Source organism: Nocardia sp. NBC_00511, assembly GCF_045161165.1.
Classification (GTDB): Bacteria; Actinomycetota; Actinomycetes; order Mycobacteriales; family Mycobacteriaceae; genus Nocardia.
In genome coordinates this window covers 342,907-399,947 of record NZ_CP107849.1, presented here as the reverse complement: position 1 = coordinate 399,947, position 57,041 = coordinate 342,907, and the positions used below count along the sequence as shown (strand labels likewise).

The 57,041-nt window shown below is 66.5% G+C and carries 51 protein-coding genes and 2 tRNA genes (1 of these 53 running past the window's edge); 22 read left to right on the top strand and 31 right to left on the bottom strand.

Annotation, left to right across the window (positions count from 1 at the left end; genetic code table 11):
• Positions 1-167: 167 nt before the first annotated feature.
• Positions 168-668, top strand: coding sequence for a pyridoxamine 5'-phosphate oxidase family protein (locus tag OG300_RS01905; RefSeq protein ID WP_405491469.1), 501 nt, complete (start codon positions 168-170; stop codon positions 666-668).
• 67 nt (positions 669-735) lie between these two features.
• Here OG300_RS01905 and OG300_RS01900 read toward each other — a convergent pair.
• The 4 genes from OG300_RS01900 to OG300_RS01885 all read right to left on the bottom strand — a co-directional run bounded on the left by OG300_RS01900 (position 736) and on the right by OG300_RS01885 (position 3,358).
• Positions 736-808 (bottom strand) — tRNA-Glu (locus tag OG300_RS01900).
• A gap of 66 nt (positions 809-874) precedes the next feature.
• A tRNA-Gln gene (locus OG300_RS01895) sits at positions 875-946 on the bottom strand.
• Positions 947-1,104: 158 nt separating this feature from the next.
• On the bottom strand, positions 1,105-2,571 hold the full coding sequence (gltX, locus tag OG300_RS01890; protein ID WP_405491467.1) for a glutamate--tRNA ligase: 1,467 nt from the start codon (positions 2,569-2,571) through the stop codon (positions 1,105-1,107).
• Positions 2,572-2,584: 13 nt separating this feature from the next.
• On the bottom strand, positions 2,585-3,358 hold the full coding sequence (locus tag OG300_RS01885; protein ID WP_405491465.1) for a fumarylacetoacetate hydrolase family protein: 774 nt from the start codon (positions 3,356-3,358) through the stop codon (positions 2,585-2,587).
• 325 nt (positions 3,359-3,683) lie between these two features.
• Here OG300_RS01885 and OG300_RS01880 point away from each other — a divergent pair, with 325 nt between their 5' ends.
• Positions 3,684-4,862, top strand: coding sequence for an MFS transporter (locus OG300_RS01880; protein ID WP_405491464.1), 1,179 nt, complete (start codon positions 3,684-3,686; stop codon positions 4,860-4,862).
• Between the two features lie 367 nt (positions 4,863-5,229).
• Here OG300_RS01880 and OG300_RS01875 read toward each other — a convergent pair whose 3' ends face one another.
• The 6 genes from OG300_RS01875 to OG300_RS01850 all read right to left on the bottom strand — a co-directional run bounded on the left by OG300_RS01875 (position 5,230) and on the right by OG300_RS01850 (position 11,069).
• Positions 5,230-6,237, bottom strand: coding sequence for a 3-isopropylmalate dehydrogenase (locus OG300_RS01875; protein ID WP_405491462.1), 1,008 nt, complete (start codon positions 6,235-6,237; stop codon positions 5,230-5,232).
• Positions 6,238-6,404: 167 nt separating this feature from the next.
• Entirely contained in the window at positions 6,405-6,722 is a 318-nt protein-coding gene (locus OG300_RS01870; protein WP_405491460.1) for a hypothetical protein, read from the bottom strand.
• 109 nt (positions 6,723-6,831) lie between these two features.
• Complete coding sequence (serA, locus tag OG300_RS01865) at positions 6,832-8,430, bottom strand: phosphoglycerate dehydrogenase (RefSeq protein WP_405491458.1); 1,599 nt, start codon at positions 8,428-8,430, stop codon at positions 6,832-6,834.
• Between the two features lie 232 nt (positions 8,431-8,662).
• Positions 8,663-9,067: a globin domain-containing protein gene (locus OG300_RS01860; protein ID WP_405491456.1), complete on the bottom strand. Its 405-nt coding sequence runs from the start codon at positions 9,065-9,067 to the stop codon at positions 8,663-8,665.
• A gap of 116 nt (positions 9,068-9,183) precedes the next feature.
• The gene (locus OG300_RS01855; RefSeq protein ID WP_405491454.1) at positions 9,184-9,912 is read right to left on the bottom strand and encodes a DivIVA domain-containing protein; all 729 of its coding nucleotides are present in this window, start codon (positions 9,910-9,912) and stop codon (positions 9,184-9,186) included.
• Positions 9,903-11,069: a globin domain-containing protein gene (locus OG300_RS01850; RefSeq protein WP_405491452.1), complete on the bottom strand. Its 1,167-nt coding sequence runs from the start codon at positions 11,067-11,069 to the stop codon at positions 9,903-9,905. Before OG300_RS01850 ends, OG300_RS01855 begins: the two co-directional genes overlap by 10 nt.
• A 696-nt stretch (positions 11,070-11,765) precedes the next feature.
• Here OG300_RS01850 and OG300_RS01845 point away from each other — a divergent pair.
• On the top strand, positions 11,766-12,572 hold the full coding sequence (locus tag OG300_RS01845) for a DNA polymerase beta superfamily protein (RefSeq protein ID WP_405491450.1): 807 nt from the start codon (positions 11,766-11,768) through the stop codon (positions 12,570-12,572).
• Positions 12,573-12,614: 42 nt separating this feature from the next.
• Here the strand turns inward: OG300_RS01845 and OG300_RS01840 are convergent, their stop codons facing one another.
• Complete coding sequence (locus tag OG300_RS01840; RefSeq protein ID WP_405491448.1) at positions 12,615-12,824, bottom strand: cold-shock protein; 210 nt, start codon at positions 12,822-12,824, stop codon at positions 12,615-12,617.
• Positions 12,825-12,964: 140 nt separating this feature from the next.
• The gene (locus tag OG300_RS01835; protein ID WP_405491446.1) at positions 12,965-15,019 is read right to left on the bottom strand and encodes an ATP-binding protein; all 2,055 of its coding nucleotides are present in this window, start codon (positions 15,017-15,019) and stop codon (positions 12,965-12,967) included.
• Between the two features lie 370 nt (positions 15,020-15,389).
• Between OG300_RS01835 and OG300_RS01830 the strand changes: the two genes are divergently transcribed.
• Positions 15,390-16,397, top strand: coding sequence for an MBL fold metallo-hydrolase (locus OG300_RS01830; RefSeq protein ID WP_405491444.1), 1,008 nt, complete (start codon positions 15,390-15,392; stop codon positions 16,395-16,397).
• A gap of 252 nt (positions 16,398-16,649) precedes the next feature.
• Here the strand turns inward: OG300_RS01830 and OG300_RS01825 are convergent, their stop codons facing one another.
• From OG300_RS01825 to OG300_RS01815, 3 genes are all read right to left on the bottom strand, one after another.
• A complete protein-coding gene (locus tag OG300_RS01825) occupies positions 16,650-17,147 on the bottom strand; it encodes a GNAT family N-acetyltransferase (RefSeq protein WP_405491442.1) in 498 nt (165 codons plus the stop codon).
• Positions 17,148-17,151: 4 nt separating this feature from the next.
• Entirely contained in the window at positions 17,152-19,218 is a 2,067-nt protein-coding gene (locus OG300_RS01820; protein WP_405491440.1) for a neutral/alkaline ceramidase, read from the bottom strand.
• Positions 19,219-19,512: 294 nt separating this feature from the next.
• The gene (locus OG300_RS01815) at positions 19,513-19,971 is read right to left on the bottom strand and encodes a winged helix-turn-helix transcriptional regulator (protein ID WP_405491438.1); all 459 of its coding nucleotides are present in this window, start codon (positions 19,969-19,971) and stop codon (positions 19,513-19,515) included.
• An 80-nt stretch (positions 19,972-20,051) separates the two neighbouring features.
• Between OG300_RS01815 and OG300_RS01810 the strand changes: the two genes are divergently transcribed.
• The 3 genes from OG300_RS01810 (at position 20,052) to OG300_RS01800 (ending at position 22,835) form a co-directional block, all read left to right on the top strand.
• Positions 20,052-20,765, top strand: coding sequence for a nitroreductase (locus OG300_RS01810; RefSeq protein WP_405498875.1), 714 nt, complete (start codon positions 20,052-20,054; stop codon positions 20,763-20,765).
• A 147-nt stretch (positions 20,766-20,912) separates the two neighbouring features.
• Entirely contained in the window at positions 20,913-21,872 is a 960-nt protein-coding gene (locus tag OG300_RS01805; protein ID WP_405491436.1) for an aldose 1-epimerase family protein, read from the top strand.
• Between the two features lie 126 nt (positions 21,873-21,998).
• A complete protein-coding gene (locus OG300_RS01800) occupies positions 21,999-22,835 on the top strand; it encodes a DUF559 domain-containing protein (RefSeq protein WP_405491434.1) in 837 nt (278 codons plus the stop codon).
• A gap of 115 nt (positions 22,836-22,950) precedes the next feature.
• Here OG300_RS01800 and OG300_RS01795 read toward each other — a convergent pair whose 3' ends face one another.
• The 4 genes from OG300_RS01795 to OG300_RS01780 all read right to left on the bottom strand — a co-directional run bounded on the left by OG300_RS01795 (position 22,951) and on the right by OG300_RS01780 (position 28,249).
• Positions 22,951-23,835, bottom strand: coding sequence for an alpha/beta fold hydrolase (locus OG300_RS01795; RefSeq protein WP_405491432.1), 885 nt, complete (start codon positions 23,833-23,835; stop codon positions 22,951-22,953).
• A 244-nt stretch (positions 23,836-24,079) separates the two neighbouring features.
• Entirely contained in the window at positions 24,080-25,912 is a 1,833-nt protein-coding gene (locus OG300_RS01790; protein WP_405491430.1) for a DEAD/DEAH box helicase, read from the bottom strand.
• Positions 25,909-27,465 (bottom strand): transcriptional regulator, encoded by a 1,557-nt coding sequence (locus OG300_RS01785; protein WP_405491428.1) that lies wholly within the window; start codon positions 27,463-27,465, stop codon positions 25,909-25,911. Before OG300_RS01785 ends, OG300_RS01790 begins: the two co-directional genes overlap by 4 nt.
• Positions 27,437-28,249 carry a hypothetical protein gene (locus OG300_RS01780; RefSeq protein WP_405491426.1) on the bottom strand — a complete coding sequence of 271 codons (813 nt, stop codon included), beginning with the start codon at positions 28,247-28,249 and terminating at the stop codon, positions 27,437-27,439. The genes OG300_RS01785 and OG300_RS01780 overlap by 29 nt, the downstream gene beginning before the upstream one ends.
• 224 nt (positions 28,250-28,473) lie before the next feature.
• On the opposite strand from OG300_RS01780, the gene OG300_RS01775 reads away from it, so the two are divergent.
• Positions 28,474-29,124: a hypothetical protein gene (locus OG300_RS01775; protein WP_405491424.1), complete on the top strand. Its 651-nt coding sequence runs from the start codon at positions 28,474-28,476 to the stop codon at positions 29,122-29,124.
• A gap of 286 nt (positions 29,125-29,410) precedes the next feature.
• Here OG300_RS01775 and OG300_RS01770 read toward each other — a convergent pair whose 3' ends face one another.
• A complete protein-coding gene (locus OG300_RS01770; protein WP_405491422.1) occupies positions 29,411-29,815 on the bottom strand; it encodes a very short patch repair endonuclease in 405 nt (134 codons plus the stop codon).
• 248 nt (positions 29,816-30,063) lie between these two features.
• On the opposite strand from OG300_RS01770, the gene OG300_RS01765 reads away from it, so the two are divergent.
• Positions 30,064-31,383 carry a DNA cytosine methyltransferase gene (locus OG300_RS01765; protein WP_405491420.1) on the top strand — a complete coding sequence of 440 codons (1,320 nt, stop codon included), beginning with the start codon at positions 30,064-30,066 and terminating at the stop codon, positions 31,381-31,383.
• Positions 31,384-31,430: 47 nt separating this feature from the next.
• Here the strand turns inward: OG300_RS01765 and OG300_RS01760 are convergent, their stop codons facing one another.
• Entirely contained in the window at positions 31,431-32,156 is a 726-nt protein-coding gene (locus tag OG300_RS01760; protein WP_405491418.1) for an HNH endonuclease, read from the bottom strand.
• 112 nt (positions 32,157-32,268) lie between these two features.
• Between OG300_RS01760 and OG300_RS01755 the strand changes: the two genes are divergently transcribed.
• Positions 32,269-33,210 (top strand): NaeI family type II restriction endonuclease, encoded by a 942-nt coding sequence (locus OG300_RS01755; RefSeq protein ID WP_405491416.1) that lies wholly within the window; start codon positions 32,269-32,271, stop codon positions 33,208-33,210.
• Between the two features lie 8 nt (positions 33,211-33,218).
• Here OG300_RS01755 and OG300_RS01750 read toward each other — a convergent pair whose 3' ends face one another.
• Positions 33,219-33,851, bottom strand: a complete 633-nt coding sequence (locus OG300_RS01750; protein WP_405491414.1) for a TetR/AcrR family transcriptional regulator — start codon at positions 33,849-33,851, stop codon at positions 33,219-33,221.
• Positions 33,852-33,977: 126 nt separating this feature from the next.
• On the opposite strand from OG300_RS01750, the gene OG300_RS01745 reads away from it, so the two are divergent.
• The gene (locus tag OG300_RS01745; RefSeq protein WP_405491412.1) at positions 33,978-34,748 is read left to right on the top strand and encodes an SDR family NAD(P)-dependent oxidoreductase; all 771 of its coding nucleotides are present in this window, start codon (positions 33,978-33,980) and stop codon (positions 34,746-34,748) included.
• A gap of 237 nt (positions 34,749-34,985) precedes the next feature.
• Positions 34,986-35,309 (top strand): hypothetical protein, encoded by a 324-nt coding sequence (locus tag OG300_RS01740; protein WP_405491410.1) that lies wholly within the window; start codon positions 34,986-34,988, stop codon positions 35,307-35,309.
• Between the two features lie 77 nt (positions 35,310-35,386).
• On the opposite strand, the gene ilvC is transcribed toward OG300_RS01740, so the two are convergent.
• The 3 genes from ilvC to OG300_RS01725 all read right to left on the bottom strand — a co-directional run bounded on the left by ilvC (position 35,387) and on the right by OG300_RS01725 (position 38,966).
• On the bottom strand, positions 35,387-36,388 hold the full coding sequence (ilvC, locus tag OG300_RS01735) for a ketol-acid reductoisomerase (RefSeq protein WP_405498874.1): 1,002 nt from the start codon (positions 36,386-36,388) through the stop codon (positions 35,387-35,389).
• Positions 36,389-36,540: 152 nt separating this feature from the next.
• Positions 36,541-37,044 (bottom strand): acetolactate synthase small subunit, encoded by a 504-nt coding sequence (ilvN, locus tag OG300_RS01730; protein WP_067574357.1) that lies wholly within the window; start codon positions 37,042-37,044, stop codon positions 36,541-36,543.
• Positions 37,041-38,966 (bottom strand): acetolactate synthase large subunit, encoded by a 1,926-nt coding sequence (locus tag OG300_RS01725; protein ID WP_405491407.1) that lies wholly within the window; start codon positions 38,964-38,966, stop codon positions 37,041-37,043. Before OG300_RS01725 ends, ilvN begins: the two co-directional genes overlap by 4 nt.
• 321 nt (positions 38,967-39,287) lie before the next feature.
• On the opposite strand from OG300_RS01725, the gene OG300_RS01720 reads away from it, so the two are divergent.
• The 3 genes from OG300_RS01720 (at position 39,288) to OG300_RS01710 (ending at position 42,067) form a co-directional block, all read left to right on the top strand.
• Positions 39,288-39,785: a PH domain-containing protein gene (locus tag OG300_RS01720; protein ID WP_405491405.1), complete on the top strand. Its 498-nt coding sequence runs from the start codon at positions 39,288-39,290 to the stop codon at positions 39,783-39,785.
• 96 nt (positions 39,786-39,881) lie between these two features.
• Positions 39,882-41,723, top strand: coding sequence for a dihydroxy-acid dehydratase (gene ilvD, locus OG300_RS01715; protein WP_405491403.1), 1,842 nt, complete (start codon positions 39,882-39,884; stop codon positions 41,721-41,723).
• A gap of 50 nt (positions 41,724-41,773) precedes the next feature.
• Entirely contained in the window at positions 41,774-42,067 is a 294-nt protein-coding gene (locus OG300_RS01710; protein WP_405491401.1) for a hypothetical protein, read from the top strand.
• 105 nt (positions 42,068-42,172) lie between these two features.
• Here OG300_RS01710 and OG300_RS01705 read toward each other — a convergent pair whose 3' ends face one another.
• Positions 42,173-43,099 carry a DoxX family protein gene (locus OG300_RS01705; protein WP_405491399.1) on the bottom strand — a complete coding sequence of 309 codons (927 nt, stop codon included), beginning with the start codon at positions 43,097-43,099 and terminating at the stop codon, positions 42,173-42,175.
• A gap of 136 nt (positions 43,100-43,235) precedes the next feature.
• On the opposite strand from OG300_RS01705, the gene OG300_RS01700 reads away from it, so the two are divergent.
• A complete protein-coding gene (locus tag OG300_RS01700; protein ID WP_405491397.1) occupies positions 43,236-44,387 on the top strand; it encodes a PQQ-dependent sugar dehydrogenase in 1,152 nt (383 codons plus the stop codon).
• A gap of 125 nt (positions 44,388-44,512) precedes the next feature.
• Here the strand turns inward: OG300_RS01700 and OG300_RS01695 are convergent, their stop codons facing one another.
• The 5 genes from OG300_RS01695 to OG300_RS01675 are packed head-to-tail and all read right to left on the bottom strand — an operon-like array spanning position 44,513 to position 50,449.
• Complete coding sequence (locus OG300_RS01695; RefSeq protein ID WP_405491395.1) at positions 44,513-45,214, bottom strand: MerR family transcriptional regulator; 702 nt, start codon at positions 45,212-45,214, stop codon at positions 44,513-44,515.
• Positions 45,215-45,266: 52 nt separating this feature from the next.
• On the bottom strand, positions 45,267-46,781 hold the full coding sequence (gene gatB, locus OG300_RS01690) for an Asp-tRNA(Asn)/Glu-tRNA(Gln) amidotransferase subunit GatB (RefSeq protein ID WP_405491393.1): 1,515 nt from the start codon (positions 46,779-46,781) through the stop codon (positions 45,267-45,269).
• A 24-nt stretch (positions 46,782-46,805) separates the two neighbouring features.
• Positions 46,806-49,301: an FtsX-like permease family protein gene (locus OG300_RS01685; RefSeq protein WP_405491391.1), complete on the bottom strand. Its 2,496-nt coding sequence runs from the start codon at positions 49,299-49,301 to the stop codon at positions 46,806-46,808.
• Positions 49,298-50,068: an ABC transporter ATP-binding protein gene (locus OG300_RS01680; RefSeq protein ID WP_405491389.1), complete on the bottom strand. Its 771-nt coding sequence runs from the start codon at positions 50,066-50,068 to the stop codon at positions 49,298-49,300. The genes OG300_RS01685 and OG300_RS01680 overlap by 4 nt, the downstream gene beginning before the upstream one ends.
• A 36-nt stretch (positions 50,069-50,104) precedes the next feature.
• On the bottom strand, positions 50,105-50,449 hold the full coding sequence (locus OG300_RS01675) for a hypothetical protein (RefSeq protein ID WP_405491387.1): 345 nt from the start codon (positions 50,447-50,449) through the stop codon (positions 50,105-50,107).
• A gap of 186 nt (positions 50,450-50,635) precedes the next feature.
• Here OG300_RS01675 and OG300_RS01670 point away from each other — a divergent pair, with 186 nt between their 5' ends.
• From OG300_RS01670 to OG300_RS01645, 6 genes are all read left to right on the top strand, one after another.
• On the top strand, positions 50,636-52,021 hold the full coding sequence (locus tag OG300_RS01670; RefSeq protein WP_405491385.1) for a sensor histidine kinase: 1,386 nt from the start codon (positions 50,636-50,638) through the stop codon (positions 52,019-52,021).
• Positions 52,018-52,704: a response regulator gene (locus tag OG300_RS01665; protein WP_405491383.1), complete on the top strand. Its 687-nt coding sequence runs from the start codon at positions 52,018-52,020 to the stop codon at positions 52,702-52,704. Before OG300_RS01670 ends, OG300_RS01665 begins: the two co-directional genes overlap by 4 nt.
• Before the next feature lie 58 nt (positions 52,705-52,762).
• Positions 52,763-54,577: a serine/threonine-protein kinase gene (locus OG300_RS01660; RefSeq protein WP_405491381.1), complete on the top strand. Its 1,815-nt coding sequence runs from the start codon at positions 52,763-52,765 to the stop codon at positions 54,575-54,577.
• Positions 54,567-55,520: a hypothetical protein gene (locus OG300_RS01655; RefSeq protein WP_405491379.1), complete on the top strand. Its 954-nt coding sequence runs from the start codon at positions 54,567-54,569 to the stop codon at positions 55,518-55,520. The genes OG300_RS01660 and OG300_RS01655 overlap by 11 nt, the downstream gene beginning before the upstream one ends.
• A 133-nt stretch (positions 55,521-55,653) precedes the next feature.
• Positions 55,654-56,550 (top strand): hypothetical protein, encoded by an 897-nt coding sequence (locus OG300_RS01650; RefSeq protein WP_405491377.1) that lies wholly within the window; start codon positions 55,654-55,656, stop codon positions 56,548-56,550.
• A gap of 70 nt (positions 56,551-56,620) precedes the next feature.
• A protein-coding gene (locus OG300_RS01645; RefSeq protein WP_405491375.1) for an ATP-dependent 6-phosphofructokinase crosses the window boundary here: on the top strand, positions 56,621-57,041 show its beginning. The gene runs 611 nt beyond the window's last position; only the first 421 of its 1,032 coding nucleotides appear in the window; it begins with the start codon at positions 56,621-56,623; its stop codon lies beyond the right edge, outside the window.

Below are 57,041 nucleotides of genomic sequence, written 5' to 3'. Positions count from 1 at the left end.
GCAGCCCCGCTGGGCCACCGCACGCTCCCCCGCCCCACCCCTCCCATGACGCCCTCGCCGCCCCCGGCGAGGGTTTCGTCGTTTCCGGACCCGGGCCGCGATGTGATCCAGGCGGCCGCAAACAACCACTGTGACCGCGCTCATACGCCGTAAACTAGAGTCGGCCCATGGGAGTCAATCAACGCGCGCAGATCGTGATGTCCGAACAGGAGATCACCGAATTCATCGAGCGCAGCCGCATCGCCACCATGGCCACCGTGAGCTCCTCGGGAAGCCCGCATCTGGTCGCCATGTGGTACGCCGTGATCGACGGCGAGATCTGGTTCGAGACCAAGGCCAAGGCCCAGAAGACGGTGAATCTGCGCCGCGATCCGCGCATCACCGTGATGCTCGAGGCCGGCGACACCTACGACCAGCTGCGCGGTATTTCGATCGAGGGTCACGCGGAGATCATCGAGGACCCCGAACCGCTGTTCCGGGTCGGTATCAGCGTCTGGGAGCGCTACACCGGGCCCTACAGCGACGGCGCCAAACCGTTCGTGGAGGCGATGCTGAACAAGCGGGTGGCGGTGCGCGTGGTGCCCGACCGGATCCGCACCTGGGATCACCGCAAACTCGGGCTGCCCGCGATGCCCAAGGGCGGCACCACCGCCGTTCCCATGGACTGAGAAAGCAGAGCTCGAAGGCGAAAAGCGAAGGGCCCCGGTCACATTGTGACCGGGGCCCTGCACGTTGTAGTCCCGACGGGATTCGAACCCGCGCTACCGCCTTGAGAGGGCGGCGTCCTAGGCCTCTAGACGACGGGACCAGGACGAGAAATCCGGTGACTCGCGCCACCGGGGCTTCTCGAAATCGAGAACCGGAGTTCTCGGAGCTGGGGTACCAGGACTCGAACCTAGAATGGCTGAACCAGAATCAGCTGTGTTGCCAATTACACCATACCCCATTGACCTGGGCTTTCGGGTTCCTCCGGGGGGAAGCTCCCGACCGCTTTCCGGCCGAGAAGAAGATTAGCAGCATCCCACCGAAGATACACAAACCGGCTGGTCAGAGGCCGATTTGTGCATCATTTCGGACTATCGCCGGCGGACCCGACGGCCGATCTCAGGCGATCTCGGCGCGCGCTGCCCGCAAACGGGCCATGGTCTGCTCGCGGCCCAGCAGTTCCAGCGACTCGTAGAGCGGCGGGCTGATGTGCGATCCGGTCACCGCGACGCGCACGGGCGCGAAGGCTTTACGCGGCTTGAGCCCCAACTCGTCGATGAGCGCGGTTTTCAGCGCTTCCTCGAGCGCGGTCGCGGACCACTCCGAAACGCCTTCGAGGGTCTTTATCGTGGCGTCGAGTACCGGGCCCGCGTCGGCGCCGAGATTCTTTTCCTTGGCGGCCTGATCGATCTTGAAATCCTCGGGCCGGATGAACAGGAACTTCAGCAGATCCCACGCGTCACCCAGCACCACGATGCGCGTCTGCACGAGATCGGCCGCCGTTTCGAACAGCTTCTCGTCGATCTCCGCGCCGATATGTCCGTGTCCGGTGAGGTACTCACGCAGCCGGTGAGCAAAATCACCGGGGGTCAGCGACCGAATATGTTCGGCGTTGAGAGCGTCCGCCTTCTTCTGATCGAAACGCGCCGGATTCGAATTGACTTTCGAAATATCGAAGGCCGCGACCATCTCCGACATGGAGAAGAGGTCATGATCATCCGCGATGCTCCAGCCGAGCAGCGCCAGATAATTCAGCAAACCTTCCGGAATGAAGCCGCGGTCGCGATGCAGGAAGAGATTGGACTCCGGATCGCGCTTGGACAACTTCTTGTTGCCCTGACCCATGACGAACGGCAGGTGCCCGAACTCCGGGGTGAACTCCGCGACGCCGATCCGTTTCAGCGACTCGTAGAGCGCCAGCTGTCGCGGCGTGGAGGACAGCAAATCCTCGCCGCGCAAAACATGGGTGATCTTCATGAGGGCGTCGTCGACCGGGTTAACCAGCGTATAGAGCGGATCGCCATTGCCGCGGGTGAGCGCGAAGTCGGGAACCACACCGGCCCGGAAGGTGGTCTCGCCGCGCACCAGGTCGACCCAGGTGAGGTCGGCGTCGGGCATCCGCAGCCGGATCACCGCGGGCCGGCCCTCGGCCTTGTAGGCCGCGATCTGCTCATCGGTCAGGTCGCGGTCGAAGTTGTCGTAGCCCAGCTTGGGGTCGCGCCCGGCGGCCTGGTGACGGGCCTCGACTTCCTCAGGGGTGGAGAAGGATTCGTAGGCCTCACCGGCGGCCAGCAGCCGCTGCACCACATCGAGATGAAGGTCACGGCGCTGCGACTGCCGGTATGGCGCATAGGGTCCGCCCACTTCGGGGCCCTCGTCCCAGGTGAGGCCCATCCAGCGCAGCGCGTCGAGGATGGCCGCGTAGGACTCCTCGGAATCGCGTGCGGCGTCGGTGTCTTCGATGCGGAAGACGAAGGTGCCGCCGTGGTGGCGCGCGTACGCCCAGTTGAACAGGGCGGTGCGGACCAGGCCGACATGCGGTGTGCCGGTGGGTGACGGGCAGAATCGGACCCGGACGTCAGTCATAGCTCTCTCTCGATCAGCGCTTGGCGGCAACGGGATTGGTGAGGGTGCCGATACCGGAAACGGTCACCGACACGTTCTGACCGGCCTGCAGCGGGCCGACGCCCTCGGGAGTGCCGGTGAGGATGACATCACCAGGGAGCAAGGTCATTACGGTGGTGACCCACTCGATCAGCTTCGGAATATCGTGCAGCAGAAGTGAAGTACGGCTGCGTTGCTTCACCACGCCGTCGACCTCGGTGACGATCTCCAGATCCGAAGGGTCCAGCGAGGTCTCGATCCACGGGCCCAGCGGGCAGAAGGTGTCGTAGCCCTTGGCGCGGGTCCACTGCCCGTCGTGGCGCTGCTGATCGCGGGCGGTGACGTCGTTGGCGACGGTGTAGCCCAGGATCACCTCGCTGGCGCGGGCGGCGGGAATGTCCTTGCAGGGGCGGCCGATGACGATGGCGAGTTCGCCCTCGTAGTCCACCTGAGAAGAGCTGGGCGGCAGGATGATCGGGGCGTTGGGGCTCTGGATCGAGGTGCTCGGCTTCATGAAGATGACCGGGTCGGCGGGGGCCGGGCCGCCCATTTCCTCGGCGTGCGCGGCGTAGTTCTTGCCGATGCAGATCACCTTGCTGGCCAGGATCGGGGCCAGCAGGCGCACATCGGCGAGCGGCCAGCTGCGACCGGTGAAGGTCGGGGTGCCGAACGGATGTTCGGCGATTTCACGGACGACGGCGTCGCTTCCGTCTCCTTCGACGCTGACGAAAGCGACTCCATCTGGGCTGGCAACTCGACCTAGGCGCATGGCTGGCATCCTATCGACCGGCTTCGACCTGCCCGAACGCGCCCGACCGGGAACGGGCGGGGCGAACGGGGCCCGCGCCCGCCGCTCGCGACACGCCGTCGGCCACGCCCGTGGCATCTCACCCCGCATCACCCCGGACGGAATGTGGAAAGCCCTTATACGCAAGGCAACTCGGATATGCCAGCAGGCTATCAAGATCAGTGCGGAGATGTGAGCAAACAGACAGCTCGCCCCGGAAATCACATTGCGCATCAGGTGTAACCTGAGACCCGTTGCTCAGAGTGTAAGACTCTGATTCCACATACTGAGATTGTAGGTGATGGCCATGACCACCGTGACGGAGATAGGCGCGGCGAAACGGTGGTCCATGCTGGGGCTCGGCGTCTTCGCACAGAGCTCGAGCGCGGTCCTGGTGCACGGCACCGCCTTCCTGCTGCCCGCGCTGACCCAGCGCGGAATGTCGCTGTCCACCGCGGGTCTGCTGGTCGCGATGCCCACCATCGGCCTGGTCTGCACGCTGATCGCGTGGGGCTGGATCGTCGACCACGTGGGCGAGCATCGGGTGCTGGTGGCCGGTCCCGGACTGATGCTGGTGGCGGGCGTCGCGGCGGCCACCGTCACCAACTACGTTGCGCTGGGGGCATTGCTGTTCCTCGGCGGCGTCGGCGCGGCCAGCACCAACGGGGCCAGCGGGCGGGTCATCGTGGGCTGGTTCCCGCCCGAGCAACGCGGCCTGGCGATGGGAATCCGGCAGACCGCGCAGCCGCTGGGCGTCGCCATCGGCGCGCTGACCATCCCGGCTGTGGCTGCGGCACACGGCTTCTCGACCGCCGTGCTGGTGCCCGCGGTGATGGCGGGCGCCGCCGCGATCGGCTGCCTGTTCGGCATTGTGGATCCGCCGCGACCCGAATCCTCCGGGGCCACAGGGCGTCCCGCCAATCCCTACCGGGGCGACAGCACGCTGTGGCGCATCCACGGGGTCTCCATTCTGCTGGTGATCCCGCAGGCCACCATCTGGACCTTCGGACTGCTGTGGCTGCACCGGGACGTCGGGCTGTCGCTGGGGGCGGCGGGCGCGCTGGTGACCGGAGCCCAGATCCTGGGCGCGGCCGGGCGAATCGGCGCGGGCATGTGGTCCGACCGGGTCGGCAGCCGGTTGCGGCCGCTGCGCACGGTGGCGATCGCGGCGGTTATCTCCATGTCCGCCTTGGCCGTAGCGGCGTGGGCGCACTGGTGGTGGGCGGCCATCCCGATCCTGATCGCGGCCTCGGTCATCACCGTCGCCGACAACGGCCTGGCCTTCACCGCGGTGGCCGAGATCGCCGGGCCCTACTGGTCGGGTCGCGGGCTGGGTATCCAGAACACGGGCCAGAATCTGGCGTCGGCGGTGATCGCTCCGGCCTTCGGCGCGTTGATCACGGTGTCGGGTTTTCCGATCACCTACGCGCTGGCGGCGGTGATGGCGCTGGCGGCAGTCCCCTTGGTCCCCAGGGTTTCCCGCTGACCACAACCACCTGTTTCGGGCCACGCGACCGCTCGCCGGACGCGTGGCCCGTCCGCTGCGCGGATATCCGGCAAATCCGGAAGACCTGCGCCCGTTACGTTTTCGCATACGAATGCAAAAGTGCGATATGCCTCACTGCCCCAGTAGGTTTCAGCGAATCGCCTCTCAGGATCGCATTTCGGGCATATCGCAGCGAACGGTAGAACGATGTGAAGCAGTCGGATTTCGATCCTGCGGACGGCGTGTCACGGGTCGAATCCCGTTGTCGGCCTCGATATCCGGCGCGAAAACGAGCAAGCCCCCACTCCCGCATACTGCGGGGAATGGGGGCTTGACTCGAATTGAGTTGAAGCTGCAACCGAATTCCTCAGAGCGAGGCGGCAATCCGATCACCGACGGCCACCGTCGAGGCCGCGCCGGAGCGGGTCTCGAGGTCCTTGGCGACGGCGGTCTCGATGCGCGCGGCCTCGTCGGACTTGCCGAGATGGTTCAGCAGCAACGCCACCGAGAGAATCGCGGCGGTCGGATCGGCCTTGGACTGACCGGCGATATCCGGAGCCGAACCGTGCACGGGCTCGAACATCGACGGATTCACGCCGGAGGCATCGATATTGCCGGAGGCGGCCAGGCCGATTCCACCGGAGACGGCGGCGGCCAGGTCGGTGATGATGTCGCCGAACAGGTTGTCGGTGACGATCACGTCGAAGCGGCCCGGATCGGTCACCATGTGGATGGTCGCGGCATCGATGTGCTGGTAGGCGGTTTCGATGTCCGGGTATTCGGTGGCCACCTCGGCGACCGTGCGCGACCACAGCGAACCGGCGAAGGCCAGCACATTGTTCTTGTGCACCAGGGTCAGGTGCTTGCGGCGCTTGCGCGCGGCCTCGAAGGCGTAGCGGACCACGCGCTCGACGCCGAAGCGGGTGTTGGTGGAGACCTCGGTGGCCACCTCGTGCGGGGTGCCGACGCGGATCGCGCCGCCGGTCCCGGTGTACGGGCCCTCGGTGCCCTCGCGCACCACCACGAAGTCGATGTCCGGGTTGGCGGCCAGCGGGCTGGTGACGCCCGGGTACAGCTTGGACGGGCGCAGGTTCACGTGGTGGTCGAGCTCGAAGCGGGTGCGCAGCAGCAGGCCGCGCTCGAGCAGGCCGGACTGCACCGACGGGTCGCCGATCGCGCCGAGCAGGATGGCGTCGTGCTGCTTGAGCTCCGGGATCACATTGTCCGGGAGGATCTCGCCGGTGGCATGGAACCGCTTGGCTCCCAGGTCGTATTCGGTCTTCTCGACGCCGGGTACCACCACATCGAGCACCTTGAGCGCCTCGGCGATGACCTCGGGACCGATACCGTCGCCCGGAATGACAGCCAGTTTCATGAATTCATGCTCCGTTCGGATGTGACGCCCGTGAACACCGCGTGTGCTCAGCGGAGGACCAGACGCCACGATAGCGGGTGCCGCGTTCAGCCCCTCCACCAGGGCAAACAGTTCTCATTCACTGAGACGGGGCGGCGTCTCGCCCGCTGGGAAGCCGCTGCTGACGCTCAGTGCGCGAGCGGAATTCCGGCGATGCGGCATTGTTCACGCAGCTTGCCCGCGACTGCCGGCGGCTGCGTGTCGGCGGACCGGCACCACTCGACAGCCTGTGTGCCACAGGCTCGTTGCTGGGCGGCTCCGAGTGAGCTCGCGAACTGTACTGTGACGCAACCATTTCCGGATTGTCCGAAATTCGGACGGTGATCGAGCAGCGTCCAGGCGACCGCCCCGATGCTCAGCACCGCGACCACGATCATGGTGCCGAGCAGCAGATTTCGCCGCTCACGCCCGGTCAGCGGCTCGGTCGGAGGCGTCTTACCCCGCATCCCCTAATAATCGGACACAACCGCGCCGCCCGCTGGGCACACCGCGAAAAAACACCGCGTCCCCACCCGGAATTGCCGGGTGGGGACGCGATTTCCGAACGGGTACCGCCTAGTCGAGGTTGACCTGGGCGACCTTGGCCGCGCCGACCGCCTCGGCGATCTCGGCCTGGACCTCGGCGGGGACGTCCTTGTTGACGCGCAGGATGACGGTGGCGCCTTCGGCCTCCAGGTCCTGGGTCAGTTGGGCGGCGAGGATGTCGATGCCCGCGTCACCCAGCTTGGTGGCGAGGCGACCCAGCTGGCCGGGACGGTCCTCGTAGTTGAGGACGGCCACGTTGAGGCCCTCGGCGCGCATGTCGTAGTTGCGGCCGTTGATGTTGACGATCTTCTCGACCTGGTGCGGCTCGGTGAGGGTGCCCGCCACGTTGAGGGTGCGACCGTCGCCGAACACCGCGCGCAGGTCGACCAGGCTGCGGTGCGAGGGGCTCTCGGTCACGGTGGTGACGGTGGCCTCGATACCGCGGTCCTTGGCCAGCGACGGCGCGTTGACGAAGGTGACCGAGTCCTCGATGAGGGCGGAGAACAGGCCGCGCAGCGCCGAAAGTTCCAGCACCTCAACGGCTTCCGAGGACAGCTCGCCGCGCACCTGGACCTCCAGGCTGACCGGGAGCTCGCTGGCGAGGGCGCCGAGCAGCGCGCCCTGCTTGCGCACGATCTCGAGCCACGGGGCGACGATCTCGTTGACCGCACCGCCGGTGACGTTGACCGCGCCGGGCACGAATTCGCCCGCGAGGGCCAGCTTCACGGACTTGGCGACATCGGTGCCCGCGCGGTCCTGGGCCTCGGCGGTGGAGGCGCCCAGGTGCGGGGTGACGACGACCTGCGGCAGCTCGAAAAGCGGGCTGTCGGTGGAGGGCTCGGTCTCGAAGACGTCGATGCCCGCGCCGCGCACGTGCCCGGAGATGATGGCGTCGGCCAGGGCCTGCTCGTCGATCAGGCCACCGCGGGCGGCATTCACGATGATGACGCCCTTCTTGGTCTTGGCCAGGGTGTCGGCGTTGATCATGCCCTTGGTCTCGGGCGTCTTGGGCAGGTGGATGGAGATGAAGTCGGCGCGCTCGAGCACCTCGTCCAGGGTCAGCAGCTCGATGCCCAGCTGGGCGGCGCGGGCCGGCGAGGTGTAGGGGTCGTAGGCGACGATCTTGGTCTCGAAGGCGGCGAGGCGCTGTGCGAACAGCTGGCCGATGCGGCCCAGGCCGATGACGCCGACGGTCTTGCCGAAGATCTCGACACCGTTGAACTTGCTGCGCTGCCAGGTGTGCTCGCGCAGGGTGGCGTCGGCGGCCGGGATCTGGCGGGCCGCGGACAGCAGCAGGGTGACGGCGTGCTCGGCGGCGGTGTGGATATTGGAGGTCGGCGCGTTGACGACCATCACGCCGCGCTCGGTGGCCGCGGGGACATCGACATTGTCGAGGCCGACGCCGGCGCGCGCGACGATCTTGAGGTTCTTGCCCGCTTCGAGCACCTCGGCGTCGACGGTGGTGGCCGAACGAACCAGCAGCGCATCGGCTTCCGGGACGGCCGCGAGCAGCTCGGGACGGTTGGGGCCGTCGACCCAGCGAACCTCGACGCCGGAGCCCAGCGCGTCGACGGTCGACTGGGCGAGCTTGTCGGCGATCAGAACAACAGGAAGGCCTGCTTGGCTCACGGTGGGGTACTCCTGAGGAAGGGATCCGGACGGTGCTAATTCAGTGAATTACGGGCGCTAGCTTAATGGGCTTCGAATCCGGACGCTTTACCGCCTGGTAGGCAATCGCCATCAATGCCCTGACCTGGTGTTCTTACATTGGACGAGAGAATGGCGTCCGGTCGGTCGTTTTCTTCCGCCCGGAAATACCCGAGCCGGTCCCGTGGGTACGGGACCGGCTCGTGAGCACGACTCAGGCGGCGACTTCGTCCGCGGACAGCATCAGCTCGGCCACCGCGCCGTAGGCGGTGGTCCAGGTCTGCGCCAGCTCCGGGGTCCACCCGTCACCCAGGAAGTGCTCCAGGGTGGCGAGCAGCGAGGCGCCCGCCACCGGATAGTGGTCGGCGACGACGCCGAGGCGGGCATGGTGCGCACCCAGCTGCTGCACGAAAGACGGATCGGCGGCGAGGGTTTCGACATTGGTGACGATGCGCGCCAGCCCCGACAGGAACCGCTCCCGCTGCGGCGACAGATCCTCGGCGAACATGCCCCGCACTTCGGGGTGCGCCTCGAACAGATGGTTGTAGAAGTACTCGACGGCCTCGGGCCCGACCGCGCCGACCTGGGTCCAACTTGCCTGCAACGCTTCGATATCCATGTGACGGATCCCCACTTCCTTTGTTCGCGTGACATTCTCGTGCTGGGCTGTGGCGGGCCGGTACCGGCTTGCACCGGCCCACCGGCATGGTGACGATCGGTGCGGCAGCGCGAAATTCACTGCCGCAGTGTGTGTTCCGCGTTCCTGATCGGCAGATCGGCCGGGTAGGAATCGGCCGAGATGGCGCCGGTGGAAGCGGGCAGCGGCAGCAGTGCGAGCTTGTCCACCTCGACGTTGAGGGTCTGGATCATGGCCCGCAGCTGGCTGCGCAACAGGTCGGAGTAGGCGCGCATCTGCTCGTGTCGCGGATCCTCGAGCTGCGGGTCGACGAATGCGCCGGCACGGCCGGAACCCACGGATTCCCTTGCCCGCTGCAACAATTCGCGCTGCTGTCCGCGCGCCACCGACATCAGCTCGCGGGCGTGCTGCTCGGCCTGGTCGATGATGGCGTCGGCGGAGAGCTGCGCCCGGTTGAGCACGGTGACCGCGCGGCTGCTGATGCCGAGCTCGTCCTTCTCCAGATCCTCCTGCAGCCGGGCGATCTCCCAGTGCGCGTTGGCCAGTCCCTGCTGCAGTTCGGCCACCTCGCTGGCCGAGGCCATGGTCTGCATCTGCATCTGCAGCGCCTCGCTCTTGGCGGCGAGCTGCATGTTCTCGCGTTGCAGGCGACCCAGTTCGGGGGTGTTGCTGGTGAGGGTCAGGTTGCGGTTCTCGCGCACCAGCCGCGACAGGGCGGAGTGGACCTGTTCGAGGAAGCGGTCGACCTCCTCGGCGTCGTATCCCTTGCGGCCCAGGCGCACATTCTTGAAACGGACGGCGGTGATGTCGTCGGGTTTCACGTCCATTGCGCCACCTTGTCCATGTTGCGCGGACCGGCGGCCGGACCCGGCGCCTGTCCGAATGTCTCGAATCTGATTGCGTGGCGCGGCATTCCGGCCGTGGTCAGCGCCGCGACCGTCGCCGCGACCATGGCGGGCGAGCCGCAGACCAGCGCGGTGGTGCCGCTCAGGTCGCGGCCGCGGGCGGCCACCGCGCCGACCGTGCCCTGCACCCCGTGGAAGCTGGGATCCTCCGAAACCACCGGCGTGTAGCCGAACCACGGATGTTCGGTGAGCGCGGTGAGGGCTTCGTGGTCGTAGAGGTTCCATGCGGTGCGCACCCCGTGCAGCAGGTGCACGCGGGGCACGGTGGTGTGCGCGGATTCCTGGGCGATGCGATCGGCCAGCGCACGCAGCGGGGCGAGCCCCGAGCCGCCCGCGATGAGCAGCAGGCTGTCCACGGCGTCGGACGGGATGGCGAACGCGGTGCCGACCGGTGCGCCCAGTTTGATCCGGTCGCCGGGTCGCACGCTGCGCGCGAAGCCGGTGCTGACCTCGCCGCCGTCGACCACCTGCACGTGCAGTTCGAAGGAGCCGTCCGGGCGCGGGGCGTTGGCGGGCGAGTAGTAGCGCCACAGCCGCGGCCGCTGCGGAATCTCCACGGCCAGTGACTGTCCGGCCTGGTACGGGTAGGGCTGCTCGGGGCGCACGGTGTGCACGGTGACGTCGACGCTGCGGCGTTCGGTGGCGACGATCTCGGCGTCCCACCAGGCCGGAGTGTGCGCGGCCTGTTCGGCGGCGGCGGTCATGATGTCGGCGACCGCGTAGTAGGCGGCGGTCCAGGTCTGGGCGAGTTCGTCGGTCCAGCGCGGGCCCGAAAAGTGCGCGAGGGTGGCCAGCAGGGAGGCGCCCGCAGCCGGGTAGTGCGCGCTGATCACACCGAAGCGGCGGTGGTCACGCCCCAGCTGAGCGACGAATTCCGGGTCTGCGGCCAGGGATTCGACATTGCTGACGATGCGGCCGAGCGCGGCGAAGAACTTCTCGCGCTGCCCGGTCATCCGGATCGGGAACATGTCCCGGACTTCCGGGTGGGCCAGGAAGAGGTGGGCGTAGAAGTACTGGACTGCCTCGTCGCCGACCCGCTCGACCCGTCGCCAACTGCGCTGCAGTTCCTCGATGTTCATCCGCGACGCGTTCGGCCGGCTCGAGCTTGCCGCCAGGCGGCCGGGGGCTGAAACACTCCACACTCCTCTGGGCACGGCCATGACCGCACCACTCCGCAGTGCTCTGAAGTCATGGGACGAGTGCCCGAATGTTTGCCAACATAGGGCATGGGTGCGGGGCTGTCTAAGCGAACGCGCGGCCCGGACTTTGGGCTAACAATCAGCGAATTACGCGCTCGATGTGTGGAATATCCGGCGATGAGACACCGGTCACAGATAGCCGAAAGCCCGGCGTCGGAGCTACGGAGTCCGAGGCCGGGCTTTCGAAGTCGCTATATACGACCTCGGCAGTTATCAGCCGCCGAAGGAACCGGTCCACAGGGTGCTCAGGATTCCACTCAGAGCGGCCGAGCCGGTGTTGAGCAGACCGTTGAGGGCAGCGGAACCGGTGTCAATGATAACGGGGATCATGCAAATACCTCTTCTGGGAATTCCGTACGAACAATCTGACATGGAGCCTATCGGCCGCATTTCGGCGCTCGTTACGCGGGGTTAACAACCTGTGACCCGAGTCACAGCTAATTGTTTGTGTGGTCCGGTTCATATGCGTGTCGAATTCCCGCGCTATAACGCCACGATCACGCCCCTATTTCTCGGGGCTTCGCCGCGATGAAAACCCTTGGACCAGCGGCGGCCTCGGCACTACCGTCGGCGGGCATGACCCTGCGTTCGATCCCTGCCTCCATGGACCCGGCGGTGGTCGCCACGATCGACGGCGAGCTGGACCGAATCGTGCGCGAACACCGCGCCGACGTGCTGCTCGCCATCGAGAGTGGCAGCCGCGCCTGGGGTTTCCCCTCCCCCGACTCCGACTACGACTGCCGTTTCGTCTACCTGCGGCCCATCGCGGACTATCTGACGCCGTGGCCCGGCCGGGACGTGATCGAGACGCCGATCGTCGGGCTGCTGGATGTCAGCGGCTGGGATCTCGTCAAGGCACTGCGGCTGCTGGTGAACGGTAACGCCGTGCTGATCGAATGGCTGATGTCACCGATCGTCTACCGCGGCGACGAGCAATTCCGCGATGAATTGCGGGTGCTCGCCGACGCAGTCGCCGATCGCGACCGGGTGGCCCGGCACTACCTGCACCTGGGACGCAATCAGTGGCGGCTGCGCGAATCGAGCGGATCGCTGAAGAAAGTGTTCTATTCACTGCGTCCGGCCATGGCATTGCGCTGGTTGCACGAGCATCCAGGAAAAGCGGTGGCACCCATGCATTTGCCGACATTGCTCGAACAATGCGAGCTGCCCAACGACTTCATCGATTCCGTCGCCGAATTGACGGAATTGAAGTCGCGCACTCGGGAAATGGGTTCTGGATCGGTGCCCGCACCCATCGAGAAATTCATCGACGACGAATTCGAGCGAGCGGCTTTGGAATTCGTCTCGGACGAGCCGCGGACCCGGCAACATGCACAGGACCTATCAGCGGAGTTCTTCCGCCGACGGCTGGGCGGTTACTGACAATTTCTCGGCATCGCCCGCGACACCCGGACCGGGGACGGGTCAGCGGGCGATGACCCGGACGATCAACGCCTCCGGGCCGGGCTTGCTGCGGCGCACCTCGAATTCGACCCGCTGGCCCTCGGCCAGCGATCGGAAGCCCTGGCCCTCGACGGCGGTGTACTCCACGAACACGTCGGGCCCGCCGCCGTCGGGGCTGATGAAGCCGAAGCCCTTCGCGCTGTCGAACCACTTCACCGTGCCGTGCACCATCAACTGAACCTCTTCGACCGTCGGAAACTCTCACGCCCCCACGCCGCGATCCATGGTGTCACGGCGGCCGCGGTGGGCGGGCACCACCCTCGATGGTTCCCGCCTCCGTTATCGCCCGCCACGCCGCGAGCGCATCACGACTACCCCGCGCGGGTCTCCTCGCGCCCGGTGCCATCTCCGCTGCCCTCCTCGGAACCCCGCATGGCATAGACGCGTTCGAGGAAGTCGCGGTGCGCGCGCAGGGTGGAGTCCAGCAGTTCCCGCCAGGTGCGGCGGTCCACCCGCTGGTCGCTGACCAGCGAGGAGATCGACGCCGGACCCAGTCGGTCGATGTGGTCGACGATGAAGGTCAGGCGGCGGCGCGGGAATTGTGCTCCGATGCGCGGATTCTCGTCGAGGAAGTGGTCGAGTTCGTAGAGATAGTTGACCGCCCGGTTGTATTCCTCGTCGGTGAGGTGATAGTCCATCCGCTTGATCTCGACGACCCACAGTTCGCCGGAATCGTGCAGCATGACGAAGTCGGGTTCGCGTTTCGGGCTGCCGATGGTGGAGGTCACCAGTGGCGTGCCGAAGCGCTGCAGATACCAGCGTTCGAAGCTGGCGCGCACCCGCTTGAGCGATTCGTTCATGCCCAGCGGCGTCCACTCCGGCGCGAGCAGCCAAGGGGCGCTTTCGATCAGCTCCTGGAAGGGGCGTTCCAGGGAGCGGCGGTCGTCGATGAGGCCGCGCAGCCGGTCCACGACGGCGACGCGTTCACTGGCGATCTGGCCCAGGGAGTAGATCTCGGCGATCCGGGCGCGTTCGAACAGCGCGACCACCACATCGAGTTGCGTGTCGCCCTCCTCCGCGATCTCCTTGAGGGTTTCCAGCAGGCTGCGCTGCGGGCCCAGCGACAGTGCCAAGCGCAGCATGTTCTCGATGTGCCCGGGATCGTCGAGGGCGGCACGGTCCTTGTGCGCCACCAGGATTCGCGCGGCCTCCAGCACCGAGTCGCGGAACAGGCGGTCGCCCGGCGCGATGGCGTCGAGGGTTTCGTGGATGCGGGAGCGTTCGACGAACTCCTCCCACACCCGCCGCCGAATGGATTTCTCACCGAGGCGGCCGATCTCCTTGATCAGCGCGCGCCCCCACTGGGCGAGGGCCTCGCCGCGCGGGGAGCTCCACATGATGTCCTGGCGGTCGGAGCGGACCAGATCGTCCTCGTCGTCGAGCCAGTCCACATTGATCGCGCCGACCAGGTAGGAGCGCAGTTTGAACTCGCCGGTGAATCCGGAGGAGATCCCGAAATCCCTTGTCTGCGCGACGATCTTGCCGCGCGCGTAGATGCGCACCCCGGCCATGGCGTCGTCTCGGTAGGGATGCTTGGAGTAGGCGATCCATCCGGTGACGGGCAGGAACTGCCGACCGTAGCGCACCGGCACCCGGCCGACGTCGACGCGCGTCTCCTCCATGACGTCGATGGGCAACTGGCTCAGGATGAAGCTCTCCGGTCCGGCCGCGTTGCGCACCTCCACCCGCCAGTCGGTGCGCTCGATGCCGAAGCGCGAGGCCAACTGCCGGTTCAGCTCGGTGCCCGTATTCACCCGCTTGCGAAGGAAATTGCGCAGGATGATGGTGGTGCCGCGCTTGGCGGTGAAGGAGCCGTCCAGCTCGCCCGGACGCGGGAAGTAGTCGCTCTCGGTGTCGGAGAGCATGTCGCCCAGGTCCATCACGATGTGCGCGACCGGCCAGCCCAGCGGCGTCCGGTCCCCGGTGTTGCTGCCCGCGGTCACCACCTCGATGGTGCGGCAGATGCCGAAGGCCGCGAGCTTCCCGATTCCCTTGCGCCCCATGACCGGTCGGCGTCGCTCGCGCGACAGATCCGATCCGGTGCGCACCCGCCGGTCGGAGCCCACCATCAGGTAGTGCTCGTTGACCTCGGCGGCGGTCATGCCGTGACCGTTGTCGCTGACGATGATCTCGTAGGCGGGTTCGCCTGCGGCCCTGACGGTTCCGGCCAGGGTGATGCCCCAGGGCAGCACCACTTCCACCTCGGTGGCATCGGCGTCGTAGGAGTTGGCGATGAGTTCGGCGAGCACCGCCGAAACCCGGTCGTAGAGCCGGATACCGAGTTTGTCGATCGCCAGCCTGCTGATTCGCATGGTGTACTTGTGGTCTTCGCGATCTGCCGCGGCCACCTGCACTTCGGTGTACATGATGACGGGCCCCCAATTGCCCTACTGGTAGCCTTCGTTCAGCTACCTCTTAATTCGATGCAACGCTGTTTGATTAACAACGGGCTGAACATTTACCTACTGCTTCGTCACGGTGTGATTCCAGGATTCACCGACCGGTAGCCCAAAGCAACGGCAAGGTCTCGGTTACCTCTGCGAGACTGCAAGCGCCCCATTCCGACCCGATTCGGGCGTTCACTTCCCGTCACCCGCAAGCCATCTGAAGTCTCCGCGGGCGCGCACTGCGTCCGGTACGTGACCCGCAGCCGCCAGCCGGGTGACAGGGAGATCGCGCCCAGGCAGAATGCGGGCGACGGCGGGGTGACACCCGGACGCGAGGCAAGGGGATACGGTGACCGACACTCTGACCATCACCGCACGTCAGCGCTTCTTCGGGACGGCGGTGGATCCGGACACCGGTGCGCTGCCCGAGGATCGGGTGCTGGTCTCATGGTTCGGTTGCGCAAGTTTCGCGATCGCCATGGGCGGCACGGTGTTCCTGCTCGATGCGTGGGTCCCGCGCGGAGTCACCTCCGGCTACGTGCCCACCACCCCCGACGAGGTCGCCGCCCTCGCGCCGACCGCGATCTTCATCGGGCACGGCCACTTCGACCACGCCGCCGACGCCGGTCCCATCACGCAGGCCAGCGGCGCGACCCTGCACGGCACCCCCTCGCACTGCGCGACCGCTCGCAAGCAGGTCGGTGGAGCCGAATTGCCTTGCAAGGAGCTGGGTTCCGACGATTCCGCCCCCGGCGAACGCTACGACTTCGAACTCGCCCCCGGCCTCGAGGTGACCGCCGTCCGCCACCTCCACTCCGCCCGCACCCCCCGCCACGAGGGCCCCGAAGCCTCCGCCCCGATCCGCCCCCGCCCCTGCCTGTGCGACATCCGCACCCACCCACCGACTTTGGCCGACGGCGGCCACCTGGCCCGCAACCTCCTCGCCCCCGAGGGCGGAGTTCTCCTCTACCAGTTCCGCTTCCGCGGCTTCACCCTCACCTGGCACGACTCCTCCGGCCCGCTGCTGGACAAGGCCCCGGCGGTCCTCGACATCCTGCGCACCCTTCCGCCGTCGGACGTCCACATCGGCGCGGTCCAGGGCTACAACCAGTTCACCAACGGCCTGCGCGACCCCCGCAGCTACATCGACGCCCTGCGCCCGAAGGTGTTCGTCCCCAACCACCACGACAATTGGTTCCCCCTCATCACCGCCCGCGGCGAAGCCTTCCGCTCACCACTGCACGCGGAACTCTCCCGCATGCCCGAAGCCACCCGCCCCGACCTCCGCATGCTCGTCGACCGCGACGACTACCTCGCCCCGGGACACCTCGAATTCGACCTGCCCCCAGGCGCGTAACCCGCGGTCCTGTCGAGGAGACCCCCTCCCGGCGAATCGGCAGGCCCAGCCAATCATCGCCCATTTGCACGCCGCTCTCTCCCTACCGGTGAACGCACAGCTCGGCGCCGTCAGCAATGTTCTTCGCTCCCTGGCGGTCACGGCGTGCGAAATCGAGCTCGCGCGAGTCCGGTCACGAGGAGATGAGGCCCGATGTAGGAGTTCTCTATCCACGCCTCGGTAGCGCTCATGCCGCCGGTGGAGTGCGAGCGGTCAGGTGAATCGCAACAGCATGGTGACGCTGGTTGTTCCGCCGCGGTTGATGTGTTCGGTGGCGGGGACGTCCGTGAAGCCGAGCCGTTGATAGAGCCTGCGGGCCGGATTCTCCAGGCGCACACTCAAACTCACGGCGGGGTAGGTCACGCGAGCGTGCTCGAGGAGCTCGGACATGAGGGCCGTGCCCAGTCCGGTGCCGCGGCTCTCCGGGGCGACGCCGATGGATAGTTCCGGGGTGGCGTCATCGACGAAGCCGTATCCCGCGTTGGCGCGGTCGTGCAGCCGCAGCCAGGCCGCGCCCAGCAGGACGCCGTCCGAACCGCCGACCACACCGAGGTCTCCGGGTGCGCCGAAGCCGTGCACGTAGCGCACCAGGGTGGGCACCTCACGGAGGTCATCGGGCGACACCATGCCCTGCGACCTGGCGTAGGACGCTTCGAAAAGCATCGCCCACAGGAACTTCTCGTCTTCAGCTTCGGCCGTGCGTACGAACATGGACTCAGCCGATCACGAATTCTGCTGAGGTGCCAGTGAATTGGGAGATCGCGCCGCCCGCGTCCCGGCTGTCGCCGGTGTACTGGATGCGGTAGCGGCCCGCGGCGTCGTCGGGGACGGTCCACTGGATGCGGACGGTGGAGGCGGCGGGCTGGCCGTCGGGGCGGAACCAGTGCAGTTCGGTGCACCAGTCGTTGTCGTCGTGGACGCGGCTCCAGTTGTCGCCGTTCGCGCGCTGGACCTCGAAGTAGGTGCCGTCGGGGTGCAGGTTGTTGTTGGGGTGCGCGCCGACGAAATCGACCGAAACGGTTTGGCCGGTGGGGTAATTCGCGTCGGGCTGGGCGAGGACGTCGCCGTAGGCATGGCCCGGTTGCGGTACATCGGCGGGGACGGCACCGAGCAGGTTGGGTTGCAGGCCGAAGGTCCAGTCCAGGGGTGCCGGGCCCCGGCCGAGGTCGACGCGGGCGGCCAAAGCCTGTGCCAGACGGTCGAATTCCTGCATGTGCGCGGACAGGGTCCAGCGGCCGTACAGGGTTTCACCGCCCTCGTACTGCTGGCTGGCGTACTCCTCCGGAGTGGTCACGTAACCGCAGTAACCGTTCGAATAGCCTTGCACGAGTACGTTTTCGATCGGCACATTGAGCGCCCGCGACACGATGCGGCGAATCCGGAGCCCGGACACCACCGTGTACTCCGACGGCCCGGAGGCCAGCACCAGATCACCGATGCGCATCAGCTGCAACGGCACGATCTGCGGCACCCACGGCCGCGGCGGCAGGATGCCGAGCGGAGCCAGGATCAGCTTGGGGGCCTGGACATCTCGCATCCAGTCCTCGATCGGCGAGTTGAGCCCGCCCAGCGCCGCGACCATCGGATTCGAGTCGCCCTCCTGCAGGAACGACAGCTGCGAATTCCAGTTGTCCTCGGTGCTGGTGGCCATGGCGGCCGCGCCCATCATGGCGGGCGAGGTGCGGGCGGGCTTGCCATCGGGAGTGTAGGCGCCGTCGATGGCGGTGTCGGAGAGGTCCACGTAGTGCAGGACCGCGTCGACGCCGCCGCTGCTCATCGGGCTGGCGCCGTCGAAAGCCGCACGGCCCGCCTGATATTGGCGTTCGCCGATCATCGCGCAGTTGGTGCGGCTGTCCTCGGTGGGTCCGCCCGGATGCATGGGCCGCAGCCACAGGTTGGGCGTCATATCGCCCGGGTTGGTCTGCGGGAAGGCGGCCACGAAACGCGGCGGTCCGTCCAGGTGCCGCACGCCCATCTCGTCGTGCTCCCAGCGGTAGCTGGCGTAGCCCTTGTTGTCGGCGGAGATGAGGGTGTTGCGGTCGGTCAGCGAGGTGCCGTGGGTGGCGAACCAGGTGATGGCCCCGACGTCCCGGCCGCCCTGCCGCAGTTTGAGCACCGTGATCTTGGGATCGATGGCGTTCGGGAATTCGGCCTTGTCCGCGTCCGGATTCAACTCGAAGGCGACGCGGGAGCGGTTGGCGCTGGCGTCGTGCAGTTCGCCGTGCCCGAGCATGATGGTGCCCGGCGCGAGGTTGTCGTGCGCGTTGACGATGGCCGCCACGATGCCGTTGACCTCGGCGTCATGGGAGTTCTGCTGAAATCCCATGGCCGCCAGCGAGTATGCGTACTCCCGCGCGCTGCCGCCGCAGGAGTTGTGGTTGTGCGTCGCGTTGAGGTTGACGTTGCGCTCGGTGTAGAGCCCTCCGTAGCGCTGCGCGAGCTGCTGCATGACCACCAGGTGCACCGACTGGAACAGGCAGGCGTTGTCGGTGTTGACGAACGCGACCCGATCTCCCGTCGCCTGGTCGACGATGATGTAGGCGCGCGCGAAACATCGCGTCAGCAGCCCCGTCGTGACCTGATCGGCCTCGGAGTACCCCATCATCCCCTGGCCAGCGACGGCCCCGGTGATATCGGCGATCCCGACCCCGACCTGATACCCCTGCCCCGCGTCGCGATGCCGGAGCGGTTGCGCCCCAACAGCATTCGCCGCGAACACCGCGCCGACACCCACGCCGCCCACCGCAGCGCCGACCAGCACGGACCGTCGGGACAGTGACATCGCTACCTCACTTCTCGCACCACGGCGCCGCGAACCACCGGTTCGCACCCACCGAAGGGTGAACCCGCTCACTTCAGGTTTTCCGCAGACTAGTCGGTCACTTGACCAATTTCTACCCGGGCACGCCGATAAGCCGCCGTCACCCTAGCGGGACGCGGCGCCCCGACCATGCCACACACGCCGAACCGCGCACGTCAAACAGCGAGCCGAACCATTCCCGTGCCCGATATGACCGAAACCTGAGGCAGGTCAGATCAAGTCCGCCGTGACCGAGCTCAGCGCGCAGCGTTGCGGTCAGCGCGCAGCGGCCGCCATCCCAGGCCCCGCCTCGGGGGTGACGTCCCGCGCGGTGAGTTCGTTTCCGCACCGGTCACATTCGAGGCGCACATGTCCCTCGCCCCCACACTCCCGATGCCGGTAGTACACCGGCGGCCCATCCGGGGCCATGTGCGCGTCTCCCCAATCCCGGAACGCCATCAGAATCGGGTACACGTCATGCCCCTTGGCGGTGAGCCGATACTCCTCGTGCGCCCCCACCTCGGCGTGGCGCTTCTCCAGAATCCCGTGCTCCACAAGCCGATCCAGCCGATCCAGCAACCGCCCCTTGCTGATCCCGAGATACGACTGGAACCCGTTGAACCGCCGCACTCCTGAGAACGCGGCCTTGAGGATCAGCAGCGTCCACCGATCCCCGAACACCACCAGGGACCGCGTGATCGAGCAGGGCTCATCGGCCAATTCCTCGTAGCGCATCTTCCCATCCTAGCGATCCGGTCCTAATATGAGACCGAATTGCAGCGGTCTCAAAACGAGACCACATGAAAGGGGATGCCATGCCCAGCCCGCTCACCACCCACCCCGACAGCGCACCCCCGGCCGGCCGCTTCACCGCACTCGAATCCCTGCTCGCCGACCGCCACACCTGCCGAGCCTTCCGCCCCGACCCGGTACCACACGCCACCATCGAGCAGATCCTGCGGGTAGCCCAGCTGACCCCCTCCTGGTGCAACACCCAGCCGTGGCAGCTGCACGTCACCGCCGAGCCCGACGCCACCGACAGGTTCCGAAAAGCGTTGCTGGACTACGCTTCCAGCGCGGCTCCCGAATCCGACATCCCCTTCCCCGCCGCGTACACCGGCGTCTTCCGCGATCGTCGCAAGGAGTGCGGCGCGGCCCTCTACACCGCGGTCGGCGTCCCCCGTGGCGACCATGCCGGTTCGCTCCGCCAAATGCTGCGCAACTTCGAACTCTTCGACGCGCCCCACGTCGCGATCGTGACCACCGAATCCGACCTGGGTCCCTACGGCGCGGTCGACTGCGGCCTCTACCTGACGTCGTTCCTGCTCGCCGCCCAGAGCCTCGGCGTGGCAACAGCCCCCCAGGCCGCCCTGGCCACCTACTCCCCGTTCATCCGCGAATGGTTCGACATTCCCGCCGAGCGGCAGGTCGTCGCGGGCATCTCCTTCGGCTACTCCGATGAGGACCACGCCGCCAACAGCTTCCGCACCACCCGCGCCGATCTCGGCAGCGTGGTCCACTGGCACTGACCGCGCTTGCGCTCGACGCCTTCGAAATTCGCGGCACCGTGTTCGCTCGCCGCGGCGGACCGGCTCCCCCACGGCACATCGTGACCGAACGCGGCCCGCACTGCGCGGATCACCCCATTCGATTCAGGCTCGACCACAATGGGCGTCATGACGCTGACCGGGAGCCAGTACACGATCACCTCCGGCGACTACACCGCCGTCATCACAGAGCAAGGCGCCGCGCTGCGGTCGCTCCGCCGCGGCGGGATCCCCCTGATCCTGGAACACGACCCCGACCAACTCACTCCCGCCGCCGCAGGCCAACTCCTCATCCCTTGGCCTAACCGAATCGACCACGGCGAGTACACCTTCGACGGCACCGCCCAGAAGCTCCCCATCACCGAAGCCGCCCTCGACAACGCCATCCACGGCCTCACCCGCTGGGAGTCCTGGTCCCTGCTGGAGATCACCGAATCCGCCGTAACCCTCGGCCACCGCCTACTGGGCCGCCCCGGCTACCCCTTCCGCCTGGACCTCACCGCCCGATATGCCTTGGCCGCCACCGCAGCTCAACCGGTGAGCACCCTGAATTCGGCCACAGCTCCGGGCCTCACCGTCACCATCACAGCAACGAACCGCGGCCCGGTCCCAGCCCCGTACGGCCACGGCGCCCACCCATACCTGACCGTCGGCATCCCCGTAGACGAATGCACCGTCTCCCTCCCCACCACCCACTACCAACCGGTCGACCCGCGCATGATCCCTTCCGGCCCACCACTTCCCGTCGCCGGCTCCCCCTACGACCTCCCCACCCCGCTCGGTCCGCTCCACCTCGACACGGCCTTCACCACCCACGGCTCAGCCCACGCCATACCCGTCACCAACCCCACCCACTCCGAGGTCCACCTCACCGGAGCCGGCCGCACCGTAACCCTCTGGGCCGACCCCGCCCACCCCTGGCTCCAGCTGTACACGGCCGACGGCCTCCCACCGGCCCTCCGCCGCACCGCCCTGGCGGTAGAACCGATGACCTGCCCCGCCAACGCCTTCAACACCGGCATAGACCTGATCCACTTGGCCCCCGGCGCAACATTCGAAGGATCGTGGGGCATCCTCGCCCAGCTGTGATGCCCGGCTGATGCCGATCGCCCAGAGGGCCCGGGCGAATTCCACACCCTCGCAGTTATCCACACTCCACGCGATCGGCCTGCTCATCACCGGTTGCCACGATCGCGACTCTGGCACGCTCGCACCATGATTCGCACCCGAGCCGAACTGCGCGCAGCAGGCGTCCCCATCAGCACCATCGACAACAGGTGCCGAAGCGGCCATTACACCCGCCTGCTTCCGGGCGTGTACTGCACCACGGAACCGACCACGGTGCTGAAATGCCGAGCGGTCATCGCCTGGATCCCCGCCGCCGTGCTGAGCCACCGCACCGCGGCCTGGATCCACGGCATGCTGTCCGAACCCCCGCGAATCGAGGCCACGGTTCCGACCGGTGTCTATCGCCGGCCGCCCCCGTGGCTGCGGCTCTACCGCCGCAACCTCGCCCCCGAATCGATCGACGACACCGCCGATCTGCGCATGACAGTCCCGGCCCGAACGCTGCTCGATTGCCTGACGGTCCTGCCGAAATCCGAAGCAGCAGCCTTGATCGACCACAACGTCGGCCACACCGTCTTCCCCCAGGACGTACTCGCCCTCTGCCACACCGGTCTGCCCGGCTCTCGCGCCCTGCGAACCCAACTCCACACCGCCGCATCCTGTTTCGCCTCAGAACCCGAGCGCTTGTTCGCCCGCGCCATGACCACCCGCGGCATCCGCCTGCTCCCCAACCATCCCATCGGCCCATACCGCTGCGATTTCGTGGACGAACGCTCCGCCACCATCATCGAAATCGACGGCCGCGAATTCCACTCCACCCCCGCAGCCTTCCGCCACGACCGCCGCCGCCAGAACGCCCTGGCCCTCGAAGGCTGGCTCATCCTCCGCTACGCCGCCGCCGACATCTACCAGCACCTCCCCCGCTGCGCCGACGAAGCAGCCCGAGCAATCCGCCACCGCCGCCACACCCACTGGCACCCCTGATGGGCCTATCCCTGCAAACCCACCCTCCCCCAGTCAGTTTCCTGACAATCAGCTACACCGTTTGCAGGAATAGGCCCATCGCCCACCCCCAGCACCGCCCACCCCCAGCGCATCCCTACTCTGTCGCGGTCTCCGCAGCCAACGCAATCAACCGCTCCCGCACCAACTCCGGCCGCTCATCCACAATGAAATGCCCACACCTCTCCACCAACTCGAGCGTGTAATCATCCGCCCGAGCAGTCTGCGCCGCCGCCAACGAATAATGCACCGCCGCATCATCTTTCCCGAACAACGCCCGCACCGGCACCGTAGCCCGCCGCCGCTCCGGATTCCGCACCGCCGCAGGCACCTCCCGAGTCAAGAACGTCCGATACGTATCCCGCCCACTCCGCGCCACCACCGGATCCCGAAAGCGTTCCGCAAAGATCTCGATGGTCTCCCGATCAAACCTGTTCTCCCCCTTCGCAGCCGACCCGATCAACCACTCGAGGAACCGAGTCCGCCGCTGAAGTGGCACCCCCACACTCGCCATCAACGGCTGATAAGCCAGGATCCGCCAGGCATGCCGAGCCACCACCCCCGGCGGCGACCAAGGATGCGCAATGTTCCCAACGAGGTACCCCCTGAACCGCTCCGGCTCCCTGAGGATCATCCGAAACCCAACCCACCCACCCCAGTCATGCCCAACAAGCAAGACATCTTCCTTCAACCCCAACGCATCCATCAACGCCAACAAATCACTAGCCACGTCTTCCTTCGCCCACCGATGCGGCGCCGCCCCCGACCACCCATACCCCGGCAGATCCGGCGCAATAACCCGCATCCCCTCCGGCGGATCCCCCAACAGATCCCGATACGTGTAGTGATGCTGAGGCCACCCATGCAACGCCAACACCGGCGTCCCCTCCCCGGCCTCACTCACATGAAATCGGACTCCTCGAGCCTTGACGAAGCTCCGGCGTACCCCAGCGATAACGGGCGGTTCCTGATCAGCAGCCATAGCCCACGCTAACCCTTCCCAGCCAAGTCGTCGCGACTCAAAGTGCAGCCGGTGCACAAGACTTGTGTCCGGCACCGATGTACTGAGCCGAAACTGCTGAACCACCCTCTGCCGGAGACATATTCGGACCGCGCGATGCAGGCTAGTGGTGGGCGGTTGCGCGGGACAGCGAAGGCAGGCTGTCCAACCCCTGAGTTTCCCAATCCACAAAGCAGGCAGAGCCGATCTAAGGACCGGCCGATACCTATCCCGTGGACGCGTCGAGATGTCGCAGCAATGCACGCACGTCAGCCGCGTCCATCCCCACTCCGGCGGCTGGCTCTTCTTGAAGGTCGGCCAGTTGCTGGACGCCGGGATCATCGAGGATCCGTCCCATGAACTCGAGCTTCTCCTCGAGCCGAACCCGGACCACCTCATCGACGGTATTGCGAGTTGCGAGGATCGTCACCCGTGTCTCGGTACCGGGAGCCAGTCCCAGACGATGGATCCGATCCAAGCTCTGCAAGAACCGGCCGGCGAGGAAATCCCGGTCCACGTAGACAGCGTCATGGCACACGTGGTGAAGGCTGATCCCCTCACCCAGTGTCGCCGGATTCGAAATCAGCACATGGCAATTCGGATCCTCACGAAAGCGCCGCAGCTGGTCCTCGCGGTCCGCGGTGCCGCCGTAAACCACAGCTGGCGCATAGCCTTCCAGCAATTTCTCCAGGGTGGTGAGACTCCGGACGAACGTCGTCCAGATGAGCGTCTTACGCCCGCTATTGGCGTTGTCCGAGACGATCTTCAGTGTCTCTTGGTATTTCGGTGACAGTTCGTATTGCGGAAGGTTCCGGAGGAGCTCGTACAGCGAGTCTCCCGGCGCAGGAGTCAAAGGCGGGAGCTGGTACTCCAGGGGTTCATACCTGCTGGCCCCTTCGAGCAACAGTGCCGGGCTGGTAGCGGCCATCAAGAGCCTCAGCATGGCCTTGCCGAGGCCCTCGATATTGCCCCGTGATCCCTCGGCGCGGGCGGAGAAGTTGCCCTTCAGCGCCTCGTAGATCTCTGCGTGGACCGGCGGCATATCCAAGTACCGAACCTTCGGTTCGAAGGGTGGCAAGCCCAGCTCATGCTTGGTCGTACGAGTGAACAACGGCCGCAGAACGGTACTGGCGTGCGCCAGATCTCCGCCACCGACAGCCTCTGTGACGACCCGCTTTCCGTGCCCGGGCCATACGAAGGACAGCAAATTCTCCAAGTCCTTCGCACCGTTCGGCGCCGGCGTCCCGGTTAGAATCAAGCGCCTGTCAGCCAGTGGCCCCAGGGCGAGGCATGCGGAACCATATGCGCCGCTGGCCCCGAGCTTCATGCGGTGTGCTTCATCGAGTACCACCATCGAGGGTGCCGACCGTAACCATGCGGCAAGGTTTCCCAGCGAGCGTTCGAGCCGTTCGTAGTTGACGATACGAATCTCGGCAAGCGGATCGTCGTTCCGCCCGGTCACAGCCACACGAGGCGATTGCCGGAAACAAACCGAGCTCTCGTACTCCCACGATTCGTACGCGGACTTCGGTCCCACGACCAAAAGCCGCTCGGCTTCGGCACGTTCACGCATCGCTGCATATACCGCGAGTGCAACCCGGGTCTTGCCAGCTCCGGGGACGCTGAAGTTGGCGCCATGCCGCAGCGAGAGCAACCGAGCGATGTCACGACGCTGAAACTGCGTGAGATCGGCAATCCAGGCCTTGCCCAGAAGCCCTGCAACATCTTCGGATTCGACTTCTCCGGTCGGCCCGCCGGGGCTGGCTTCGAGACTGCGCTGGACCGAATCGGAATCATCCAGGACACCGTTGACGAGGGCCATGAGGTCGGAGTCCCAGTCGACTCCGGGATGGGTCCAGGACGCCAGCTCACTGAGATTCACCAGGAAATCGTCGAGGTCGACTTCTGCGGACACCGGTCCACGCTGCCCGCTGGTGGCAATGCGCGCCGTAAGTTGCGCGAAGTCGTCCTGTAGCCCGGGCAATGCCCGAAGCTCTACCCGCGTGCGTGTTACGTCGAAACCGAGTCTCAGAGATGGCCTGCTACCAAGTTCGGTCATGAGTGCGAATGCTCGTCGCCGACTGCGGAGATCAGCCATGCCAGGCCATTGCCGGGGAGCTCGATGCTCCGCCGCGCTTCGACCGCCAGCAGGCCGAGAACAGTCCGCAGCTGCCCTAGGGCGTCGTCGAACGCTCCCTCGTCGAGGCTGGAATTGCCCCGTGACATCACTACATCGGTGATCGACTGCTCGAGATCTCTACATGCGTCGTTGACCCGGTCCGGGGCCGCCAGGCGCTTCTTCCGCAACCGAGCCTCACGACCCGCAGTATCAATGGCCTCGTCGAACGCTCCCTTGAACGAAGCAATCACCTCCAGGGCGGCGGCGTGCTCGGCAGGCGCTACTTGCTCACCGGCCGCTTCGACCGCCTTTGCTTGCAGCAACCTGTCGGTCAGTCCGCGGGCAGCAAGAACATTCGCGCCTGCCGCCTTCACATCGCGGTTCAGTCCAGGGATGGTGACAGTCGTAGGAGCGGCACTACCTCCCGACTTGAACTCTTCCGGAAGCACCTTGTCCAAATACCGGCTCTGGAAATCCGGTTCGATGTAACGGATATCGGTCTTCGCGAAGTCGAGCACGATTGCCGCCAGACGAGCTTCCTTGAGTAGGTCGGCACGCTCCTTGTTCTTGGCCTGCTCTTTGTCGTAAGCACGATAGAGCTCGGCGAGCTTCTCCTGAGAGCGCTCGAGGTCCATCAGTCGCAGTGACGGCCCGGCGCCAATCTTGCTGCGCGCGATCAGATCTCGCAACTGCGCGAGCACCCACAGGTCACGTTCGACCGACTTCGTGTCGGTGCGGAAAGCTTTGGCGATGACCGTGAGGTCCCGGTTGAGCTGATTGCGCTGCTCTTCGATGGCGAGCAGGCGGTTGATGTAGGAGTAGTCCCGGCGCTTGTCCTGCCGCAGCTGAAGCGACAGTTCGACATCGTTGATGTCATCCCACGTACAGCTCGCCGGCAAAACACCTACGCGCATGTTGGAGGTGGTGTTGAGTTCGCGCAGCGCAGCGCAGCGGGTGTTGCCGTTGACCAGCACCCCCTCGTGAGTGATGAGGCCCGGCTCATTCTGCTTGTGCTCGTCCAGGCTTTCCTTGAGCTTGTCGAAATCCGGGTCACGATGTTCCGGATCCGAGGGGCGAATCGTCAGCAGGTAGCGGAGATAGTCCTGGCTTTCCTGGCTCCAGGGATCTGCCGCGAGAATCGCGTCACGCTTCGGGTCATAGCTACGCTGCGCGCGGATCCGATGGGTTTCGGGGTTATACACCAGGGAGCTCAGAGGCATATCGATCACCTGAATATGCAGCGGGGCACCTCGCCACTCGACTGTCAAAGTCTCAGCTACACCGCCCTTTTGATGCTGCTCACGCAAACGTGCCTCGACCGTCACGCGAGTCGCGTCGGCAGCGGGAGGAAAGCCGTAATCCGTAGACATATCTGGATTCTCCTCGAAGAACATGTTCTGGTCGGGCCGAAAATTACTTGTGCCATGGGGATTCAGCGACAGGTCGTCCCCGACCTTCGCGGCCTCACCCGTCCAGCGTGGCCAAAGCTTCACGGACCTTGTCCCTGGAGTCCGCCGGCAAAGTACGGTACGCAGTCCACAGGGCTTCGGTCTCGCTGAAGTTCCGTACATCGCGACTTACCCAGTCGGCGAGCATCTTCCGTTCGTAGAACGGCAACTGCTCGATACGAGAGAGGACGTCCTGCAGGTCCGCAGTCAGATCCCGGCCACCTACGCGGCAGCGGTTGCACTCGATGATCAGCTCCACTGCGGTACCGCCGCCGGACTGCCGCACCGGCCTGCGCGCTACGTCGAGCTGCGAGGCAACATAGGTCCCCGGATATTGCTCGCCGGGGCCGATTCCGCACGAGCGGCACTTGTGCCCGTCTCGCATCAACAGCGTGTGCCGCTCGCTGGCGGTAACCGTTACGCCGGTCTTCCGTGTCGCCTTGCCGGGCTCCCAGACCGGGGCCCCCTGGATGACAAAGCGCTGTTCGTGAGATCCGAGCGTCGGGTCCTCACGATTGGTGTCGATCCGCCACTCGAAGTCACGCAGGTCCCGCATTCGCCGGTCGATCTGCGAGGTTTCCGGAAATGCCTCACGGAGCTGCGTCTTCGTGAACATCGCCCCGACTCCGACTTCTTGAACAAGCCAGAGTGCCACTCGCTTCATCGTGCCGAGTTTCGGGTCCTCCCAAGACGGCGCAGGCATCAGCATCCAACCTTTCACATCCGCAAGCAATACCGGCCGGGGACGATGCCGCAGCCGTCCGGCCGCGTCCCGGTTCCATTCAAGGGAACCGCACCCGACCGGCGGACGGAAGAGCCGTGTGTCCATGAACGGTGGACAGTGGCCGCCAGCAAAACCAGGAACCTGGGCGGCAATCGGTGGCAGGCTAGCTAGGTCAATTCTGATGGGGGAGAAGCAACTTGCCGCCACGCGGAGAGTTTCAAGAACTTGGCTCCAGTCTGTCGGCCGCCGAGCGCACGTTCGCCGAGACCGTACGAGCTCTTGTCCGCCAGGACACACGTTCGTCTCGCAAGGTCGCCAAGGACATCTACGTGAGCAGATCCATGCTCTCGAATCTCGCTCATGCAAAGTGCCGGGTAGCGCCCGCGGACGACGAGGTCAAAGCGCTGCGAGCGCTGTACGAGCTTGCGGCAGTAGCCGATCAGACAGGGCAAGTCATCGAATGGGATGAGTTGCTGCGGCGCCGATTTGCCGTCTGCTGGACGCCGCACCTGCCGATCAAGACCTGCGTGTCGTGCGGAGCGGTTTGCACCGACTGCGGCACTACGCTGGAATACCGGAACCAAGACGATCCGCTCGAGCCGGCCGATGATTCTCGCGCGAGCGCGGAGACCGTTGTGCCGGTCCCCAATGCCGAGGGGGACCGGCACAAAACCGAACCTGTCGACATCGTTTGGACAGCCGTCGATGATGTCGCGCGTTACGTAGCAGTCGGCGACTTCACCCAGCTCAACAGCGTGCTCCGCTACGCCGGCATCGAAGCCCCGGCGGCCGAAACAGCACGCGCCGTGGCAGCGTGCCGTGACCGCCGAATGCACGATGCGGCAGCAACGATCGTCGACCACGCAGGAAGCCGCGCCGAACGGGAGGTACTCGAAATTCTGCGCGAACTCAACCGGAACAATATGCGCGCCGACGCCGATGCCTTGCTGGAACGAGCTCTCCGCCGCAACCCTTCCTGACACCTGCCTTCCGACAATGATCTTGCCAGCGCGCTGTAGCCAAGTAGCAAGCGATCGCGCGGTGGCACAACAGAGTTGAGCACCGGAGTCTGATTCGGTTTCGCCGAGCAGCTGGAAAGTACTGCTAACGCCAGGCCAGCAACACTGTCGCTCCCCAGCATTCAGGACTCGATCACAGCCGAGCTTGGTCTTCTTGTCCGGCTTCCAACTCATAAGCCCGGTCGAGAGCGACGCGCCCAGCGCCGGCGCAACCAGCGTGTCCGGCAAGTCCTGTGATCATCGGCCCTCATTTTGCCATATGATCGCTCACATGTTCGGATCCGCCCGACAATACCCCGGTGACCACGCCGACAGCGTCGGCGAGATCCTCGTGTTCCCAGAGACGGATCACCTGCCAGCCGGCTGCAACCAGAGCGTCGTCCGCTGCTCGGTCACGGGCAATGTTTCTGCGAAGCTTTGGCGCCCAGTACCATTCGTTGGTCGTCGGCTGCCGCCCATGCTCAGGACAGACGTGCCAGAAGCACCCGTCCACGAAAACCGCCACCTTACGAGCGGTGAACACGATGTCAGGCCGTACCTTCATCTGCCCGAGGTCGAGCCGGAAGTCCTTCCGGTAGCGAAATCCCAGACGATGCAGCGCACTTCGCAGCACAACCTCCGGCTTCGTGTCTGCTCGGCGGTTAGCCCGCATGTTCCGGGAACGCCCCTCGTTGAGTGGCGCTGGATAGAGCCCTCGCTCATGGGCCTTCCGTCTGGCATCTTCCGATCGGCGTTCGGCCACATCTGTCCCGATTCGAGCTTGGCGGATGTCGTGCGGAAAGATACTCCCGCACCCAAGTGACCTATGAGCCAGCCTTCGCATCGAAAGGGTATCTGCATGACCGACCTGCGCGTCGACGAAACCTGCGCCGACGCTGGCTGCTACGCCAAGGGGGACGCGTGACTCGAAGTAAACACGGCAGCTCCTCGACGAAGGCCCGGAAGCCGCGGTTCACCTCGATCGAGATCTGTGCTGGCGCTGGAGGACAAGCGGTCGGTCTTCATCAGGCAGGCTTCGGCCACCTCGCACTCGTCGAGATCGACCAGCATGCAGTCGAGACGCTCGAGCTGAACATCAAGGGCGACGAGGCAGATCCTGCGTGGGCATGGGAAAGCAACAACTGCAAGATCCTCTCCAAAGACGTCAAGGCGTTCGATCCACTCACCGAGGTCACCAACGACGGACGATGGATCACACAGGGCGAGCTCGACCTCTTGGCGGGCGGGGTGCCATGCCCTCCGTTCTCTCATGCCGGCAAGCAGCTCGGGAAGAACGATGAGCGCGACCTCTTCCCTCGGATGCTCGAACTTGTTGGGATCCTCCGGCCGCGCGCAGTGATGATCGAGAATGTCCGCGGAATCATGGACCCCAAGTTCGCGAGCTACCGGGCTTGGATAGCCACCATGCTGGAGGGTGGAGAATACGCCGACGACGACGGGCATACTGCCACAGAACCCGGTCTCGGCTATAAGATCAGCAAGTGGGATGTCCTGGAAGCCAGCGACTTCGGCGTACCGCAACTCCGCCCGCGAGCAATTCTTGTCGCATTCCGCGCTGATGTGATCGGCGACCTCGATTACAAATGGCCCGAAGCTACACATAACGCTCCTATGAGCGTTGCAAAGAGCCTTGAGCCGACAATGCGCGAGCGATATGGCCATTACGACAAGCTGACCGGTTCGACGGAAGGTATGGCAGCCTTCGAGCGATGGAAGAAGATCGCGTCAGAGCGCCAGAAAGAGCTGGAGGGCAAGGGCGGCGGGGTTGGCCCCACGCTGGTCGGAGGATCGAAGAAGCACGGCGGTGCAGATCTTGGCCCGAGTCGCGCCAAGGCGGCATGGCGACAACTGGGCATCTCCGGAATGGGCGTCGCCAATGATATCGACACCTGCACAGAAAAGCAGACCCATGAACGCGACCTTTTCGGAACTGATGGACCGATGCTCACTGTTCAGCAAGCTGCAATAATCCAGGGATTTCCCCTCAACTGGCGATTCTCAGGCGGGAAGACCGCACAGTACAGGCAAGTCGGAAATGCCTTCCCTCCGCCGGTAGCCCACGCAGTAGGGAAGTCGATCGCCAAGGTCCTGGAGGAAGCAGATAAGCGCAAGAAGAAGTCAGTCCGGAATAAGCCGGTCAAAGCTGCGCAGAAGCGAAAGCAGGATGGAAGTAGCGAGCAGTACGGTCTGCTCGACGAGGCGGAGCTCCGCGCTTCCTGACGATCGGCATTGATCCGCCTTATCGACCATTGCAGCCTCCGGGCGAACTACGTGACCGGAACCAACAACGTGCGCAGTTCATCCGGATGCAGCCAGCGTGGGGGCCGGTGAATCATGCGGTGGCAGTTCGAGCACAGCAGGACCAGGTCTGCCATGCGGGTTTCGGTTTCGTTCGAAACGTGCAGTGGAATCACATGGTGACATTCGATGTAGCACTTGCCACGCTCGCCGTAGACGGTCTCGAAATCGAAGCCGCACACCTCACAGGCAACCCGGTCGTGGGTGCGCAGGAAGTGGCGAATCTTCTTGGCCCGCAACCTCGGATCGCGTTCGCGGCGGTTGGCCAGCGCCGATAGGAGTCGCCCCTCCCTGGCGGACTCGTCTTCATCGATCATTGCGACCTCTGCGGCGACAGGGTCATCGAACTGGCCGGCCTCCGCCGCACGGCGGATCGACTCGGCCGCGGCATGCATCTCGGGTCCGTACGCGATGAAGTCGTCCAGTACCACCGAATCCAGTGCTCCACCACGAGTTCTCTTGCCCCGATAGTCCGGATGGCTAGTTGCGATGTCGGTGGTTTTGCGCGACACGCCGTTCCCGTTGCGGAAGGTTTCAGTTCGCTCGGACGCCGCGTGAATCGGGAGGCCCCGCAGCAACGTCGACAACTCGTGGACTCTGCGATCGTTCTCGCGCAGCTCGTGCCACTCGTTCTGCATCACCAGATCGCAGGCGAGGATCAGTTCGTCCCGCGTCCATGCCGGGTTCCGGGCCATCTGACCAACGCTAAGGACATCCAGGGGGAATAGCAAACAAGCCGGTCTGTCTCAAGTATCAGCCGTTCACAAAGGAGGTGGTCACTAGACGAGATCAGCTAGCCTCGAAGGCATGGCGCAGCCGTTCCAAGCACCACTTTTCGGTCCAGATGACGCGGACCTTCAAGTCGTAGCCAAGTACATAATCGACAACGACCCGGAGGGTAGACGGATCGCAGCAGCGATCCGCCGGACCTACGACATGCTCCTGGACGGACAGCACACCGGGAGATACAAATGGAGTCAGCTACACAAGACCGAAAAGACACACTTTGGAACCCTCGTCGAGATCAACATACAGCGGGAGTTCAACCTTGCCGACGGCCACACCATGGATTATTCCATCGAAGACATTGAGGTCGACTGCAAATTCTCACAAAACTTGGCAGACTGGATGATTCCACCAGAAGCGCTCGGACATATCCTCCTCGGCCTCTGGGCAAGCGACGATAAAGGAACATGGTCAGCCGGCCTTGTTCGAGCATACCCAGATAACTTGACTTCCTCCGAAGGAAATCGCGATGGCAAGAGGCGGCTTTCAAAGGCCGGCAAGACAAATATCAAATGGATCTTCAAGGACATGCCACTGCCGGAGAATGCACTGCTTCGCATACCCCAGGACAAGGTAGACATAGTATTCAACTGCTCCGAGCACGGCACAAAGAGAATCGATATGCTTTTTCGACTCGCCCAACTGAAGCCGGTAAGACGAAATGTAATCGCAACCGTAGCCCAGCAGGAAGACTACATGAAGCGGATTCGAGGCAATGGCGGATCACGCTCCACTCTAAAGTCCGAAGGGATAGTGATCTTGGGGCAATACAGCAGCCATGGTGAGATTGCCAAGGCCCTCGAGCTACGGGTACCGGGGCCCGGGGAATCGATGAGCGTACGGCTTGCATCACAGAAGCCTCACCACGGAGGCCGACCATCCGTCGAGATAGATTCAGTACATTGGGTCGTTGCTGAGGCTGACGATCCGATAGAAACAGCACCAGACCTACCTAGAATTTGAGTGTGGGCTCACAATCCGATGCCCGCACAAAGGGCACGTAGAGAATAGGCGGCCAGATCGGCAGGGGAACCGGGGCCGACGGTGGGGCCATTGCCAGTTGCCCACTCCTCCACGGCAATTCGGATGGCGCCCGCCGCGGCTGCGGCGATCAGCCTCAGCTGTAAGGGGTCTGAACTCGCGCCGGCGCGGGCGGTCAGCACCGCCAGTAGGTCGCGTTCGGATTCCATGTTGATGCGGTGCCAGATGGTGCGCAGTGCCGGGTCGGTGTCCATGGCGTGGATGAGGCCTCGGGTGGTTTCGAGGTCTTCGGGGGCACTGCCGAAGGTGAGGGCGGTTTCGACGGCGGCCTCCAGTTCAGCCAAGGTCGGGAGGCGGTGGGGGCCGGCGGCTACGGCTTCGAGCCAGCGTTGGGCGCCTGTGGCGAGCATGGGCTCGACGGATTCTTCCTTGGTCCGCGCGTAGCGGTAGAAGGTGCGTAGGCCTATGCCTGCTTCGGCCGCTATTTGTTCGGCGGTTACGTCGGAGGTGCCGTGTTCGGCGAACAATCGCGCGGCGATGCGGGCTATTTCCAGGCGGGTTTCGGCCTTGCGGCGTTCGGCCAACGTGGGGCGGCGGATGGGGTTCGGGGGTTGTGTGGGCACTTCACCTCCTGTGAGCTGGGGGTTGGTTAAGCCATCCTAGTCGACGGGATGCCAATCTGGCACGTTGTGCCATGTGGGCGTAGCGTGTCAGGTTGAGGCTGAAGTACCTAGTTAGGAGAGATCGCAATGGAGCGTTTCGACGGGCGTCGAGTACTTATTACCGGGGCGGGGTCGGGGATCGGGCGGGCTACCGTGCATCGGGTCCTCAGTGAGGGTGGGCAGGTTGTCGCTGCCGACGTCAATGAGGCGGGGCTGGCGGAGACCGCCAAGCAGGCCAGTGAGAACGGTAATGCCGATCGGCTCAGCACTGTTGTGGTGAATATCGCCGATGAGGCGTCGGTGCAGGTCGGCGTTGCTCAGGCGGTGGAAACGCTTGGCGGGCTTGATGCTTTGATCAATGCGGCCGGGATTCTGCGGTCGGCGCATACGCACGAGATGCCGCTCGAGGATTTCACTCGAATCATCACCGTGAATTTGACCGGGACGTTCCTGATGATTCGGGAGGCGCTGCCCGCGCTGCTGGAGTCCGACAAGGGTGTCATCGTGAACTTCACGTCCACTTCGGCCTTCTTCGCGCACCCGTACATGGCCGCGTACGCCGCGTCCAAGGGCGGGATCATGTCCATGACGCACGCGCTGGCCGCGGAGTACTCCAAGCAGGGGTTGCGCGTGGTTGCCGTTGCGCCGGGCTCGATTTCGAGCGATATGACCGACGGCAAGGGGCCGGGGCTGCCCGCGGACGCGGACTTCACGCTGTTCGGGAAGTTGATTCCGGGGATCGGCAACGGCTTCGCCTCGCCGGACACTGTGGCGGGCGTGGTGGCGATGCTGGCCTCGGATGACGGCGCGTTCATCACCGGTACCGAGATCCGGATCGACGGCGGCACGCACTACTGAGTCGAAATACCAGCGCTATCAGCGACAACCGGAAGTGTCCAGCGCGAAAAGCTGGGGCACCGCACGCTGAAAGACTTCCGGCGCAATCGGCCTCGCGGATATATTCTGCGGGGCCGTTGCTGTACAACGGGTTTCGGGGGAATGTCAGGGTGAATGTCATACAAACGGACCATTTTGTCCCTAATTCACAGGGATTCTCTTTCGCCGCGCTACCCATCTGGGGCAGTGTTGACCACCATGATGAAGTCTTCGCTACGCCGGACCGCCGCCCGTGTGGCCGTCGCCGGTGCCATCGCCCTGATTCCCGTTGCGGCACTGACCGCTACCGCCTCCGCCGATGTGCCGGTGACGCCGAGCGCCGGTGATGTGGCCTGGCCGCACCACAACGACAACGACAACCCGTGGTGGAACAACGACCGTGACGACTGGCGACACCGCCACGACCACGACCACGACGGCTGGAACAACAACAACGGTTGGAACAACCCCTGGAACAACCCGTGGAACAACGGCCCCAACTGGCGCGACGTGATCGTGCCGGGCGCGTTCGGGAGCTCCTGAGCCAACCGAACACCGATACGGCGAAGGCCCGCCGGGAAATTTCCCGGCGGGCCTTCGCGCGTGAAAGCGCTGAAACCTTAAGCGGTTTCGGTGATCGGCCGGTCGACCCAGCTCATCAGGCCGCGCAGCTTGGCGCCGGTGACCTCGATCGGGTGCTCGGCGTTGGCCTTGCGCAGACCCTCGAGCTCCTTGTTGCCGCCCTCGACGTTGGCGACGAGGCGCTTGACGAAGGTGCCGTCCTGGATGTCGGCCAGGATCGCCTTCATGCGCTCCTTGGTGCCGGCGTCGATGACGCGCGGGCCCGACAGGTAGCCACCGAACTCGGCGGTGTCGGAGACCGAGTAGTTCATGCGCGCGATGCCGCCCTCGTACATGAGGTCGACGATCAGCTTCAGCTCGTGCAGCACCTCGAAGTAGGCCATCTCGGGGGCGTAGCCCGCCTCGACCATGACCTCGAAACCGGTCTTGACCAGTTCCTCGGTGCCGCCGCAGAGCACGGCCTGCTCACCGAAGAGGTCGGTCTCGGTCTCTTCCTTGAAGGTGGTCTTGATGACGCCGGCGCGCGCGCCGCCGATGCCCTTGGCGTAGGACAGCGCCAGTGCCTGGCCCTCGCCGGTCGGGTCCTGGTCCACCGCGATCAGGGCGGGAACGCCCTTGCCGTCGACGAACTGACGACGCACCAGGTGGCCGGGGCCCTTCGGGGCGACCATGGCGACGGTGACGTTGGCCGGAGCCTTGATCAGGCCGAAGTGAATGTTCAGGCCGTGGCCGAAGAACAGCGCGTCGCCGTCCTTCAGGTTGGGCTCGATGTCGTTGGTGAAGATGGACGCCTGCGCGGTGTCGGGCGCCAGCACCATGATCACGTCGGCCCAGGCGGAAACCTCGGCCGGAGTGCCGACGGTCAGACCGGCCTCTTCGGCCTTCGGGCGGGACTTCGAACCCTCGGCGAGACCGACGCGGACGTCGACGCCGGAGTCGCGCAGGCTCAGCGAGTGGGCGTGGCCCTGGCTGCCGTAGCCGATGACCGCGACCTTCTTGCCCTGGATGATCGACAGGTCGGCATCGTCGTCGTAGAACATCTCGACTGCCACTTGGGTTCTCCTTCGGATCACCCCCGCGTCACGCGGGGAAACGTTGTGCGCGTTGAGAACACGCATCTGTGTTGTTCAAATAAGGGATCAGCCCCGCGGGGCGGGGACCAGCGGCTGCCGACCGTTGATCGGCGACCACTCTAGCGGGTGGCGGTGATCGACTTGGGACCGCGGCCGACCGCCACGACACCGGACTGCACGATCTCCCGGATGCCGTAGGGCTCCATCATGCGCAGCAGCGCGTCGAGCTTGGAGCGGGTGCCGGTGGCCTCGATGGTCAGCGCGTCCGGCGACACGTCGATCACCTTGGCGCGGAACAGGTTCACGGCCTCGATCACCTGGGTGCGCACGCTGGCGTCGGCGCGCACCTTCACCAGGATCAGCTCGCGGGCAACGGAACTGTCGTTGTCCTGCTCGACGATCTTGATGACGTTGACCAGCTTGTTGAGCTGCTTGGTGACCTGCTCGAGCGGCAGATCCTCCACCGTCACGACGATGGTCATGCGCGAGATCTCGGGAATCTCGGTGCCGCCGACCGCCAGCGACTCGATATTGAAGCCGCGGCGCGAGAACAGCGACGCCACCCGGGCGAGCACGCCCGGCTTGTCCTCCACCAGCACGGACAGGGTGTGGGTGGTGCTCATTGCTGGGTCCCCTTATCGTGCGACATGGCCTCGTGGATCACGGCCGGCTCGGCGATCGCCTCGTCGTCGTCGAAGAGCGGGCGGATGCCGCGCGCGGCCATGATCTCGTCGTTGGAGGTGCCGGCGGCGACCATCGGCCACACCTGCGCGTCCTTGCCGACGATGAAGTCGATCACCACGGGACGGTCGTTGATCGACTGCGCCTCGCGGATCGCGGCCTCCACGTCCTCTTCCTTCTCCACGCGAATTCCGTGGCAGCCCAACGCTTCCGCGAGCTTCACGAAGTCGGGGATGCGCAGGGTGTGGGTGCCCAGATCGGTGTTGGAGTAGCGCTTCTCGTAGAACAGGGTCTGCCACTGGCGGACCATGCCCAGGTTGCCGTTGTTGATCAGCGCGACCTTGATCGGCACGCCCTCGACGGCGCAGGTGGCCAGTTCCTGATTGGTCATCTGGAAGCAGCCGTCACCGTCGATGGCCCAGACCTCGCGGTCCGGCATGCCCATCTTGGCGCCCATGGCCGCGGGGACCGCGTAGCCCATGGTGCCGAGGCCACCGGAGTTCAGCCAGGTGCGCGGCTTCTCGTACTTGATGAACTGGGCGGCCCACATCTGGTGCTGGCCGACGCCCGCGCAGTAGATGGCGTCCGGCCCGGCCATCTGGCCCAGCTTCTCGATCACGAATTCCGGCGACAGCGACCCGTCGGACGGGGTCTTCCAGCCCAGCGGGTAGTTGTCGCGGATGCCGCTCAGGTAGCCCCACCAGTCGGTGAGTTCCAGCAGCGGGGCCTTGCCCGCCGCGGCCGGGTCGGCCTTGAGGGTCTCGATGAGTTCGGTGATGACCTCGCGGCAGTCGCCCACGATCGGCACGTCCGCGTGGCGGTTCTTGCCGATCTCGGCCGGGTCGATGTCGGCGTGGATCACCTTGGCGCCCACCGCGAACGAGTCCAGCTGGCCGGTGACGCGGTCGTCGAAACGCGCGCCCAGGGTGATCAGCAGATCCGAACGCTGAAGTGCCGCAACGGCTCCCACGGTGCCGTGCATGCCGGGCATACCCATGTTGAGGGTGTGGGTGTCGGGGAACGCGCCGCGCGCCATCAGGGTGGTGACCACCGGGATGCCGGTCAGCTCGGCCAGTTCCAGCAGTTCCGCGCTGGCGTCGGCCTTGATGACGCCGCCGCCGACGTAGAGCACGGGGGCCTTGGCTTCCATGATCATCCGGGCGGCCTCGCGCACCTGCTTGCCGTGCGGCTTGGTCACCGGACGGTAGCCGGGCAGCCGCATTTCCGGCGGCCAGGAGAAGGTGGTCTGCGCCTGCAGCACGTCCTTGGGGATGTCCACGAGGACGGCGCCCGGGCGACCGGTGGAGGCCAGGTGGAACGCCTCGGCGATCATGCGCGGGATGTCGATGGGCTCGGTGACCAGGAAGTTGTGCTTGGTACACGCCATGGTGATGCCGGAGATGTCGGCTTCCTGGAAGGCGTCGGTGCCGATCAGCGAACGACCGACCTGACCGGTGATGGCCACCAGCGGCACCGAATCCATCTGGGCGTCCGCGATCGGGGTCACCAGGTTGGTCGCGCCGGGACCGGAGGTCGCCATGCAGACGCCGACCTTGCCGGTTGCCTGCGCGTAGCCGGTGGCCGCGTGACCCGCGCCTTGCTCGTGCCGCACCAGCACGTGGCGGACCTTGGTCGAATCGAACAGCGGGTCGTAGACGGGAAGGATCGCACCGCCCGGAATACCGAATACCGTGTCGACGCCGAGCTCTTCGAGCGAACGGACGACCGACTGCGCGCCGGTGACCCGCTCGGGCGGGACCTGGCGGCGGTTCGGGGTTGCGGCCGGGGCCGCGCTCGGCTGGGTGGTAGCCGAGGGCACTGGTCTGCGGGCCGAGGGCCCGGGCCGGGCGGTAGGTGCGCTCACCGTCTTGGTTCCTTACTGCTTGTCGTTCCAGTCCACGGGACTTGCCTGAACACAAAAAAGCCCCCGACAGCCAGTGGGCTGATCGAGGGTGGCGCGTCGCAGCTGCGAGCTGACGTAAATGACCTACAGTCGTCGGCTCAGCGCTGGACGCGCCGGCCGATTACGAGCAACTCGGATCGATTCACGCGGTCGACGGTATGCGCGCGGGAGTCGTCCAGTCAAACTTCTGACCAAGTACGTCTCATTATGTGAGACAGTGCGGTTGTTCGGGTCCGTTCACCATGATGCGAGGATATGGGTGTGTCCTCACAGCATCAGTCCGTGCCACCTGCTCAATCGTCCCATACGCCCGCGGCGGGATCGGACACGGGTCGCGTCATCCGCATCCCCCGGCTCGCTCACCTCGGCGTGTTTCTCGCGCTGTTCTGCGTGGCCTTCCCCTTCTTCGGGGCGCCGAAGGTGCTGTGGTTCCTGTTCGTGATTCCGATCGTGCTCGCGGTCTGGGTCGAGCGCACCCGGACCACCGTGTCGGACAACGGCATCGACACCCGGACCATGTTCGGCTCGCGCCACCTCGACTGGGCGGACGTGCGCGGACTCAAGATTCCCAAGCGCGGCTACCTGCGCCTGCATCTGGCCGACGACACCGATGTGACGTTGCCCGCAGTCGGCTACGACCGGCTGCCGGATCTGGTCGCGGCAAGCAACGGGCGAATCCCGGATCCGTTCATCGAACCGGAGAACGCCGACGAGGCGGAACCCGAATCCGCCGAAGCGAACCCGGACACCACCGACGCGAAGTCGGCGGACACCGAGTAATAGCGGGTTACGCGCGGGAGTAACGTGGAATGGCCGCCGAACCAGTTTCGGCGCAGTCGCTCACACAGCCCCCCTGCGACGAGACCCGAGGACCCAATGCCACCGCTTCGCTCACGCACCACCACCGTCGGCCGCAATGCCGCGGGCGCCCGCGCCCTCTGGCGTGCGACCGGCCTCACCGACTCCGACTTCGGTAAGCCGATCGTCGCCATCGCGAACTCCTACACCCAGTTCGTCCCCGGCCACGTGCACCTGAAGGACGTCGGTGAGATCGTGGCCGAGGCGGTCCGCGCGGCCGGTGGCGTGCCGCGCGAATTCCACACCATCGCCGTCGACGACGGCATCGCCATGGGACACGGCGGCATGCTGTACTCGCTGCCCTCGCGCGAGATCATCGCCGACTCCGTGGAGTACATGGCCAACGCGCACACCGCGGACGCGCTGGTCTGTATCTCCAACTGCGACAAGATCACTCCCGGCATGCTGAACGCCGCCATGCGGCTCAACATCCCCGCCGTATTCGTCTCCGGCGGTCCGATGGAGGCCGGTAAGGCCGTGGTCGTGGGCGGCGTCGCCCAGGCCCCGACCGACCTGATCACCGCCATCTCCGCGAGCGCCTCGCCGAACGTCTCCGAGGACGGCCTGTCCGAGGTCGAGCGTTCCGCCTGCCCGACCTGCGGTTCCTGCTCGGGCATGTTCACCGCCAACTCGATGAACTGCCTCACCGAGGCGCTGGGCCTGTCGCTGCCGGGCAACGGCTCCACCCTGGCCACGCACTCCGCGCGCCGGGCGCTGTTCGAGAAGGCCGGACGGGTCATCGTGGACATCGCGACCCGCTGGTACCGCGACGACGACGCCTCGGTGCTTCCGCGAAATGTGGCCAACGTCAAGGCTTTCCACAACGCCATGGCCCTGGATGTGGCGATGGGCGGATCCACCAACACGGTGCTGCACACCCTCGCCGCCGCGCAGGAGGGTGAGATCGAATTCGATCTGCAGAGCATCGACGAGATCTCGCGCCGGGTGCCGTGCCTGTCGAAGGTGTCGCCGAACTCCGACTACCACATGGAGGACGTGCACCGCGCCGGTGGCATCCCCGCCATCCTCGGTGAACTGCGCCGCGCCAACCTGCTGGAAACCGACGTGACCACGGTGCACACCGCGTCCTTCGACGAGTGGCTCGACACCTGGGATATCCGCTCCGGCAAGGCTTCCGAGGAAGCCGTCGAGCTGTTCCACGCCGCACCCGGCGGCGTCCGCACCGTGGTGCCGTTCTCCACCGACAACCGCTGGTCGTCGCTGGACACCGACGCCGAGGGCGGCTGCATCCGCTCGCTCGAGCACGCCTACACCGTCGAGGGCGGGCTGTGCGTGCTGCGCGGCAACATCGCACCCGACGGCGCGATCCTCAAAACGGCCGGCATCGACGAGGATCTGTTCACCTTCGAGGGTCCGGCCGTGGTGGTCGAATCCCAGGAGGAGGCGGTCTCCAAGATCCTCAACAAGGAGATCCAGCCGGGCGACGTGATCGTGGTCCGCTACGAGGGCCCCAAGGGCGGCCCGGGCATGCAGGAGATGCTGCACCCCACGTCCTTCCTCAAGGGCGTCGGCCTGGGCAAAGTGTGCGCGCTGATCACCGACGGCCGCTTCTCCGGCGGCACCTCGGGCCTGTCCATCGGCCATATGTCCCCCGAGGCGGCGGCCGGCGGATCCATCGGCCTGATCGAGAACGGCGACCGCATCCGCATCGACGTGCACACCCGCGCGCTCGAATTGCTGGTCGACGAAGAGGTGCTCGCCGAGCGCCGCGTGAAAATGGAAGCCTCCGAACGGCCTTGGCAGCCGGTCGACCGTGAGCGCACGGTGACCACCGCGCTGCGCGCGTACGCCGCGCTGGCCACCTCCGCCGACAAGGGTGCGGTGCGCCGCGTGCCGTAACCTCGCCGCGCGCGAGATTTCGACAGTGACGTGATCGAGAAAGCTAGAGAATGACAATCGAATACATCGGTAGGGCCGACTCCATGCTGGCCGAATACTCGGCCATGCTGGAGCGCTCCGACGCCCGCAACTCCGAGGCCAAGGCGCTGCTCGCCGAGGCCGAGGAGCTGGCGGCGCAGTCCCGCGAACTGGCATCGGCCGAATTCATGGCCACGCCGGACGAATTGGCGGAGATCACCGCCCACCGCGCGGCGCTGGCCATGCAGATCGACTTCAAGTCGGGGCGCGTGATGCAGCTGCATCAGCAGACCTACCAGGAGTGGGAGTCGTTCACCCGACGGTGAAATCCCCTCGGGGACAACGACTCCGGTGAGACGCGAAACGGCCGGGCGATCCAGTGGATCGCCCGGCCGTTTCGATGTCGTGCGGAAAAGCATTGCGCCCGAAGGTCAGAAGGGGCCGACGCCGCTGAGCGGGTTGCCGCCGTGCAGATAGATATAGGTGAGGATCGCCGCCGCGACGGCCGCGACGAGCGCCGCGAACGAACCCAGGAACGGGCGCGTGGACCAGCCGCGGCCACGATCCAGCGACAGCCGACCCGGACCGGTCAGCAGGATCGCGACCGCGCCGCCCGCCAGAATCGATTCCAGCTCCACGCCATTGGCCTTCGCCGAGTACTGGAAACCGGATGTCATGCCCTGCTTCCACATCCACGCGTCGAGGATCACGGCGAGCACCGCGCCCGCGGCCAGCGGGGTGGCCAGACCCAGCGCCACCAGGATGCCACCGCCGAGCTCACCGGCGATCAACAGCGGGGCGGCGATGTCGACATGCTTCCAGCCGCCGTGCTCCATCGAGGTCTTGAGACCCTCGAAGCCGGGACCGTGGAACCAGCCCGCCGCCTTCTGCAGACCGTGGTAGACGAAGGTGCCGCCGATCACCAGGCGCAGCACCAGCAGACCCAGATCCAGCGTGCCGCGACGCTCGTCGCGACGCAGCGGACGGCCCTTGCCGTCGGTCGGCGCGGTGGGCGCGGGCGGGATGCTCGCGAAGGAGTAGGTGGGCGAGGGTTCCGCGGTGGTGCTGTTGGCGGCGCCGGGGATGGCGTTCTTGACCTGCGAGTAGAGCGGGACCTCGGGGTCGAGGCCGAGTTCCTCGTCGGTGCGCGGCAATTTCTCGGTGACCTGCGTGGCGGTCGCGGCCGCCGGGGCCGCCACGCGCTCGGTGGGCTGGGTGATCGGCAGTTCCGACGAGGTCGCGGCGAACTGCTCGGTCGGCGAATCGAATGGACTGCGGACCGGTTCACCGGTGGTCCCGGGCGCGGCCTGTGCGGGGGTGCCGGCCTCGGCGGACGGCTCGGTCTGCTTGTCAGTCACGCGGGTCAGACTATTAGCCAGGAGGGCTCGACACGCTACAGATCGCGGGCGTGTTGAATGTCCGATTCACAACCCGCCGCACGAATGCGCACCCCCGTCCGAGCGTGGGCGGCAGGTTTTCCGTAACGTCTCAACCATGAAGTTGGTTGCCGGTGGCCGTGTCGGGGTGGGCGCACGGGGCGTCGTGCTGGGTGTGACGGTCGGCGCGCTGCTGCTGTCGGGGTGCGCCCGCTTCGACGAGCGCGCGTCGAGCCCCTTCAAACCCGAGCCGACCTGGCAGGACGCGGAACCGAACACCACCACCCCGAAAGCGCCGACCTCCAACGCGAAACGGCCGGATCTGCCGTGCGTGGATCCGGATCCGGCGGTCGTGGTGTCGTGCCTGGACACCACCGGCGGACTGGTGGCGCTGCCCGACGGCAGCAGCGCGCTGGTGGCCGAGCGGATCACCGGCCGCATCCTGAAGGTGGTCGCCACCGACGAGGGCGCGCCGCCCGCGCCGGTCGAGATCGCCAAGCTGGACGTGGATGCCAGTGGCGACGGCGGCATCACCGCGCTGGCCCTGTCCCCCAGCTTCAGCGAGGACGGACTGCTCTACGCCTACATCACCACCCCGAGCGACAACCGGGTGGTGCGCATCTCCACCGAGGGCGGCGGCACGCCCAAGCCGATTCTCACCGGAATCCCGAAGGGGGCCATCGGGAATCGCGGTTCCATCAACTTCTCCGCACCCAACCGCATGCTGGTGCTGTCGGGCGACGCGGGCAATCCGGCGCTGGCCGGGGACACCTCCTCGATGGCCGGGAAGCTGCTCAGCGTCAACTCTCCCGCCCCGGGGTCGAGCGCGGACGTGGTGGTGTCCGGGATCGGGGTCGCGGGCGGAGTGTGTTCCGACGGAAAGGATTCCATCTGGATCACCGACCGCACCGCGACCGAGGACCGGTTGCAGCGGGTCGGACCGGACGGAGTCGCGGTGAAAGCCTGGACCTGGCCGGATCATCCGGGCGTCGCGTCCTGCGCGGCCGCCAGTGACGGTGTGGCCATTGCCCTCACCAATCAGAAGGCCCTCGCGATCGCCACCGCCGACAAGACCACGCACGCGGTGACCGCGGCCCCGTCGCTGCTGGCGCAGGACAAGTACGGCCGCCTCGACGGCGCGGCCCTCGGCGGCGACGGCAATATCTGGGTAGCCACCGTCAACAAGCCCGACGGCAACCCCAACCAGTACGACGACCGCGTCGTACGGATCCCGCCCCCGTCCGCGGGCAGCGGCGGCGGACCGGACTAGCCAGCCGACGCGGGTGCGACCGGCATCTGCAGCTCCACCACCCAGTCGGTGGACGCGGGATCCTCTGGGGCACTGAGGTATACCTCGCGGATGGGGGCGTTCGGCAGGTAGCCGTGCTCGTCGGCTCAGCGGCCCATGGCCTCGAAGCTCACGCACAGTTCCGAGAGCGGACCCCGGTGAGCGAGGGTGGCGGCCTGTGGAACCTGCGGCAGCTGCCGCACGCCGAAGTCGCCGACCGAGGCGGCGGCACCCGAAACCTGGTGTGCCACATGCACTCGCAGGCCTTCCTCGAGCTCCTCGTAGTAGACGATGGGCGCGCCGGAGACGGTGAGCCCGGCCTCCGGGATCAGCTTGCTCAAGCGGCCGAAGAGCCGTTCGATGATGGGCGCGACCGCCGTCTCACCGGATTCGGCCGCGATATCGGTCAATTCGGCGACCTGGGTGGCGGGCAGGGATTTGACGACGATTTCGTGTTCGGGCATGACGCCCTCCTTCTCGATACGCCGGAGCCTCACCTCGACGCTCGCGAGCCGAGCGGTATCCGCGGCCACCTGGGTGGCCAGCTGCGCGCGACGCAGTTGCAGCATGCCGCGCAACCGCTCCGCGGACAGCTGCCCGTCGAGCAACTCGGCCACCTGGTTCAAGGTGAACCCGAGATCCTTCAACGCGACGATCCGGTTGAGCCGCGCCAACTGATCGGCCGAATACAGCCGATAGCCGGAACATGGATCCACCTCGGACGGCAGCAGCAGCCCGATCTCGTCGTAGTGGCGCAGCATCCGCACCGACACCGATCCGAACCTGGCGAAGTCTCCGATACTGAACATGACCCCTCCAGGTTCGGACCTCACACGGTGTGAGGGTCAAGCGCAACCTGAGTCAGCCTTCGACGCCGCAGGCGGCGAGGACGAGTTCGCGGACTCGGGCGGCGTCGGCTTGGCCGCGGGTGGCCTTCATGACGTCGCCGACGACCTTGCCGGCGGCCTGGATCTTGCCGGAGCGGATCTTCTCGGCGATGTCGGGGTTGGCGGCGAGGGCCTTTTCCACTTCGGACCGCAGGGCGGAGTCGTCGGAGACCATGCCGAGGCCCTTGGTTTCGACGATGGCGGCGGGTTCGCCCTCACCGGCGAGGACGTAGTCGACGACCTGCTTGGCGACCTTGTTGTTGATGGTCTTGGCCGCTACCAGGCCCGCGACCTCGGCGACCTGTTTGGGGGTGATGGGGAGGTCTTCGAGGGCTACCTCACGCTCCTTGGCCTTCTCGGTGAGGTAGGCGACCCACCAGGAGCGGGCGGCGTCGACCGAGGAACCGGCGTCGACGGTGGCGATGATCAGGTCCAGGGCGCCGGCGTTGACCAGGTCGCGGAAGACCTCGTCGGACAGGGCCCAGTCGGACTGGATGCGGGCGCGGCGCAGCCACGGGTACTCGGGGATGGTGGTGCGCAGCGACTCGACCCAGGCGGCGTCGGGGGCGATCGGCTCCAAGTCCGGTTCCGGGAAGTAGCGGTAGTCCTCGGCGGACTCCTTGGGCCGTCCGGCCGAGGTGGTGCCGTCGGTCTCGTGGAAGTGGCGGGTCTCCATGGTGATCTCGCCGCCGGCCGTCAGCACCGCGGCCTGGCGGCGCATCTCGTAGCGCACCGCGACCTCGACGCTCTTGAGCGAGTTCACGTTCTTGGTCTCGGTGCGGGTGCCGAATTCCTTGGCGCCCTTGAGCATCAGCGACAGGTTGGCGTCGCAGCGCAGCGAGCCCTGCTCCATCTTCACGTCGGACACGTCGAGCGACTTGAGCACCTCGCGCAGCGCGGTCACGTAGGCGCGCGCCACCTCCGGAGCCCGCTCACCCGCGCCCTCGATGGGCTTGGTGACGATCTCGATGAGCGGCACGCCCGCGCGGTTGTAGTCGAGCAGCGAGTGCGACGCGCCGTGGATGCGACCGGTGGCGCCACCGACGTGCAGCGACTTGCCGGTGTCCTCCTCCATGTGCGCGCGCTCGATGTCGACGCGGAACACGGTGCCGTCGTCGAGAATCACGTCCAGGTAGCCGTTGGCCGCGATCGGCTCGTCGTACTGGCTGATCTGGTAGTTCTTCGGCTGATCCGGGTAGAAGTAGTTCTTGCGCGCGAACCGCCCCCACGGGGTGATCGAGCAGTTCAGCGCCAGCCCGATCCGGACGGCCGACTCGACGGCCTTCTCGTTGACCACCGGCAGCGAGCCCGGCAGGCCCAGGCACACCGGGCACACCTGGGTGTTGGGCTCGGCGCCGAACTCGGTGGGGCAGCCGCAGAACATCTTGGTAGCGGTACCCAGCTCGACGTGTACCTCCATGCCCATCACCGGCTCGTACCGGTCGATGACGTCGGAGTAGTCCATCAAGTCAACGGTCGCTGCGCTCATGCGCACCATCTTATTGATGGGGGCTCAGTCGATGGCGATGGCCTCCACGATGGGCAATCGGGCGGCGCGGATCGCGGGCGGGATGGATCCGAGCAGCGCCAGCAGCAGCGCCACCAACGCGTAGACCAGCAGCAGCGGGCTGGGGTGGTAGGCGATGTCCATGGCGATGGCGTGCCCGAGCGCGACGGTGGCCAGGTAGTGCACGGCCGAACCGATCGCGAGTCCCAGTGCCGCGCCGGTCAATCCGATGCCCGCCGCCTCGGTGAGGACCGTGCGCAGCAGGAAGCGGCGGCTGGTGCCGATGGCGCGCAGCACACCGAGTTCGCGGCGGCGTTCCAGCACCGACAGCATCAGCGTGTTGAGCAGGGCGACGGTGGCGACGAGGACCACGATCCAGAGGATGGCGGCGCTGATCGAGGTGCCCTGGCGGACACTGCTGGAGATCGCGGTGACCGCGGCCTGTCCGGTGTCCACGTGCAGATCCGGTGGGACGGCCGCGCGGATGGCGGCCATCACCGCGGCACGGTCGGCGCCGGGCGCGAAGTCGATGCCGATGATCGTTTCGCCGGGCCGCTGATACCACTGCCGCATGATGTCGAGGTCGAGCACCACGACGCCGGAGATGGCCGAGAAGTACGGCACCACCCGCAGCACCTGTACCCGGTGTTCCCCCGACGGCGTGGGCAGCGTGAGCTGCTGGCCTTCCTGGACACCGAGCGAGCGCGCGACATCGCGGGAGATGACCACGCCCTGCCCGGCCGCCATCCGCCCCAGGTCCGCCTGGCTGACGGAGTCCAGCGCGGCGGTGCGCGTCACCCCGCCCTCGTAGGCCTGCAGCATGACCCGGCCGCCGCCCAGCGTCGCGAAAGCCATTTGCGCCGAACCGGTTCCCTCGACACCCGGGATGGCGGCGAGCTTCTCCTTCAATCCGGCGGGCAGCATCGGCCCGGTCGGGAACTGCTCCATGGCGGTCGGGCTGACGAACACGTCGGTGGTGCCCAGCGCCTGGAAGCTGTCGGTGGCGGCGGAGACCATATTGCGGCTGGCGTTGCCGATGGCGACGATGGCGGTGACGCCGATCATCACCGTCATCACGGTCGCCCACACCCGGCGCGGCGCGCGCTCGATGGTGGTCGCGCCCAAAGCACCGGGCGCACCGAACAATCGGGCCACCGCGGCGACCGCGCGCACGATGGGTTCGGTGGCGGCGAAGCACAGCACCACCGCACCGGCGATGGACAGCGAGATGGCGGCGATGGAGACGCGCGCCAGATCCGCCTCGGCGACCACGATCGACCCGGCCACCATGATCAGTCCGAGAATCGCTGCGGCCCAGCGCACCACCGGCTTCACCACGTCGGCGCTGGAGGTGCCGACCGGGGCCAGCGCCTCGATGGGCGCGACCTTGTAGACCTGCCGCGCCGCGATGGCCGCCGCCGCCACACTGGCCAGCACACAGGCCGCGACGGCGACCGGCACCGCGAATCCGGGCACCTCGTATTCGGTGCGCGCCTCCACCGAGTTCACGATGGCGGTGGGCAGCTGGTGAATGGCGGTGCGGCCCATGAAGATTCCGATGATGGCGCCGACGATGCCACCGAACAGGCCCAGCAGCGCCGCCTCGGTGATGAGGTCGCGCACCATCGGTGCGCGCTTACCGCCCATGGCGCGCAACAGCGACAGCGTCGGGCGACGTTGCGCGACAGCCATGCTCATGGCGTTGTAGATGAGGAACGACGACACGATCAGCGCCGACGCCGAGGAGGCGAGTGTCGAGTAGCGCACCAGCATGACCGCGCCACCGGCCTGCGCGGCCCGCAGGTCCGGATCGGCCACCACCGCGCGCCCGTCGACGACCTTGGTGAGTGCCGAACGCAGCTGCGCCACATCGGTGTTCGCGGCCGGCACGATCTGAATGGAGTCGAGTCGCCCGTCGCGCCCGGTGATCTTCTGTGCCACCGGCAGCAGCGCGACCACGATGTGCCCGCCGTTGAGTTTGCCCGCCGCCGAATCGTCGATGACGCCCGCGACGGTCGCCGTGATGGACCCGAGCTGGAACTTCTCGCCCTCGTGCCGTCCCATGGCGGAGCCGACCAGCACCCCGTTGGACACCGAGAGCAGCTTGCTCGCCTGGTCTTTCAGCGTCCCGTCCAGCTCGCTGCCGAGCTGCGCCACGCTCTGGTCGGCGCCGATCAGCAACGCCCGATTGTCGTCGGCCCCGATCCCCTGCCGCAGCATGGGCACGGCCGCGCCGACACCCGGCACCGCTCGAACCTGTTGCAGCAGCGTCTGATCGAAGCCCGCGTCGGTGACGCCGGAAACCTCGAGTGCCGCCTTGCCGCCCAGCGCGTGGGTGAGCTTGTCCACCGATCCGGTGATCGATCCGGAGATGCTGAACACCGAGACCAGCAGTCCCGCGGACACTCCCATCACGACCATGGACATGATGGTGCGGCCGCGGTGGGCGAGCAGCTCCCCGATATTGAACAGCCGCAGCCGATCCCAGCCCGCGCGGATCACGCGCGCACCGCCCCGGTGTCGTCGGCCGCGTCCTCGTCCACCGATTCGGTGAGTCCGGCCGGGACGGTGCGCACTTCGCCGTCGTCGTCGCGCACCACCCGCTCGTTGGAGCCGATCAGCCCGTCCCGCAACGTGATCACCCGGTCGCAGTAGCGCACCGCGCCCATGTCGTGGGTCACCATCACCACCGAGTTGCCCTGCTTGGTGATGTCGCCGAGCAGCTGCAGGATGGACGCGCCGGTCTTGGAGTCGAGGTTGCCGGTGGGCTCGTCGGCCAGGATCAGCGGCGGGTCCATGATGAGCGCGCGCGCCACCGCGACGCGCTGCATCTGCCCGCCGGAGAGTTCGGCGGGCCGGTGCTCGGCGCGGTCGCCGAGCCCGACCAGGTCGAGCAGTTCCAGGGCACGCGGCTTGGCCTTGCGCAGTCCGGTGCCGTCGAGCAGCTTGGGGATGGCGACGTTCTCCCAGGCGGTGAGGGTGGGGAGCAGGTTGAAGAACTGGAAGATGAAGCCGACCTGATGCCTGCGGAATTCGGATTGCCGGTCGTCATCGAGCCCGCCGATCTCCTTGTCCTGGAATCGAATCGAGCCGGTATCGGGGGAATCGAGCGCGCCGAGCATGTGCAGCAGGGTGGATTTGCCGGAGCCGGAGGGTCCGATGATGGCGGTGAACTCACCCGCCTCGATCCGCAGGCTGATGCCGTCCAAGGCACGGACGCTCTGCTTGCCCACCGTGTATTCCTTGGTGACGTCGGTCAATTCCAGCATGCTCGTTCCCCTCATCGAAATGTGGTGCGGTGCTGCTCAACCGGCCAGGGCGCGGACCTGGGGCCGGTGGATCAGGTGCTCGGTGTCGTAGCTGTCGAGGATCGCGCGCAGCGCGGGCTGTTCGGCGGCCAGCTCGGCGTACACCTGCCGCGCCGACTTGCCCTGCGCCAGTGCGTGATCCAGTTTCACGGTCAGATGGTTGTCCCAGCGGTGGCGCAGGGCCAGCAGCACGCCGTCGGGTCCGCCGAAGAGCCGGTTCAGCTCGGGCAGATTCTCGAACAGCTTGGGGTCAGCGGGATTCCGTGCGATATCGCCGCCCGCCGCCCGATCCAGGACGGTGTGCAGGATATCGGTGCGAGCGTGAAAGTCTGCCCAGGACATGGCCCTCAACCTCTCGTCGCGCATCCGGTTCGGTTGCCGGACGCTGTGCCATTGTCCTAAAGCTACGAGCGCTCGACCCTCGCTGTCGTCGTGCCGCGGACGCGACTTGACCTCCTACTCCGGTAGGAGACGAGCCCCTGCCGCCGGACGATGTACGCCGTCTGATTCGACGGATAGCCTTGCAGAATGAACGTGACCAGCGCCACCCCCGCGTCGATCGGGCAGGCGTTGCGGAACACGCGGCACTGGACGCGTGGCAGTCGCGAACGCCTGGGCCTGTTCGTGCGGCATCCGATCAGCGAGTACCGCCGCTACATCGAGGCCTTCGGCTACGACTATCCGGTCCCGCTGGTGACGCTGGTGGATCTGGTGCTGATCGGCACCGCGACGGTCGCGATGATCCAGCGCTACACCGGCGGATACTCCGGCCCGCTGCCGTTCCTGGCCTTCTTCCTGGTCCTGCTCATCGGCCCGCCCTGCGTGGTCTTCAATATTCCGCCGCATCCGCTGCTGATCACCGGCCTGACCGCCTCGGCGACCGCCTTGTTCCTGGTGCAGCCGATCCCGGCCGATTTCGCACCGGGCCTGCTGATCGTGGGTGCGGGCGAGATCGCCGCGACCGCCGCGACCGCCGTCAGTGTGCCGTCGGCACTGCTCATGGCGGCCGAACTGCTGCTGTTCGAACGCTTCGGGCATATCGGCTCGGGTCTCATGTGGTGGAACATCGGGATGCTGTTCGGCTGGATGGTCGGGCGAATGCTCAACTATCAGCGCCGCCACCTCTATCAGGAACGCGAGGCGCAGGGCATCCGCACGCAGGCCGCCACCGACGAGGAGCGCCGCCGCATCGCCCGCGAGGTGCACGACGTGATCGCGCATTCGCTCAGCGTCACCCTGCTGCACGTCACTGCCGCCCGGCACGCGTTGCAGACCGATCGGGATGTGGACGAGGCGGTCGACGCGCTCGCCGATGCCGAGCGGCTGGGCCGCCAGGCCATGGCCGACATACGCCGCACGGTCGGGCTGCTCGATCAGCGCCCCTCGCCCATGACTCCCGAACCCGGACTCGACGACATCCCCGATCTGATCGGCGATTTCGTGCGCGCGGGCATGCCGGTCGATGTCCGCAGCGAGGGTGACGGCGATGCCGGGCAGATCTCGCCGGGGCAGGGCCTGGCGCTCTACCGCATCTGCCAGGAGTCGCTGTCCAATGTCGCCAAACACGCGCCGGGTGCCGGTGCGCAGGTGCGAATCGAGATGTGCGACAAGTACATCGACCTCACCGTGACCAATACCCTGCCGCCCGGCGCGGCCGACCGACCCGGTCGCGGGATGGGCCTGTCGGGGATGCGCCAGCGGGTCACGCTGCTGGGCGGGCGGCTCACGGCCGGACCCGACGACGACGGCTGGCGGGTGCAGGCCCGGATCCCCTTGACCGGCCCGGCGCTCGCCGCCACGCCGAACGCCCACTACGTCTGTCCCATCACCGGTGCCGAGGAGCCCCTCTTGACCATGCTGCACAACATCACCCGCAAGCCCCAGCCGGACGGCGGCTGGGAGGCGCAGCGGTGACCGATCGGTCCGATGACGAACTGATCGGTGTCCTGGTGGTGGACGATCAGGAACTGGTGCGCGGCGGTCTGCGTCGAATCCTGCGCCGCCGCGACGGATTCGCGGTGAGCGAGTGCGCCGACGGCGACGAGGTGCCCGCCGCGGTCGCGACCCACCGCCCGGATGTGGTGCTGATGGATCTGCGGATGAAGCGCATCGGCGGTATCGAGGCGACCCGGACCCTGCGTGCCGCGCCGGGTGCTCCGGCGGTGCTGGTGCTGACCACCTTCGACGACGAGCAGCTGCTCTCGGGCGCGCTGCGGGCCGGGGCGGCCGGCTTCCTGCTCAAGGATTCCCCCGCCGAGGATCTGATCCGGGCGGTGCGGACCGTCGCGGGCGGCGGCTCGTGGCTGGATCCGACGGTGACGCCGCAGGTGCTGACCACCTATCGGACGGCGCGCCCGGCCGCCGCGCCGGGCCGCAATCGCCTGTCGGAGCTGACGGTTCGCGAGTTCGAGGTGCTGGAACTGATCGGTCGCGGCCGCTCGAACACCGAGATCGCAGGCATCCTCGGCATCTCGGAGGTAACGGTGAAGAGCCACGTGGGACATATCTTCGGGAAGCTCGGGTTACGTGATCGTGCGGCGGCCATCGTCTTTGCGTTTGACCACGGCGTAGTGGCACCGGGAGAATCCACCTCCTAGAGGGTGGGTCGCGAAGTTCCTCGTCGCTTCCCTCCTACGAGTTGGAGGTTTTGACGGGGTGGATGCACCGCAGTCGCGGGCCGGCAGCAGGTTCGGTCCGTACGAGTTGCGTTCCCTGCTGGGCAGGGGCGGCATGGGTGAGGTCTACGAGGCGTACGACGCCGTCAAGGATCGGGTCGTCGCCGTCAAACTGCTACCCGCCGAGCTAGCGAAAGATCCCTCTTACCAGGAACGTTTCCGCCGCGAAGCGCAGGCGGCGGCGCGGCTGGCCGAACCGCACATCATCCCCATCCACGACTGGGGCGAGATCGACGGTGTGCTCTACATCGACATGCGGCTGGTGCGCGGGCGCGATCTGCGTTCGGTGCTCGACCATCAGGGTCCGATGCCCGCGTTGCGCGCGATCACGATTCTCGAGCAGGTGGCGGCGGCGCTGGATGCCGCGCACTACTCGGGCCTGGTGCATCGTGACGTCAAACCCGCCAACATCCTTGTGACTGATGCGGATTTCGCATATCTCGCGGATTTCGGCATCGCCCGGGCCGAGGGCGATTCCACCATCACGGTCACCGGCACCGCGGTCGGCTCATACGCCTACATGGCCCCCGAGCGCTTCGACGCGGGCCCGGTGTCGGGCAGCGCGGACATCTACTCGCTGGGCTGTGTGCTGCACGAGTGCCTCACCGGCAACAAGCCGTTCCCGACGCAGAACATGAGCGCGCTGGTGCGGGCGCATCTGTCGGAGCCGCCGCCGCTGCCGAGCCTGGAGCGCGCCGGAATTCCGCCCGCGCTGGACGCGGTGGTGGGTCGCGCGCTGGCCAAGAATCCGCAGCAGCGCTTCTACACCGCGGGTGAATTCGCCCGTGCCGCAAGGGCTGCGCTCGCCGGTGGTGCGACGCCGCCCCCGCCCGCCGAACCGCCGCGACCGGGCCGCACCGTGCCGCCGGGACCGCCGGTCGGTCCGCCGTCCGCGCCGCCGACGACCGTGCTGCCCGCCGCGGGCGGGTTCGCGCCGCCGACCACGGCGCTGCCCGGGGGCAGTGTGGGCGCGCCGCCCACCACCATTCTGCCGACCGGTCGGAATTCGGATCCGACTGTGCGGCAGCCCAATTCCGGCAATTTCCCGGCCTACATCACCGGCTCCTTCCCGCCCGCCCCCGACGAGGACGCCGGGCCCGATCTGCCGGTGATCCTGCCGTCGGACCCGACTCGGGTGCGGGTCAGCGACTTCCACTACACGCCGCTGCCGCCGGACGCGCAGGAGCAGGCGGTCTGGGGTCACGCGCAGGCGCAGCAGCGGGACTTCCCGTACGCGCCCGCGCCGGATCCCTCGCTGTATCCGACCTCCGATCATCCGCGCGTCGACCCCACGCCGGTGCCGCCTCGACGGCGGCGGCGCAGGTCGGTGGCGGTGCCGATCTCGATCGGCGTGCTGGTGGTCGCGGCGGCCGCGATTGCCGGTGCGATCGGCTGGCAAGTCCTCGACCGCCCCGGCAACGAAACACCGAGTGCGACCGCCGCGCAGACGGTTCCGAGCAATCCGGTGACCACGCGCGCACAGTCGTCGAGCCCGAGCACCAGTGCCGCGCCCGCGTCGGTGCAGCCGCCGCCGGGTTCGACACCGTGTCCACCGGCGTTCGCGGCGGTGGGTGGTTACACCACTTCCGCTACCGGAAATACCGTGACCAGTTGTCCTTTCGCAGAAGAGGTTCGCCGTGCCTACGCCGACGCGACGTCGAGTCGGCCGGGTGCGGCGGTTAGTGTGGTGGCAGTGAGTCCGGTGACCGGCCGGTCTTACACGATGAACTGCACGGCCGCAGGCAAATTGGTGACCTGCGCCGGTGGTGAGAACGCGGTGGTGTATGTCTACTGATCCGATCCCCGCCTGTCGCAAGGGAATTGCGCGCGGGCTGGCATTGGCTGCTGTCGTCGCGGTGTCCGCGTGTGGCTTCAATGTCGGTGCCGCACATCGCCCCACGGTGCAATCGGCCGGTATCAAGGCGGCCTCCGACAGCGCGGCATTGCAGAACGTGCCGATGATCGCGCCGGATTTGCCGGAATTGTTCGGATTGCCGAAAACCGTTGCCTTCACTGCCGATTTCGCCGATCTGAAGGCGCAACTCGACGGCCGGATCGGCGTCGCCGTGATGCCGGTCGGCGGCGGCGATCTGACCCAGCTCGGCGACTGGACCACCGGCATCGCCTGGTCCACCATCAAGGTGCCGCTCGCGCTGGCCGCGCTGCGCCGCGATCCCGACGGCATGCGCCCCACCGCCGAGGCCGCCATCACCTTCTCCGACAACGATGCGGCACAGTCGCTCTGGAACTCCCTGGGCACCGGCGGGGAGGCCGCCGCCGCGGTCGAAGCGGTGCTGCGCGAAACCGGTGACACCAACACCGATGTCGCCGACCGCCACACCAAACTCGCCGCACTGGAATCCGATGACGGGCTGGCCTTCGGCGCCACCGACTGGTCGCTGGCCGACCAGGTGCACTTCGCCGCGCGGCTGCCCTGTCTGCCGCGCGCGAACTCGGTGGTCTCGCTGATGAGTGAGATCACCCCGAGCCAGAGCTGGGGTCTGGGCCGACTGGTCGGCGCGGAGTTCAAGGGCGGCTGGGGTCCCGACGACGACACCGGCAAATACACGGTGCGCCAATTCGGTCTGGTGCCCACACTCAACGGTCCGGTGGCCGTCGCGCTCGCGGTCGAACCCACCTCCGGCAGCTTCGACGACGCCACCGACATGATGGACAAATTGGCGCTGCTGGTCGGCGACCACCTGCCGAATCTGCACGGCGGCCTCTGCTCTCACTGAGCGGACGCCGAAAACCGGCGATACCCACCGGATTTGACCCCGATTGTGCCGACCCACAACAATCCATCCGATTGACGGGGGTAGGTGTGTCCGCTAGGAACAGGGAACGCACCGGCACGATGGAGGTAACGGCGTGGACGCACCGAGGGGTCGCACCCGGCGATGGGCCCGGGCCGCGGGGTGCTCCGCGCTGGCGCTGCTGGTCACCGGCTTGACCGGCTGCGGCTCCAAACCCGTTATGGTGCCGGAGAAGACCACCGTCACCGCATCCGCGGGCGCACCCCCGGTCGCGCCGCCGACGGTCGCCATGCCGGGCACGCTGGCCTGGGAATTCACCAACGACCTGGAACCGACGCTGGCGGGTCGCATCGGGCTGGCGTTCATGCCGGTCGGCGGAAATCAGGTGGGGGCCTTCGGGGATTGGAAGTCCGGGGCCGGGTGGTCGACGATGAAGGTGCCGCTGACCATCGCGGCCCTGCGCCACGACTCCTCCAATACCGTTGCGGCGCTCAATGCCATCGTCTACTCCGACAACACCGCCGCCGACACGCTGTGGCAGTCGCTGGGCACCCCGGAGGCGGCGGCGCAGGCTGTACAGGGCGTGCTGCGCGAGGGCGGCGACACGGTCACCACGGTGCCCGCCACCCGGGCCCGCTCGGACTATTCGGCGTTCGGTCAGGCCGATTGGTCGCTGACCGATCAGCTCCGCTTCACCGCCAAGCTGCCGTGCCTGCCGCAGTCGGACTCGGTGACCTCGCTGATGGGCAAGATCAGCTCGGGGCAGCGCTGGGGGCTCGGCACCCTCGACGGCGCGGTGTTCAAGGGCGGCTGGGGGCCGGACGCCAATGGAAACTACCTGGTCAGACAGCTGGGCCTGATTCCGGTCGACGGCGGGCAGCTCGCGATAACCATTGCGGCACAGCCAACTTCCGGATCCTTCGACGACGGCACCGCCATGCTCACCAAGATCGCCACGGTGATCGGCAAGCATCTCGACGAACTGCGCGGCGGCGCCTGCGCCGCGGGCTGATCCTGGTCGTAACCAGCGGTTCACGGGGGCGAACCCCACGAAGGATGGCGATCAGGGCAAGATGGACGCCATGCGCATCGGAGTCTTGACCGGAGGCGGAGACTGCCCAGGCTTGAATGCCGTGATCCGAGCTGTCGTTCGGACCGCGAACGGCCGCTGGGGGGACGCGATCGTGGGGTTCCAGGACGGCTGGCGCGGCCTACTGGAGGATCGCAAGATCCAGATCCTCAACAACGATCGCACCGACCGGCTGCTCACCAAGGGCGGCACCATCCTCGGCACCGCCCGCACCAATCCTGATGTCCTGCGCGCCGGTCTCGGCCGCATCAAGCAGACCCTCGACGACAACGGCATCGACGCCCTCATCCCGATCGGCGGCGAGGGCACCCTGACCGCCGCCTCCTGGCTGGCCGACGAGGGCGTCTCGGTGGTGGGCGTGCCCAAGACCATCGACAACGACATCGACTGCACCGACACCACCTTCGGCCACG

What these genes read in the sequence shown, in the direction of transcription:
- OG300_RS01755 (WP_405491416.1), top strand. Translation starts at nt 32,269, where the DNA reads ATGGCGCAGCCGTTCCAAGCACCACTTTTCGGTCCAGATGACGCGGAC.
- OG300_RS01700 (WP_405491397.1), top strand. Translation starts at nt 43,236, where the DNA reads ATGAAGTTGGTTGCCGGTGGCCGTGTCGGGGTGGGCGCACGGGGCGTC.
- OG300_RS01835 (WP_405491446.1), bottom strand. Translation starts at nt 15,019, where the DNA reads ATGTACACCGAAGTGCAGGTGGCCGCGGCAGATCGCGAAGACCACAAG.
- gltX (WP_405491467.1), bottom strand. Translation starts at nt 2,571, where the DNA reads ATGACTGACGTCCGGGTCCGATTCTGCCCGTCACCCACCGGCACACCG.
- OG300_RS01810 (WP_405498875.1), top strand. Translation starts at nt 20,052, where the DNA reads ATGCCCAGCCCGCTCACCACCCACCCCGACAGCGCACCCCCGGCCGGC.
- OG300_RS01680 (WP_405491389.1), bottom strand. Translation starts at nt 50,068, where the DNA reads ATGCTGGAATTGACCGACGTCACCAAGGAATACACGGTGGGCAAGCAG.
- OG300_RS01845 (WP_405491450.1), top strand. Translation starts at nt 11,766, where the DNA reads ATGACCCTGCGTTCGATCCCTGCCTCCATGGACCCGGCGGTGGTCGCC.
- OG300_RS01710 (WP_405491401.1), top strand. Translation starts at nt 41,774, where the DNA reads ATGACAATCGAATACATCGGTAGGGCCGACTCCATGCTGGCCGAATAC.
- OG300_RS01840 (WP_405491448.1), bottom strand. Translation starts at nt 12,824, where the DNA reads ATGGTGCACGGCACGGTGAAGTGGTTCGACAGCGCGAAGGGCTTCGGC.
- OG300_RS01745 (WP_405491412.1), top strand. Translation starts at nt 33,978, where the DNA reads ATGGAGCGTTTCGACGGGCGTCGAGTACTTATTACCGGGGCGGGGTCG.
- OG300_RS01670 (WP_405491385.1), top strand. Translation starts at nt 50,636, where the DNA reads ATGAACGTGACCAGCGCCACCCCCGCGTCGATCGGGCAGGCGTTGCGG.
- OG300_RS01875 (WP_405491462.1), bottom strand. Translation starts at nt 6,237, where the DNA reads ATGAAACTGGCTGTCATTCCGGGCGACGGTATCGGTCCCGAGGTCATC.
- OG300_RS01815 (WP_405491438.1), bottom strand. Translation starts at nt 19,971, where the DNA reads ATGCGCTACGAGGAATTGGCCGATGAGCCCTGCTCGATCACGCGGTCC.
- OG300_RS01675 (WP_405491387.1), bottom strand. Translation starts at nt 50,449, where the DNA reads ATGTCCTGGGCAGACTTTCACGCTCGCACCGATATCCTGCACACCGTC.
- OG300_RS01800 (WP_405491434.1), top strand. Translation starts at nt 21,999, where the DNA reads ATGATTCGCACCCGAGCCGAACTGCGCGCAGCAGGCGTCCCCATCAGC.
- OG300_RS01790 (WP_405491430.1), bottom strand. Translation starts at nt 25,912, where the DNA reads ATGACCGAACTTGGTAGCAGGCCATCTCTGAGACTCGGTTTCGACGTA.
- ilvC (WP_405498874.1), bottom strand. Translation starts at nt 36,388, where the DNA reads ATGTTCTACGACGACGATGCCGACCTGTCGATCATCCAGGGCAAGAAG.
- OG300_RS01820 (WP_405491440.1), bottom strand. Translation starts at nt 19,218, where the DNA reads ATGTCACTGTCCCGACGGTCCGTGCTGGTCGGCGCTGCGGTGGGCGGC.
- OG300_RS01805 (WP_405491436.1), top strand. Translation starts at nt 20,913, where the DNA reads ATGACGCTGACCGGGAGCCAGTACACGATCACCTCCGGCGACTACACC.
- OG300_RS01905 (WP_405491469.1), top strand. Translation starts at nt 168, where the DNA reads ATGGGAGTCAATCAACGCGCGCAGATCGTGATGTCCGAACAGGAGATC.
- OG300_RS01855 (WP_405491454.1), bottom strand. Translation starts at nt 9,912, where the DNA reads ATGGACGTGAAACCCGACGACATCACCGCCGTCCGTTTCAAGAATGTG.
- OG300_RS01795 (WP_405491432.1), bottom strand. Translation starts at nt 23,835, where the DNA reads ATGGCTGCTGATCAGGAACCGCCCGTTATCGCTGGGGTACGCCGGAGC.
- OG300_RS01770 (WP_405491422.1), bottom strand. Translation starts at nt 29,815, where the DNA reads ATGCGGGCTAACCGCCGAGCAGACACGAAGCCGGAGGTTGTGCTGCGA.
- OG300_RS01655 (WP_405491379.1), top strand. Translation starts at nt 54,567, where the DNA reads ATGTCTACTGATCCGATCCCCGCCTGTCGCAAGGGAATTGCGCGCGGG.
- OG300_RS01740 (WP_405491410.1), top strand. Translation starts at nt 34,986, where the DNA reads ATGATGAAGTCTTCGCTACGCCGGACCGCCGCCCGTGTGGCCGTCGCC.
- ilvN (WP_067574357.1), bottom strand. Translation starts at nt 37,044, where the DNA reads ATGAGCACCACCCACACCCTGTCCGTGCTGGTGGAGGACAAGCCGGGC.
- OG300_RS01870 (WP_405491460.1), bottom strand. Translation starts at nt 6,722, where the DNA reads ATGCGGGGTAAGACGCCTCCGACCGAGCCGCTGACCGGGCGTGAGCGG.
- OG300_RS01880 (WP_405491464.1), top strand. Translation starts at nt 3,684, where the DNA reads ATGACCACCGTGACGGAGATAGGCGCGGCGAAACGGTGGTCCATGCTG.
- OG300_RS01885 (WP_405491465.1), bottom strand. Translation starts at nt 3,358, where the DNA reads ATGCGCCTAGGTCGAGTTGCCAGCCCAGATGGAGTCGCTTTCGTCAGC.
- ilvD (WP_405491403.1), top strand. Translation starts at nt 39,882, where the DNA reads ATGCCACCGCTTCGCTCACGCACCACCACCGTCGGCCGCAATGCCGCG.
- OG300_RS01695 (WP_405491395.1), bottom strand. Translation starts at nt 45,214, where the DNA reads ATGTTCAGTATCGGAGACTTCGCCAGGTTCGGATCGGTGTCGGTGCGG.
- OG300_RS01760 (WP_405491418.1), bottom strand. Translation starts at nt 32,156, where the DNA reads ATGGCCCGGAACCCGGCATGGACGCGGGACGAACTGATCCTCGCCTGC.
- OG300_RS01825 (WP_405491442.1), bottom strand. Translation starts at nt 17,147, where the DNA reads ATGTTCGTACGCACGGCCGAAGCTGAAGACGAGAAGTTCCTGTGGGCG.
- gatB (WP_405491393.1), bottom strand. Translation starts at nt 46,781, where the DNA reads ATGAGCGCAGCGACCGTTGACTTGATGGACTACTCCGACGTCATCGAC.
- OG300_RS01850 (WP_405491452.1), bottom strand. Translation starts at nt 11,069, where the DNA reads ATGAACATCGAGGAACTGCAGCGCAGTTGGCGACGGGTCGAGCGGGTC.
- OG300_RS01780 (WP_405491426.1), bottom strand. Translation starts at nt 28,249, where the DNA reads ATGGACACACGGCTCTTCCGTCCGCCGGTCGGGTGCGGTTCCCTTGAA.
- OG300_RS01860 (WP_405491456.1), bottom strand. Translation starts at nt 9,067, where the DNA reads ATGGATATCGAAGCGTTGCAGGCAAGTTGGACCCAGGTCGGCGCGGTC.